Source organism: Nocardioides bruguierae, from assembly GCF_023656415.1.
GTDB classification, from domain to species: domain Bacteria; phylum Actinomycetota; class Actinomycetes; order Propionibacteriales; family Nocardioidaceae; genus Nocardioides; species Nocardioides bruguierae.
In genome coordinates, this window is the sequence record NZ_JAMOIL010000011.1 from 115344 (window position 1) to 173014 (window position 57671).

A 57671-nucleotide genomic window follows, 5' to 3' on the forward strand; every position below is an offset into this window, starting at 1 on the left:
CCCGGCCGCGCCGCGGCCGGCCGCCCCGTCGGAGTCGGCACCGGACGCCTCCTCGCAGCGTGGCCGGGGCGAGCCCGAGGGCCGGGCCCGCCCCGACCAGCGCCCGGCCGAGCAGGCCGCCCCGGCGGCGGAGCGTCCCCCCGCCTGGGCCGACGACACCGCGCCGCCGGCGACCCGCGAGACGGACCAGCGGCCGGGGCGGACCGCGGCCGCACCGGAGGAGTCCCGTCCCGCCTGGGCGGACGCCGAGCCGCCCTCGTGGGCCGACGGCGAGCCGACCGAGGACCTGCCGCCCGACGACGGGCGGTCCGGACGGGGCCGCCCCGAGGCGCCGGCACCGGACGCGGCGGGGCAGCCCACCGCCCGCCGGCTCGGCAGCGGCGGGATCTCCGCGGCGCGCAGCGCGATCCAGGCGACCCGATCCGGCCCGGCCGCCGCGGAGGAACCGGCCGCGCCCACGCACGACCCGGACGCCGACGTGACGATGGACGACGAGGACGCCGAGACCGACGACCTGGCCGGCGCCGAGCTGCTGGCCCGCGAGCTGGGGGCCAAGGTCATCGAGGAGATCCGGCACCAGTGAGCAGCACGCCACGGGCCGGTCGCGGACCGGGCAGCCGCCCGGAGGGCACACTGGTCCGGCAGGCCCGGCCGCCGCGCCGGACGCAGAGGCCGGCCCCGGGGGCCGGCAACGACACCGACACACCACGGAGAGTGCGATGACGCAGAACCCGTTCGAGGGCATGGGCGGCGAGGGCGGCTTCGACATGGGCGCCCTGCTCCAGCAGGCCCAGGCCATGCAGGAGCAGCTCATGGAGACCCAGAAGCGGCTGGCCGAGGCCGTCGTCACGGGGAGCGTGGCCGGCGGGGCCGTCAACGTCACCGTGAGCGGCACCGGCGACCTGGTGGGCGTCGACCTGAAGGAGGGCGTCCTGGAGGGCACGGACGCCGACTCCCTCGCCGAGCTGGGCGACCTCGTCGTCGCCGCCTACCGCGACGCCAAGGCCCAGGCCGACCGCAACGCCCAGGACACGCTCGGCCCGCTGGCCGGCGGCATGCCGGGCATGCCCGGCACCGATGGACTCCCCGGCGGGCGCACGCCCGGCTCCGGCGGCTTCGGTTTCTGACCCCTTCCCGGCCGGGTGACCCGGCCGCCCCGAGAGGAGCACGCGCTTGTACGAGGGCGTCGTCCAGGACCTGATCGACGAGCTCGGCCGGCTGCCGGGCGTGGGTCCGAAGTCCGCGCAGCGGATCGCCTTCCACCTCCTGCAGGCCGACCCGACGGACGTCCGGCGGCTCGCCGACGTCCTGATCGAGGTCAAGGCCAAGGTGAAGTTCTGCACCGTGTGCTTCAACGTCACCGAGGAGGACACGTGCCGCATCTGTCGTGACCCGCGGCGCGACCCGTCCGTCCTGTGCGTGGTGGAGGAGTACAAGGACGTCGTCGCGATCGAGCGCACCCGGGAGTACAAGGGCCGCTACCACGTGCTGGGCGGGGCGATCAGCCCGATCGACGGCATCGGCCCCGACCAGCTGCACGTGCGCGAGCTGATGACGCGGCTGGCCGACGGCACGGTCACCGAGGTCATCCTCGCCACGGACCCGAACCTCGAGGGCGAGGCCACGGCGACGTACCTCACCCGGATGCTCACGGTGATGGACTTGCGCGTGACGCGCCTGGCGAGTGGACTGCCGGTAGGCGGCGACCTCGAGTACGCCGACGAGGTCACCCTCGGACGAGCCTTTGCTGGGAGGCGGGCAGCACAATGACGGAGAACAGTGCGGGCACCGGGCCCGTGGTCCTCGACGCCCAGGACCGGGCGCTCGCCGGAGACATCGCCGACACCGTCGGCGGTTTCCTCGTGGCGCTGCGCGCGATGGCCACCGAGCGCGACGGCGGTCGCGCGGTGTCGCTGCTGCTGCTGGAGATCAGCCAGGTGCTCCTCGCCGGTGCACGCCTGGGCGCCCAGCGGGACTTCACGCCGCGCTCGGAGTACCAGCCGGACGTCGGCCCCGAGCCGGACCTCGACGACATGCGCCTGAGCCTCGCCGACATGCTCGGCGGGGTGGACACCTACGGCTTCGTCTTCGACCCGTACGTGCCGGACGTCGTGGAGAGCCAGCTCTCCGACGACCTCACCTCCATCGCCACCGACCTCGACACGGGCCTGCGCCACTACCAGCAGGGCAACGTGGCCGAGGCCCTGTGGTGGTGGCAGTTCTCCTACGTCTCCTCGTGGGGCAACCTGGCCGGCGCGGCGCTCAACGCCCTGCTCTCGGTCGTCGCCCACGACCGGCTCGACGCCGAGGTCGTGGTGGACGCCGACCAGGTGGCCGTCGCGAATGAGATGTTGGAGAGCACCGGCCCCGACGCTCGGTAGACTTCGTCCCTGGCCCGCTCGGCGAGCCCCTGCGCGCCCCACGCGCGGCGGGGACGAGCGGCCTCGGGCGCAGGGGAAAGTCTCCCTCGCCCGGACCGGCGGAACCGAAGAGGAGCTCCTCGTGAGCATTGTCGTGCAGAAGTACGGCGGGTCCTCCGTGGCCGACGCGGACGGCATCAAGCGCGTCGCCCAGCGGATCGTGAACACGCGCAAGCAGGGCAAGGACGTCGTCGTGGTCGTCTCCGCGATGGGCGACACGACGGACGACCTGCGAGACCTGGCGCAGCAGGTGACACCCCTGCCGCCGCCGCGCGAGCTGGACATGCTGCTCACCGCCGGTGAGCGCATCTCCATGGCGCTGCTGGCGATGGCCGTGACCCAGCTCGGGTACGAGGCACAGTCGTTCACGGGCTCGCAGGCCGGCGTCATCACGGACTCGGTGCACGGCAGGGCGAAGATCATCGACATCACGCCGGGCCGCATCGAGGGCGCGCTGAAGACGGGGGCCGTGGCCATCGTGGCCGGCTTCCAGGGTGTCTCGCAGGACACCAAGGACGTCACGACCCTGGGCCGTGGCGCCTCCGACACCACCGCCGTGGCGCTCGCCGCCGCGCTGGGCGCCGAGGTCTGCGAGATCTACACCGACGTGGCCGGCGTCTTCTCGGCCGACCCCCGGATCGTCCCCGCGGCCCGCAAGCTCGACCGTGTCTCCACCGAGGAGATGCTCGAGATGGCGGCCAGCGGCGCGAAGGTCCTCCACCTGCGCTGCGTGGAGTACGCGCGCCGGTACAACGTCCCGATCCACGTGCGCACCTCCTTCGACTACGTCGAGGGCACCTGGATCACCCCCGAATCCGAGCAGGACGGAGCCTCTGACGTGGAGCAGGCGATCATCTCCGGCGTGGCGCACGACCGGTCCCAGGCCAAGATCACCGTGGTCGGCGTGCCCGACAAGGTGGGCGAGGCCGCGCGCATCTTCGAGACCCTCGCCAACAGCGAGGTGAACATCGACATGGTCGTGCAGAACGTGTCGGCGGCCTCCACGGGGCTCACCGACATCTCCTTCACGCTGCCCCGCGACGACGGCCAGGGCGCCATGTCGACGCTGGCCCGCATCCAGGACGAGGTCGGCTACGACAAGCTGCTCTACGACGACCGCGTCGGCAAGGTGTCCCTCATCGGCGCCGGCATGCGCAGCCACCCCGGCATCACCGCCAAGTTCTTCACCGCGCTGGCCTCCGCCGGGGTGAACATCGAGATGATCTCCACCTCGGAGATCCGCATCTCGGTGATCGTGGCCGAGCAGCAGGTCGACACCGCCGTCCGTGCGACGCACACCGCGTTCGACCTGGACGCCACCGAGGTCGAGGCCGTGGTCTACGGAGGTACCGGGCGATGAGCGACGGTCTGCACATCGGCGTCGTCGGCGCCACCGGCCAGGTCGGTGTCGCGATGCGCCAGATCCTCGCCGAGCGGGACTTCCCGGTCGCGAGCATCCGCTTCTTCTCCTCCGCGCGCTCCGCGGGCAAGGTCCTGGACTACCGGGGCACCGAGGTCGTCGTCGAGGACGCCGCCACTGCCGACCCCGCGGGCCTGGACGTGGCGCTGTTCTCCGCCGGCGCCACCGCCTCGCGCGCCCTGGCCCCGAAGTTCGCCGAGGCCGGCGTCATCGTGGTCGACAACTCCAGCGCGTTCCGCAAGGACCCGTCGATCCCGCTGGTCGTCTCCGAGGTGAACCCGGAGGCCGCCGCCGGCGTCATCGAGGCGGGCCAGGGCATCATCGCCAACCCGAACTGCACGACGATGGCCGCGATGCCGGTGCTCAAGCCGCTGCACGCCGAGGCGGGCCTCGTCCGCCTGATCGCCTCGACCTACCAGGCCGTCTCCGGCTCCGGCATCGCCGGCGTCGAGGAGCTGGCCGGTGGCGTCGCGACCGCCGGCGAGAAGGCCAGGGAGCTCGCCTACGACGGCGAGGCCGTGGCGTTCGGCGAGCCGGGCGTCTACAAGAAGACCATCGCCTACAACGTCCTGCCCTTCGCGGGGAACCTCGTGGACGACGGCCTCAACGAGACCGACGAGGAGCAGAAGCTCCGCAACGAGTCCCGCAAGATCCTCGGGATCCCGGACCTCAAGGTCTCGGGCATCTGCGTGCGCGTGCCGGTCTTCACCGGTCACTCGCTCGCGATCAACGCCGAGTTCGAGCGTCCGATGACCCCGGCGCGGGCCGCCGAGCTGCTCGCCGCCGCCCCGGGCGTCGAGCTGGCCGACATCCCTAACCCGCTCGCCGCCGCCGGCAAGGACCCGTCCTACGTCGGTCGCCTGCGCACCGACCCGGGCGTCGACGGCGACCGTGGCCTCGCGCTGTTCATCAGCAACGACAACCTGCGCAAGGGCGCCGCCCTCAACACCGTGCAGATCGCCGAGCTGGTCGCAGCCTCGCGCTGACGCCCTCCGACGCCGCAGCGGCCCCCGTCCACCAGGACGGGGGCCGCTGTCGTCGTGGCAGCGGGGGCCTATCGCGTGACCCGGATGGTGGCCCGCTGCGTCGTCCGCGCGACGAGCCGACTGCCGAGGTAGGTGACGGTGAGGCGAGTCCTGCCGACGCGCCGGGCGCGGGGCAGCCGGAACGTGGTCTCGCCGCCGCGCAGACGCTGTGTCCGAGCCGCCAGGCCCGGCGCCGCCACGCGGACCCGGCCCGCCACCGGCACGCCGCGGCCCGCGGCCAGGTCGACCCGCACACGGGCGCGCCGACCGAGGCGGACCCGCTGCGGCGCCCGCACCGTCATCCGCGGGCGCGCCTTCCGCACCCGGACGTCGACGACGGTGGACGAGGCCGCCCAGGAGGGCGTGCCGGTGTAGCGGACGGTGAGCGCGTGCAGGCCCGGACGCAGGGCCTTCCGGGCGAGCGGCACCGACGCGGCCCCGTCCGCCACGGGGACGCTGCCGAGCAGCGTCCCACCCTCGAGCACCTCGACGTCGCCACCGTTCGCCGACGGGGCGAGGGTCACGCGGACCGCGCCGCGGCGCCCGTAGGCGAACGCCTCCGCCGCGGCGGACAGCTCGGTGGCGTCGGCGACCTCGGCGACGGTGAGCGTCACCGTGGTCGGGGCCGCGCTCTCCACGCCGTCGGAGGCGGCGTAGGTGAACGCGTCGGACCCCACGAAGCCCGTCTCGGGGGCGTAGGTGAACGAGCCGTCCTTGGCCAGGGTCAGGACGCCGTGCGCCGGCTGGTCGACGACCGCGGCCGTGAGCGGGCTGCCGTCGGCGTCGGTGTCGTTGGACAGCACGCCCGGCGCCTCGACCTCGAGAGTGACGTCCGCGTCGGTGGCGTACGAGTCGGCCACGCCGACCGGTGCCACGCCCGGACGGACCTGCACGTCGCGGAAGCGCACCTGGTCGGTGGAGCTGCGGTTCTGCAGGCCGATGAAGCCGGTGGTGGGCAGGGTGCCGGACCACGCGTTCACCACGACGTCGTCGAGGAGCACCTCGACGCCCGTCGTGGTGACCCGGAGGGTGTAGGTGTTCCACTGCCCCGTGGGGTGCTCGGCCGTCGCGGCCTCCGCACCGGCGGGGTGGAGCGTCCCGTCCGCGGTGCGGATGCCCGCGCCGTCGGCGCCGATGAGGACGGAGACCCCGCCCACGGGGTCGGCGCCGGCCCGGCCGGTGGAGCCGAGGTGCACGGCGGAGTCGTCGTTGAGACCCTCACGGAGCCAGTCGAGGCGCAGCGTGTAGGGCGCCGTCAGCTGCTGCGTGGCCCACGTCGCGCCGCGTCCGCGCACGCTGAGGATCGTGCAGTCGGTCTGCCGGCCGAAGCCCCCGAGCCCGGCCTTGCGCCAGCCGTCGAAGGACGTGAACGTGCCGTCGAACAGGCCCGCCCAGCCCGGGGCGACCGGCGTCGCCGTGCACGCGTCGGGCGCCGTGCCCCCGACCTGGATCGCGTCGAAGTTGAGGCGGCAGAAGTCGATGCTGCGGTCGCAGGCGAGGGCGATCGTGTTGGCCCCGGCCTGGAGGGTGACCTCGGCGGCCACGAAGTCCCAGGCCTCCCAGTTCTCGTAGCTCGTCATCGGCAGGCTCAGCTGCTGGCGGTCGCCGCCGTTGGTGAGCAGCCCCATGGACCGCGTGACGTTCTCGTCGGGGCCCAGCGGCCCCGCGGCGTAGCGGACGTAGAGCGGGTACGTGCCCGCCTCCGGCGCCGTGACGCTCATGGTGGAGGTCATCCCCGTCTCCCGGAACGTGTGGGAGCCGGTGCCGGAGAAGTTGCCGTGGTCGCCGGAGTTGAAGGCCGGACCACCGCTGATGACGCCGTCCTCGACCTCCACCCAGGCGATCACGTCGCCGTCGGCAGCGACGGCCGCAGGCGGCGGCAGGACCACGCTGAGCAGGCCGGCGAGGAGCCCCGCCAGTGCCACGAGGGCGGCGGAGCGGGGTGGGCGGACGGCGCGAGGCTGCATCACGGTTCCTTCTCCAGGAGACGCCCGTCACATCGGCGGGCTTCCGGGAGCATAGGGGTCTGATTCACCCACGTGAACAGTTAGCCGCAAATATTCACGATATGACCCGCCGGTTCAGGGATGTGAACCAGTGTCGGCGTGCACGGTCGCTGCCCGTCAGGCGGGACGGCTCAGACGGCCTCCGCGGCCTCGGTGAGTCGCTGGGCGCCCGCGTAGGCCACGGCCGAGACGACGAGCAGCAGCAGGGGCAGCCAGGGGCTGGGCAGCCGGTCCGCGAGCAGCACGGCGACGACGGCGGTGGCGCCGGTGCCCAGCAGGGCCGTCGCGACCGCCTGGGGCGCGGAGACGAGCCGCAGCAGCAGCCCGCCGGCCAGGACCCCCGCGACCAGCACGAGCACCAGCAGCGTGGCTCCCAGGCCCGTGCCGCAGCTGCTCGAGCCCAGCGCCGCGCGACAGCCCTGGGAGGAGAGTGCCACCAGCGCGACCATGGCCGCCCCGGAGCCGAGCCCCGCGAGCGGAGCCACGGCGGCCGGGGACAGTCCGCGGGCGCCCTCCAGGCCCGCCGCCAGTGCCGCCGTCGCACGCTCGCGGCGCCCCGGGCCTGCGGGCTCGGGCTGGGGGTCCGGCTGGGGGTCGGGCTGGGGTCGGGCCTCGGCGACGGGCACGCGCTCCGGCGCCGGCTGGACGAGGGTCGGCTGCTCGGTCGTGGCCGCGTCCGGGTGCGACGTCATGTCAGGACTCGGTGCGCCCTCGTCGGCCGCGCCCTCGTCGGCCGCGGCGTCGGCGCCGCGGCGGCGGCCGAGCAGGCGCCCGAGGCTGGGCGCGGCGAGCTTGTCGCGCTCGGAGTCAGGCATGCCCGCAGTGTGGCACGCGCCACGGTGCGGGGACATACGCCCAGGGGTCCCGCGGTGGGCTCGGGGTGAGGGGGAGGGCAGACGCACGCAGGGCCCGGACCCACTCTCGTGGGTCCGGGCCCTGCTGTCGGTGCCGGGGCACCTGAGGGTCGGGCTGACAGGATTTGAACCTGCGGCCTCCTCGTCCCGAACGAGGCGCGCTACCAAGCTGCGCCACAGCCCGATGTGCTCCACCAACGGTGGCTCACAAGCACGGGAGCATAGCCCAGCGGCGTGGTCGGCCCCCAATCGGGGAGCATCCCTGGACGGGTCGGCCCGCGCCCGCTCAGGCCACCGGCTCCAGGGTCAGCAGGACGGCCTCCGGGCGGCACGCGACGCGCACCCGGGCGAAGGGGCTGGTGCCGAGCCCCGCGCACACGTGCAGCCAGGACGAGGCGGGGTCGCCGGGCCGGGAGTCGGCCGGGTGCCGGTGCAGCCCGCGGGCGCGCGCGTTGTCGAGGTCGCAGTTGGTGGTGAGCGCCCGGCCGTTCGGCAGGCAGACCTGGCCGCCGTGGGTGTGGCCGGCCAGGATCGCGTCCCACCCGCGCTGCGCGAAGTGGTCCAGCACGCGCAGGTACGGCGCGTGCGCGACGGCGAGCCGCACGCCGGCGTCCACGGGTGCGGCGTCGTCGACCGCGGCGAGGTCGTCGTAGGCCAGGTGCGGGTCGTCGACCCCCGCGAAGGCCAGGTCGACACCCTTCACGCTCAACCGCCCCGTGGTGTTGGTGAGGTCCAGCCACCCGCGACCGGTGAACGTGGCGGCCATGTGCCGCCACGGCAGCTCCGGCACGTCGGTGCGCCGCTTGCCGGTGTCGGGCAGCAGGTACTGGAACGGGTTGCGCACGCGCGGCTCGAAGTAGTCGTTGGAGCCCAGGACGAAGACGCCCGGCGCATCCAGGAGCGGGCCGAGGGCCTCGACCAGCGGGCCGACCGCACGCTGGTGGGAGAGGTTGTCGCCGGTGTTGACCACGAGGTCCACGGGCAGCGCGGAGAGCCGCGTCAGCCAGTCCCGCTTGCGCTCCTGGCCCGGGGTGAGGTGGATGTCGGAGAGGTGCAGCACGCGGATCGGGTCCGCCCCGGCGGGCAGCCCCGCCAGTCGGTGGCGGCGCAGGGTGTAGCGGCGGGCCTCGGCGGCGCCGGCGGCCAGCGCGGCGCCGCCGGCCGCCGCCAGGCCGAGGCCCGCGAGCACGGCGGGGCCGGGGGTGGGCAGCGGTCGGGCCAGCGCGTCGCGCAGCAGGCGCGGCGGGGCGGGAATCGACGTGTGTCGCACGAGGCCAGGCTGCCACAATGGCGCCCATGACCACTCTCAAGGACCGTCTCCGCACCGACCTCACCGCCGCCATGAAGGCACGCGACGAGCTGCGGTCCTCCACCCTGCGGATGGTCCTGTCCGCCGTCACCAACGCCGAGGTCGCGGGCAAGAGCGCCAAGGTGCTCACCGATGACGAGGTCGTCACCGTGCTGACCAGCGAGGCGAAGAAGCGCCGCGAGGCCGCGTCCGCCTTCGCCGAGGGCGGGCGGGCCGAGTCCGCGCAGCGCGAGGAGGCCGAGGCCGGCGTCATCGCCGAGTACCTGCCCGAGCAGCTGACCGACGAGGAGATCGCCGCGATCGTCGCGGCCGCGGTGGAGTCCACCGGCGCCGCCGGCGAGGGGATGCGCGCCATGGGCAAGGTGATGGGCGTGGTGCAGAAGCAGACCAAGGGTCGCGCGGACGGCGGCGCGGTGGCCGCCGAGGTGAAGAAGCAGCTCGGCGCCTCCTGAGACCGAGGCGGCGACCGAGGGCGTCGACCGCAGGACGAGCAGGGCCCCGGACCGATGATCGGTCCGGGGCCCTGTCGCGTCAGGCGGGGTGGGGGCTAGCCGTTGTTGCCGCCGCCGTTGTTGCCCCCGCCGTTGCCGTTGCCGTTGTTGCCGCCGCCGCTGTTGTTGCCGCCGCCGTCGTTCCCGCCGTTGTTGCCGCCGTTGTTGTTGCCACCGTCGTTGTTGCCCCCGGTGCTGGGGGTGTTCACGACCGGCGGGACGCCGTTGGAGGGGTAGAGGATGACGAAGGAGTTCTCCGCGGCGGTGCTGCCGCCGCCCGGCGAGCTGTAGGCCACCAGACCGGCCGAGAGCGAGGAGTTCACCGAGCTGCCGACGGAGACGCCGAAGCCGGCGTCCTTCAGCGTCTGGCGGGCGGTCTCGATGGTCATGCCGGAGACCGAGGGGACGGTCGTCTGCACGCCGTTGACGACCGCGTCGGTGGGAGCCACGAAGTTCTCGTTCGCCAGCTGGTCGTCGATAGCCTTCATCGCGTCGCCCCAGATCGGCGCGGCGTAGGTGGAGCCCGAGGCCGAGGCCACGTAGCGGCCGTTGAGGTACTTGCCCACCAGCGACTCGGGCTGGCCGAGGTTGTTCACGCCGGCCACCATCGAGACGGCCGCCATGTTGCGGGTGAAGCCGGCGAACCAGACGGCGCGGCCGCTCTGGGTGGTACCGGTCTTGCCGCCCGCGGGCTGGTCGAGCGCCTGGGCGGAGGCGAAGCCGCCCTCGATGACGCCGCGGAGCACGTCCGCGACGCCGTCGGCGGTCGTGGCCTGCATGACCCGCTCGCAGCTGGAGTCGTACTCCTTGACCGTGTTGCCGTTCGGGCCGGTGATCGAGGTGACCGGGCGCGAGTCGCAGTGGACGCCGCGACCGGCGAAGGTCGCGTAGGCCTCGGCCATCTCCAGCACGCTGGTGTCGGCGACGCCCAGGGTGAAGGCCGGCACCTCGTACAGGCTGCGGGCGGTCTTGCCCTTGAGGTTCTGGATGCCCATCTTCACCGCGAGGTTGTAGGGCTTGCAGATGCCGACGCGCTGCTCGAGCTGCACGAAGAACGTGTTCACCGACTGCTGGGTGCCCGTGTAGAGCGTGTAGGTGCCGTAGCCCGTGGAGTTGTTGACCTCGTAGTCCTGGGTGCTCTGGATCGGGCCGCTGCAGTCGCGGAAGGAGCTGATCGGCAGGGTGATCGTCTGCGGCGAGGCGATCTGCGTGTTCAGCGGGATGCCCTGCTCGATGGCGGTGGCCAGGACGAACGGCTTGAACGTCGAGCCCGGCTGGAAGCCGTTGGAGTCGCCGTACTCCTTGGGCACCACGAAGTTCAGGTAGGTCTCGCCCTGCTTCTTCTTCCGGCCCATCGGACGGGACTGCGCCAGCGCCTTCACGTCACCGGTCAGCGGCTCGACCATGGCCAGGCCGCCGATGGCCCCGTCGGTCGGCTGCACGGCGTTGGAGACGGAGGTGTCCGCGGCGTTCTGGAAGTCCATGTCCAGCGTCGTCTGGATGGTGAGGCCGCCGGTGTAGAGCAGGCGACGACGCGCCTTCTCGGAGCGCCCCAGGTCGGAGTCGGCGACCAGGTAGTTGACGACGTAGTCGCAGAAGAACGGGGCGGTCGCGGAGACGCAGCCGTTCTGGTTCTTCTGCACGTCCAGGCCCAGGCCCTGCTTGCGCAGCTTGGCGGCCCGCTTCTGGCTGATCACCGACAGGTCCGCCATCCGCTGGATGACGACGTCACGACGGTCCTTGGCGCGGGCCTTGTCGTTGGTCGGGTCGTACCCGTAGGGGTTCTTGACCATGCCGGCGAGCATCGCCGACTGCTTGACGTTGAGGTCCTTGGCGTTGACGTTGAAGAAGTGCTTGGCCGCCGCCTGGATGCCGTAGGCGCCGTCGCCGAAGTAGACGATGTTGAGGTAGCGCTCGAGGATCCAGTCCTTGGAGTGCTGCTCCTCCAGCGCGACCGCGTACCGCAGCTCGGTGAGCTTGCGCGCGTAGGTGTCCGCCGTGGCCGCCGCCTGCTCCTCCTCGGTCGCCGCCTGGTTGATCAGGGTCTGCTTCACCAGCTGCTGCGTGATCGACGAACCGCCCTGGACGGTGCCGCCCGAGGCCTGGTTGGTCACGAAGGCACGCAGCGTGCCCTTCACGTCCAGCGCGCCGTGCTCGTAGAACCGGTAGTCCTCGATCGAGAGGATCGCCTTGACCATCGTGCGCGAGACCTGCCGCAGCGGCACCTCGACACGGTTCTGGTCGTACAGCGTCGCGATCGTGTTGCCGTCGACGTCGAGGATGGTGGTGCGCTGGGCCAGGTCGCCGGTCTCCAGCTCCTCGGGGAGGTCGTCCATGGTCTCGGCGACACCCTGCGCGCTCAGGCCCACGAGGCCGGCGAACGGGATGGCGAGACCGGCGACGACGACGCCGAGCACGACGGAGACGGCGACCATCACCCCGAGGTGGGAGGTGATCCGGGCCGCGGTGCGGGAAGCGGACATGGGCGCAAGGGTACGGGAGCACCCCCAGCCTGGCCGCGTCGTCGCGGCCGCCCCGGCGGAGGACCCGCGCAGGCGTCTCACAGGTTCGTCCACGGGGCCTCCGCGGGGCCCCGGCCCGGTCGGGCTGGCCCGGTCGGGGAGGTGGGGGTACCACCCGGCCCGGGCGGGCCGAGGCCGTCGTGGCCACGGCCGTGCACCGGCGTCCGGTGAAACCTGCGCCCGGCCTGGGTGGCCCTGTGGGTCAGCCCGCAGGGGTGAGCGGCATGGCCCGGAACCCCGGTGGGTGTCTGACCTGGTCAGAATCCAGGTCGGGAACGGTTGCAACGGGTGTTGCAGCGTTCTGAAACGTTGCTGTAACGCGACGGTCGCCCGGCGGTGATCCCCCAGGGTTCCGGGGGTGCACTCGGACTAGTCATATCGGACTAGAAGGTTTGGGCAATTCGTGCCTGCAAAGGTCGGCACGACGGCGGTTTAACTTTAACCAGGGACAAGTAACGGGTCCGACGACCGCCATGGGGGTGGAGGTCGCGGGCCCCTGGAATGATGTGGGGACGACATCATGTGGGTTGAAGACTGGGCGCCTGAGGCGGCCTGCCGAGAGGCGCAGCCGGACGAGCTCTTCGTGCGCGGCGCCGAGCAGAACAAGGCGAAGATGATGTGCGGCGGTTGCCCCGTCCGCACCGAGTGCCTCGCAGAGGCCCTCGACAACCAGATCGAGTGGGGCGTGTGGGGTGGCATGACGGAGCGTGAGCGCCGTGCCCTGCTCCGTCGCAAGCCGGCGTCCTCGTGGCGCCAGGTGCTCGAGACGGCACGCACCAACCCGAGCGCTCCGACGCGCACGGCCGCTCCGGTCGGTCGCTGAACCAGCCGGCCCCCCAGGCCGGCCCGGCGCACCACCGCAGCACCAGCACCACGCACGCAGCACCCGGTCGCGACCCGCGACCGGCCCGGCTCGCTGACACGCTGATCCGCGGCCGACCGGCACACCTCCAGGCCGGTCCGCCCCGGACCACCCGCCGCCTCCCGGTGGCGGGTGGCACGCGTGCGTCCCGGTGCCCGGCAACGTCGCCGGCACCGGGCTCAGGCGCGAGACAGCAGCGCGCCCACCCGGCGCAGGCCCTTGAGGTCGTGCACGTCGCCGGGCAGCGCGGCCACCTGCGTGGTGGCCACGTCGGGGTGCGCAGCGGTGAAGCGGCTGCACAGCTGCTGCTCGCGACGCACGGCCGACCACCGGTCGGCGTGCAGGCGCAGCAGCCCGGCGGCCAGGCCGCCCTGCCGTCGTCCACGTAGACGCTCGACGGCGGCCCGCGCCTCCTCGGCCGACAGCTTGCTGCGCGGCTCCGGGGTCGTGCGGTTCACGACCATGCCCGCGAGCGGCATCGCGTCGCCGTCGAGGCGCTCGACGAAGTAGGCGGCCTCGCGCAGCGCGTCCGGCTCGGGCGCGGCGACGACCACGAAGGCCGTCTCCTCGGCCTGGAGCAGGGCGTAGGTCTGCTGCGCGCGGGCCCGGAACCCGCCGAAGACGGTGTCGAGCGCGGCCACGAAGGTCTGCAGGTCGGTGAGGATCTGGGCGCCGAGGATCTTGGTCAGCGCGCCCGTCACCAGCCCGAGGCCGGCCGTCATCAGCCGCGCCGGGCCCTTGGCCGGCGCGAGCATGAGCCGCAGGAAGCGGCCGTCCAGGAAGCTGGAGAGCCGCTCGGGGGCGTCGAGGAAGTCCAGCGCCGAGCGCGAGGGCGGGGTGTCCACGACGATCAGGTCGTAGGTGCCCTCCGCGCGGGCCTGCGCCCGGACCTGCCCCAGCTTCTCCATGGCCATGTACTCCTGCGTGCCCGCGAACGAGCTCGAGAGGGCCACGTAGAACGGGTTCTCCAGGATCGCGCGGGCGCGCTCCTGGCCGGCCTGGCTGAGCACGACGTCGTCGAACGTGCGCTTCATGTCCAGCATCATCGCGTCGAGGCCGCCGCCGGCGCTCTCGTCGATCCCGACGACGGGGCGCGGGGTGTTGTCGAGCTTCTCGATGCCCAGCGACTGTGCGAGTCGACGCGCGGGGTCGATGGTCAGCACCACGACGCGGCGGCCCCGCTCGGCCGCGCGCAGGGCCAGGGCGGCCGACGTGGTCGTCTTGCCGACCCCGCCCGAGCCGCAGCACACGATGATCCCGGTGGCGCGGTCGTCCAGCAGCGCGTCCACGTCGAGGACGCCGGCCGGGTCGGTGCGCCGACCCTGGGGACCGACCCGCTCCTGCCGGCTCACGCGAACCCCTGCCCGCGCAGGTCGGCGGCCAGCTCGTAGAGGGCGCCGAGGTCGACGCCGCCGGGGAGCCGGCCCAGCTCGGCGACCGGCACGTCGAGGTCGGCGACCACCTCGCGCTGCGCGTCCTCGAGCGCGCGGCGCTCGGCGTGGTCACGGGCCTCGGAGGCGAGGCCGTCGAGCAGCACCTTGGTGGGCCGCACCCCGGCGTGCTCGAGCTCGCGGCCCAGTGCCTCCTTGTCGAGCCGGCCGGCGAGGGCGAGCGCGAGGTCGTCGTCCGAGACGTCGTGCGGGCGCACCTGGTTGACCACCACCCCGCCCACGGGCAGCCCGTGGCGGCGCAGCTCGGCGATGCCGTCGGCGGTCTCCTGCACGGGCATCTCCTCCAGCACGGTGACGAGGTGGACGGCGGTGCGCGGGGAGCGGAACAGCGACATCATCTGGTCGGCCTGCTTCTTCACCGGCCCGACCTTGGCCAGCCCCGCGACCTCGTCCGAGACCCCGAGGAACTGGGAGATCCGGCCCGTGGGCGGGGCGTCGAGGACGACGGCGTCGTACTCGGTCGCCCCACGGTTGCGCGCGTTGCGGTGCACGGCCTCGTAGACCTTGCCGGTGAGCAGCACGTCGCGCACGCCGGGGGCGATGGTGGTGGCGAACTCGACCACGCCGAACTTCTCCAGCGCCTTGCCCGCCCGGCCGAGGCGGTAGTACATGGCCAGGTACTCCAGCAGCGCGGCCTCGGGGTCGATGTTGAGCGCGTGCACGCTGCCGGGGCCCCGCTCGTCGCGCAGCCCGGTGGCGATCCGGGTCTCGGCGTAGGGCAAGGGGTCGACGTCGAACATCCGGGCGATGCCCTGGCGCCCCTCGACCTCGCACAGCAGGACCTGCTTGCCGTGGGAGGCCAGCGCCAGCGCCAGCGCCGCGGCCACGGTGGACTTGCCGGTGCCGCCCTTGCCCGTCACCACGTGCAGTCGGGCGCGGGGCCAGGGGGAGGTCACGAGCCCAGCCTAGGGCGGCCGCCGCGGGCGCGGGTGGCCTTCGGGGTGGGTGCTCCGGGCCCGCGTGAGCCGGGCCACCGGACCCGTCGGGACGGGCATGACAGGTGTCGCCGATGTGACTCCAGCGGTCTGGACCGGCAGGGTGGATGGTTGTTCGACCGCGCTGCCCGACGTTCTCGGAGTCGGTGTCGTGCCAGGTCGGAGGCGGTTTCGTGCCCCCTGACGGGTGAGGCGTCCGCCCCGTCCGCGCCCTGCCGTGTGCGCCGGGTCCTGAGAGTGACCTGAGTAAAAGTCGCGCCGCGGGTGATTGGCACTAGCCGGTTCGGGCAATCAGTGTCAACGGCCGTTGTCCCCCCGATGGAGAGGTTCCATGACCAGCAGTCCTCCGACAGACCGAGTCGCCGAGATGGGCGACCAGCCCGAGCGTGACGGCTCGGGCGACCTCCGCCCGCCGCAGGAGCCCGAGCACCGCGGCCTCCTCGCGGCGCCCCGGGTGTTCCTGCCCTCCGCCGGCATCATCCTGGCGCTCGTCGTCGTCGCCCTGGTCGTGCCCGGCCCCTTCGGCGACTTCATCACCAAGGTGAACAACACCGTCGTGCAGGACATCGGGTGGTACTACATCGCCCTGGTCTCCTCCTTCGTCTTCTTCTCGCTGTGGCTGATGGCCGCGCCCGTCGGCCAGGTCGTGCTCGGCCGCACCGACGACGAGGAGCCCGAGTTCGGCCTCATGAGCTGGTTCGCGATGCTGTTCGCGGCCGGCATGGGCATCGGCCTCGTCTACTGGGGCGTCGCCGAGCCGCTGAACTACCTCGCGAGCCCGGTGCCCGGCACCGACTCCAGCACCATCGGTGCCACCGCGCGCACCGCCATGGACATCACGTTCCTGCACTGGGGCCTGCACGCCTGGGCCATCTACGTGGTCGTCGGCCTCGCCATCGCCTACGCGGTGCACCGCAAGGGCCGCCCGATCTCGATCCGCTACGCGCTCGAGCCCCTGTTCGGCAAGCGCATCCTGGGCTTCTGGGGTGACGTCGTCGACGTCATCGCCATCGTCGGCACCCTGTTCGGCGTCGCCACCTCGCTCGGCCTCGGCGTGAGCCAGGTCGGCAGCGGCCTGGCCTTCCTCGGCGTCCTCGACGAGGCCACCACGCCGATCCTCGTGGTGCTGATCGCGGTCATCACCGCGTTCGCCCTCGCCTCGGTGCTCTCGGGCGTCGACAAGGGCATCAAGCTGCTCTCGAACATCAACCTGGTCGTCGCGGCGCTGCTGCTCGCGGCCGTCCTGGTGCTCGGCCCGACCGTCTTCCTGCTCAGCGACTTCGTCACCCAGATCGGGTCGTACCTGCAGAACTTCTTCCAGATGGCGTTCAACGTCCGCCCGTTCACGGGTGACGCGGGCGCGAGCTTCCTGTCGTCCTGGACGACCTACTACTGGGGCTGGTGGATCAGCTGGGCGCCCTTCGTCGGCGTCTTCATCGCCCGCATCTCCCGCGGTCGCACCGTCCGTGAGTTCGTCGCCGGCGTCCTGCTGGTGCCGACCCTGGTCACGTTCCTGTGGTTCTCGGTCCTGGGCGGCTCCGCCCTCTACCGCGAGGTCTACGGCCAGGGCGGTCTGATCAGCGCCGACGGCACGGTCAACTCCAACACCGCGCTGTTCGAGATGCTCGACAAGCTGCCCGCGGGCACCGTGCTCAGCGTGGTCGCGATCGTCCTGATCGTGGTCTTCTTCGTGACCAGCTCCGACTCCGGCTCGTTCGTGGTCGACATGCTCTCCGAGGGCGGCAACACCAACCCGCCGCGCTGGAGCCGTGCCTTCTGGGCCACGATGGAGGGCCTGGTCGCCGCCGTGCTGCTGCTCGCCGGTGGACTCGGGGCGCTGCAGACGATGTCGATCCTGGTGGCGGTGCCGTTCAGCATCGTGATGATCCTGATGATGATCGCGCTGGCCAAGGCCCTTCTGGGCGAGCACAAGGCCATCGAGCGCCGCAAGCGCCGCTGGCTGGCCCGCGAGGTCGCCAACGAGATCCACGAGGACGACTCGATCAACCTCTCCGCGACGACGACCGAGAAGCGCTGACGCTCCTCGCCCCGCTCGCCGCACCACGGCCGGACCGCCCCCGACGCACCTGCGTCGGGGGCGGTGTCGCGTCCGGAGCGGGCCAGTAGGGTGCGGGCATGACCAAGTGGCAGTACCAGGTGGCGCCGATCCCGCTCCACAACGAGGCCCTCATGCTCAACAACTTCGGCGAGGACGGCTGGGAGCTCGTCGCCATCCACACGAACGCGCAGGGCGGGCTGATCGCCTTCCTCAAGCGCCCCGCGGAGTGAGTGCCGTGGGCGTCGTCGAGAGCCGCCTGGCCGAGCTGGGCCTGTCCGTCCCCGACGTGGTGAAGCCCGTCGCGGCCTACACCCCGGCCGTGCGCACCGGCTCCTACGTCTACACCTCCGGCCAGCTGCCGATGCGGGCCGGCGAGCTGATGACCACCGGCAAGGTCGGTGGCGAGGTCACGGCCGAGGAGGCGTTCGCCTGCGCGCAGCAGTGCGTGCTCAACGCCATCGCCGCGGTGAAGGCCGAGATCGGTGACCTCGACCAGGTCGTCCGCATCGTCAAGGTCGTCGCGTTCATCGCCTCGACCCCCGACTTCACCGGCCAGCCCGGCGTGGCCAACGGCGCCTCCGAGCTGCTCGGCCAGGCCTTCGGCGAGGCCGGCGTGCACGCCCGCTCCGCCGTCGGCGTGCCGGTGCTGCCGCTCGACTCGCCCGTCGAGGTGGAGATGGTCGTCGAGGTCGCCTGACCTCCCCCGACCCGCCCGGAGACCCCGTGCCGCACGTCCCGATCCCGCCCGCGCCGCTCCCGGACAGCCTCGTCGAGGCCGTCCGGGAGCACGCCGCGGGACGACGGCGGGCCGCCGAGCCCCGCGACGCGGCCACCGTGCTGCTGCTGCGCGACGGGCCCGGCGGCGTGGAGACCTACTACCTGCTGCGGCAGCGCTCGATGGCGTTCGCCGCGGGCATGGCCGTCTACCCCGGCGGCGGGGTCGACGCCCGGGACGCCTCGGCGGACCTGCCCTGGGCCGGCCCGCCCGTCTCGTGGTGGGCCGAGCGCCTGGGCTGCACGCAGGACGAGGCACGCGCCGTCGTGGCCGCCGCGGTGCGCGAGACGTTCGAGGAGTCCGGCGTCCTGCTGGCCTCCGAGCCGGGCTCGGAGGTCGTCGTCCCCACCGAGGGTGCCGCGTGGGAGGCCGACCGCGTCGCCTGCGAGACCCGCGCCTGCTCGCTCTCGGAGCTGCTGACCCGCCGCGGCCTCGTGCTCCGCAGCGACCTGCTGGCGCCGTGGGACGCGTGGCTCACGCCCGAGATCGAGCCGCGTCGCTACCGCACCTGGTTCCTGGTCGCGGCCCTGCCCGCGGGCTGCGCGACCCGGGACGTCTCGGGGGAGTCCTCCTCGGTGGAGTGGGCGCCGGCCGGCGCGCAGGCCGCACGCGCCGAGACCGGCGAGGTGGCCATGATGCCGCCGACCTACCTGACCTCCCTCGAGGTCGGTGCGTTCGACTCCGTCGCGGCGGTCCTGGAGGACGGGGCCGGGCGGCGGCTGGAGATGTTCTGCCCGCAGCCCGTCGAGACCGACGGCGAGTGGCGCTTCCGCTACCCCGACCGGCTCCAGCGGCTGCTGGTCGGGCGGGGCCGCGCGTGAGCACCGACTGGGTGGGCGGAGCCTTCGGCGAGCGAGGCCGCTGCGTGCTCGCCGACAACGCGGGTCCCATGACGCTGGACGGCACCAACACGTGGGTGCTGGCCGAGCCCGGTGCCCGGCGGGCGCTGGTGGTCGACCCCGGCCCCGAGCTCGTGGCGCACCTGGACGCCGTGGCGGGCGCGGCCGAGGAGATGGCCGGGTCGGTGGCCGCAGTCCTGCTCACCCACCACCACGCCGACCACGCCGAGGCGGCCCGCACCTTCGCCGAGCGGGTCGGCTGCGGCGTCCGCGCCCTCGACCCGGCCCTCACCCTCGGCGACGAGGGCCTCGCGGACGGCGACGTGGTCGACGTCGACGGACTCGAGCTGCACGTGGTGGCCACCCCGGGGCACACCGCCGACTCGCTGTCGTTCTGGCTGCCCGCCGAGCGGGCCCTGCTCACCGGCGACACCGTGCTGGGCCGCGGGACCACGATGGTCGCCCACCCCGACGGCGAGCTGGGGGCCTACCTGGGCTCGCTGGAGCGGCTGCACGCGCTGGCCTCCGAGGTGGGGGCGGCCTCGGTGTGGCCGGGCCACGGCCCGGTGCTGGCCTCCGCCGTGGACGTGCTGGACGCCTACCGCGCCCACCGCGTGGACCGGCTCGAGCAGGTGGAGCAGGCGGCCGACGCCCTCGGCCTGGCCCTGCACGACCCGGCGCTGCTCGACCACGCCCGTGACGTGGTGGAGGTCGTCTACGCGGACGTCGACCCCGTCCTGTGGCCCGCCGCGGAGCTCAGCGTCCGCGCCCAGCTCGCCTACCTGGCCGGCTGAGCACGCCGACCACGTCCGCGTCGCCGGACGCGGCTCAGGCGGCCTCGGTGGAGAGCTCGGACATGGGGGTGACGACGCCGTCGCGCACCAGGCGCCGGGTGACGCCGAGGCGCCGGCCGACCCGCAGGGCCGACCAGCCGACGTAGACGATCGAGAGGGCGACGATCACGTACGTGTTCATCGCGTCGGTGCCCAGGACGCTGACCAGGAACTGGGTGGTGAACAGGCCCAGCAGCACGCCGGCGTCCCGCGCCGAGAGGCGGAGGTCGAGCAGCAGCGCCACCGCGAACAGCGACTGGGCGGCGGTGATCAGCAGCTCGAAGCGCTGCTCGGTGTCGATCGGCAGCCCTGCGACGGTGCCGGCGGAGAGGGCGAAGACGAGGGGGAGACCGCCGACCAGCAGCGTCCACTGGTTGACCTTGGAGGAGAGCAGCGCGCCGAGGGAGTCGTCGGCCTTGAGCCGCCACGCGTAGAGGCAGGCGACGATCAGCTCGGGGGACTCGCTGGCCAGCGGCGCGATCCACTGCACCAGCAGGAACTGGGAGACGCCCAGCTCCTCGCCGGTGGTGGTGAGCGACTCGGCGAAGTGCTCGGCGCACGCGAGGATCATCAGGCCGGCGACGACGAAGGTGCCGATCACCCAGGCCCGCCGGGGGCGGGTGTCGAGGCCGCCCATCCACGCGGACGTGCCCAGCAGATCGGGCTCGGAGGACTCCATGCGCGAGAGCCGCCAGGCGTAGCCCGCGAAGATGAGCAGGAAGACGGCCGAGTCGATCAGCGTGAGGCTGCTGCGCAGGGGCAGGGTCAGCGAGTACAGGGTGGCGATCCCGAGGAAGACCACCTCCACCGACATCGCGGGAGCCAGGCGCACCTCGGCCGCGTGGTGGTCGACCTGCTTGGCCTCCTTGCGGCTGCGCCACAGCGCCAGCGTCGCCACGAGCACGACCAGGGGCCACCCGACGCCGACGAGCACCCGGTTGGCGCCGGTCATGTTCGCCAGGGCCAGGCCGCAGACCTCGGGGCTGCCGCCGTCGGCCGCGAACTCGCCGCCGCACTGGGTCGTGAAGACGAAGTCGACCGCGTACTCCGGCAGCACGGCCACCAGCGCCAGCAGGGCCAGCGCGAGGCCGGCGTTGATGTCGACCTGCACCGCCTCGGCCGCCCACGAGAGCAGGAAGGCTGCCCCGACGATCGCCAGGCCGTAGACCAGCACCTGCACGGGGGCCGCGATCTCGGGTGCCGGCCCGCCCAGGTAGGCCGCGGCCCCCAGGTACGTGCCGGGCAGCGCCAGCAGCGCCGCGATCGCCAGCGGGAGCGGCGGTCGGGTCGCGACCGGCGCGTCGGTGCTCGTGGACATGGGCCCACCCTGTCGTGTCCGCTCGGCGCGAGGCATCACCCCGCCCGGCGCGCGGCCCGCGCCAGAAAGCTGCTGCCGACTCACCGCCGAGTCGGCAGCACGTCACTGCCGACTCGGCGGAAGGTGAGGCTGGGGGGCGGGGGGGGGGCTTGGGGGATCAGGCGGGGTGACGGCGCCCGCGGAAGCCGGCGACGGTGCCGAGGCCGAGCAGCAGGACCAGGACGCCGCCGGTGCCGGCGACCAGCCAGCGCTGCAGGGTCCAGTGGCCCACCCAGCTCCACGGCAGCGCCCCGGGCGCGACGGTGGAGGCCTTGAGGGGGCGGTCCGGCTGCTGGAGGAGCCCGCCGGCCACGGAGAGCGTGGCGCTCAGCTCGGGGTCGGTGCGGATCAGCGGGGTGTGCTGACCGCCTCCCACGGCCGCGACGGTGCCGCCGCCGGCCGAGGTGGAGGACACGAGGACCCGGGAGCCCACGGTCGTCATGACCCGTCCGCCCCCGGCCTGGGCCGAGCGCAGTGCGCGCGTCGACGCCGTGCTGCTGCTGCCCTTCTCCGCGTTCACCCACGTGATGGCTCCGTCGTCGGTGACGGAGAGTCCCAGCAGCGGGGTCTCGGACGCCTCCGCGACGTCGGGGGCGCCGTCGCCCACGACGGGGACGCGCCCCACGATCGAGACGCGGCCGCCCACGCTGCTGGTGGTCCACTCCTGCGCGGCGTCACCGGAGAAGGAGACCCAGGCCCCCGAGGGCGACCACGCGAGCTGGGTGGCCAGGGCGGCGACGCCCGTCGGCAGGTCGGGGGTCAGGTCGGTGGTGGTGACCTCGCCGGTGCGCAGGTCGAGCACCGCGACGCCGCTGGCCACGGTCGTCGGGGCGTCCGCCTGCGCGTCGAACGGGGCCGGCGGCTCTGACCAGGCGTAGGCGAGCCGCGACCCGTCGGGCGAGAGTGCCAGTGCCGGCTGCACGGCCGCGGTGGCGGTGGGCTCGCCACCGACCCAGCCGGGCAGGTCGAGGGCGCGGTACCGCCCCCACGGGTCGACGGTCACGACCACCGAGGTGGCGTCGTCGGTCTCCTGCGCCCAGGCGGCGCCCTGGACACCGACGGCCAGGGTTGTCGCGGGCTCGGACAGGAGCGAGTCGGGCACCGCGACGAGCGTCCTCGGGACCCCCGCGCGAGCCTGCTCGGGCCGGTCGTCGACGCCGAGGAAGGCCAGCCAGAGCGCCATGCCCACGACGAGGACGCCCGCGAGCAGCGGCAGCCGCCCCCGGCGCATCCCGAGCGTGAGGACGCCCGCCAGGAGGTAGACGCCCACCAGGCCCAGCGCCGCCCAGTACCAGGGCAGGCCGGTGTCGGTCGTGGGCCAGGTGGGCTCGGTGACCTGCACGCTGGTGCGGGCCAGGTCGGCCGCCACGGCGGTGAGCCCCTCGGGCACCGTGGCGACCTCGGTGACCTGGACGGTGCCGTCACCGGGGTCCAGGGTCAGGTCGAGGAGCGTGGCGGGGCCGGCGTGGTCGGCCGCGTCGAGCGCGCGGACCAGCACGTGGCCGGCGCCGTCGGACAGGCTCCCGCCCACCACGGTGAGGGCGAGGTCGTCCAGGCCAGGGACGGGGACGGCCGCTGCCGTGGTCAGCAGCCGGTGTCGCACGGTGCCTCCGGTCCGGCCGCGGGCGACGGTGTCCATCACGAGCCCGGCCGTCGGGTCGACGGCCAGGGGGAACCGGCCGTTCGGGGCGAGCGACAGCGCGGTGGTCTCCCCGTCGCGGGTGGTGCTCAGGACCGCGCGGCGCGTCGCCGTGACGGCGGTGCCGTCGTCGTCCACCGCGACCTCGAGGTCGGTCAGGTCGGACCCGCGCTGCGGCACCCGCCAGGTCTCGCCGGTGGCGGTGTCGACGACGCCGGAGACCTCGGCCGCGCGGGTGGCGTCGGCGGTGCTGGTGAAGCCGGCGAGGGCCAGGTAGCGCCCGGCCGGGGACCACGCCCACTGCTCGACGGTGAGCCCGTCGGTCACGTCGGTGCTGACGACGGTCACGTCCCCGGTGACCAGCGAGGCGAGGCGGACGTCGCCGCGGCCGCCGTCGACCGACTTCCCGGACCACGCCAGTGTCGTGCCGTCGGGGGAGAGCGTGACGTCCTGCCCGCTGCGCCACGCCATGCCCGGGGGCTGGAGCACCGCGTACGAGCCGTCCTCGGCGGAGACCGCGACGACGCCGTGGTCGACCCGCTCGATCGCGGCGGTGACGCCCACGGCGAGGTCGGCGGTGGTGAGGGCGTCCAGGCTCTCGACCGGCACCTCGACGACGGTCGAGGGGAACCCGCCGCCGGGCCCCGCGGGGTCCACGTCGTCGGGCTGGGAGAGCAGGGGCAGGCCGGTGACGGCGGCGGCCAGCACCAGGACGGCGGCCACGACCCCGCCGATGCGCACCGCGACGTCGCGACGGTGCGCCCGGCGACCGCCCGCCCAGGTGGCCTCGACGTCCGGGTGCAGGTCGGGGGCGTCGTGGGAGAGGCGCTCCAGCTCGGAACGCAGGTCGGTGGGGCTCACTGGGCACCTCCGGGGGAGGGGGTGGAGCCGACCAGGTCGGCCAGCTCCGGCGCGACCACGCGGATGCGGGTCAGCGCCTGGCGGGTGAGGGACTTCGCGGTACCGGGCCGGATGCCCAGGACACGCGCGGTCTCGACCTCGGTGAGGTCCTCGTAGAAGCGCAGCACCAGCACGGTGCGCTGGCGGGAGGTGAGTCGTGAGAGCGCGTCGGCCAGCGTCAGCCGGACGGCCGGGTCGGCCTCGGGCGCGGCGGGGCGGTCGCCCGCGGCGTCCAGGCCGTGCTCGACCACGCCCTTGCGGCGCCGCCACCACGAGATGTTGGTGGTGTACATGATCCGGCGGACGTACGGCTCTGGATCGCCCTCGATCCGGTGCCAGGCGCGGGCGGCCTGGAGCAGGGCGTGCTGCACGAGGTCCTCGGCCGCGTGGGCGTCCTGGGTGAGCAGGTACGCGGTGCGCGACAGCGAGGCGGTGCGTGCCCGCACGAACTGCTCGAAGTCTGCTTTCGAAGTCACGACGACCCCCTTCCACCCCTCACTACGCAGGCGAGGGTGCGGACGGGGGTCGTCGCGCGGAGAATTCTTCGAATGTCCTGAGCGGGGCGGACGTCGGGGACGTCCGCACGCTCAGGGGTGCCGACCGGTGGGTCAGCGGGCGCGCTTGGCGAGGCGCTCGAGGTCGAGGATGACCACGGAGCGCGGCTCGAGGCGCAGCCAGCCGCGGCTGACGAAGTCGGCCAGGGCCTTGTTCACGGTCTCGCGGGAGGCGCCGACCAGCTGGGCGAGCTCCTCCTGGGTGAGGTCGTGGTTGACGTGGACGCCGTCGTCGGCGGTGCGGCCGAAGCGGTCGGCGAGGTCGAGCAGCGCCTTGGCGACACGGCCGGGGACGTCGGAGAACACGAGGTCCGCCACGACGTCGTTGGCCTTGCGCAGGCGGCCGGCCAGCTGGGCGAGGAGGCCGCGCGCCACGACGGGGCGACCCTCCAGCCAGCGCAGCAGGTCCTCGTGCGAGAGCGAGGCGAAGGAGCAGTCGGTCACCGCGGTGACGGCGGCCGAGCGCGGGCCCGGGTCGAAGAGCGAGAGCTCACCGAACATCTGGCCGGGGCCGAGGATCGCGAGCAGGTTCTCGCGCCCGTCGGTCGAGGTGCGGCCGAGCTTCACCTTGCCGTCGAGCACGATGTACAGCTTGTCGCCGACGTCGCCCTCGTGGAAGAGGACCTCGCCGCGGCGCAGCCGGCTCTCGGTCATCGAGGCGCGCAGCGCCGAGGCTGCCTCGTCGTCCAGCGCACTGAACAGGGGCGCTTGACGCAGTACGTCGTTGTCCACCAGGGACCTCCCACTCGCTTCTTCTCCGGGACCCGTCCTAGGACGGGCCACAGGCATCCTATCGGTGCCGGCACGGACGCAGGCGTCCGCCTCGCCGATCAGACCACCTCGCAGCCGTTCGGACTGCGAACCGGTCCGTGCCGACTGGAACATGCCAATCATCATGATGTCAGATGTCTGTCAGGTGTGTGGTGTCGTCGGCCGCTCCTCGCCGGGGAGCGGGGAAGGCCGGGCTGTCACCGGTGTCTCGTACGCTCGGGGGCGTGGCGCAGCAGCAGGAGAACACGCAGGGGACGACGGCCCGCCGGCGCGCCCCCAAGGCCTACTCCACCGCCGGCGAGACCGAGCTCGGCCTGGTGCGCCGGGCCCGGCGCATCCACCGCGTGCTGGCCGAGACCTACCCCGACGCGCACTGCGAGCTCGACTTCGAGGACCCGTTCCAGCTGCTGGTGGTCACCGTGCTCTCCGCGCAGACCACCGACAAGCGAGTCAACGCCGTTCGCCCGACCCTGTTCGCCGCCTACCCGGACCCGCGCGCGATGGCCGCCGCGGACCGGGAGACGCTGGAGGGGATCGTCGGGCCGCTGGGGTTCTTCCGCGCCAAGACCGAGTCGCTGCTCAAGCTCTCCGCCGCGCTCGTGGCCGACCACGACGGCCAGGTGCCGGCGCGCCTGGAGGACCTGGTCAAGCTGCCCGGCGTGGGCCGCAAGACGGCCAACGTCGTGCTGGGCAACGCCTTCGACGTCCCCGGGATCACCGTCGACACGCACTTCGGCCGCCTGGCCCGGCGCTTCGGCTGGACCGAGGAGACCGACCCCGTGAAGGTCGAGCACGCCGTCGCTGCGCTGTTCGAGAAGCGTGACTGGACGATGCTCTCGCACCGCCTCATCTGGCACGGCCGGCGCCGGTGCCACGCCCAGAAGCCGGCCTGCGGCGCCTGCCCGGTCTCGCGCTGGTGCCCGGCGTTCGGCGAGGGCCCCGTCGAGCCCGAGGCCGCGGCGAGGCTCGTGCGCACCGAGGGCAGGGCGTGAGGCGCTCGCTCGCGGGCGCGGCGGCGGCCGTCGTCCTGCTAATGCCCCTGCTCGCCGCCTGCGCACCCTCCTCCACGGGGGAGGACGACGGCACGGCCACGGACGGGCAGGTCGTCGACGGCTCCTCCATCGACGTCGACACCCGTGCGCTGCGGGCGCAGCGGGCCGAGGTCGGCCTGGAGGACTGCGTGCCCGGCACCGGAGACGGCGCGGTCGAGGGCGGCCTGCCCGCGCTGACGCTGCCCTGCCTCGGTGGCGGAGACGCCGTCGACCTGGCCGACCTGCGCGGCCCGCTGGTCGTGAACTTCTGGTACTCCACCTGCGGCCCCTGCCGCGCCGAGCTGCCCGTGCTGGCCGAGTTCCACGACCGGCACGGCGACGACGTGCCGCTGCTCGGCGTGGACTTCAACGACCCGCTGCCCGAGGCCGCGCTGGAGCTGCTCGCCGACTCCGACGTCACCTACCCCTCGGTGGCCGACACCGACGGCGCGGTGCTCGCCGACGACACCCTGCGGATCGTCGGCTTCCCGACCACGGCGTTCGTCGCCGCCGACGGCACCGTCAGCTACGTGCAGGCCGGCGAGATCGAGTCCGTCGACGAGCTCGAGCAGCTCGTCGCCGACCACCTCGGGGTGGACCTGTGAGCGGCGCGGAGGCCCCCGTCGTCGGCCCCGGGGGCGCGGACGAGGCGGCGCAGCCCTTCCCCGCGTGGCTGGAGCCGGTGCGCACCGCCACCGAGCGGATGGCCGCCGCCGACCTGACCCGCTACGTCCCGCCCGCGGACGGCAGCGCCCGGCCCGGCGCGGTGCTGATGCTCTTCGGCGAGCGCGCCGGTGCCGACGTCGACCCCGCCGACCCGCTCGCCTGGCGCGAGGCCGGTGAGCTGCTGCTGACGGAGCGGGCCCACGACATGCGCTCCCACCCCGGGCAGGTGTCCTTCCCCGGCGGCTCGCTGGACCCCGGCGAGGGCGTCGAGGAGGCCGCGCTGCGCGAGGCGCAGGAGGAGGTCGGGCTCGACCCCGGCTGCGTGCAGGTCTTCGGCCGGCTGCCCGAGCTGTGGCTGCCGCCGTCCAACTTCGCCGTCACCCCCGTGCTGGGCTGGTGGGCGGTGCCCAGCCGGGTGCGGATCGCCAGCGAGGGCGAGGTGCACGCCATCCACCGGGCGCCCCTGGCCGAGCTGGTCGACCCCGAGCACCGGCGGACCGTCGTCCACCCCAGCGGCTACCGCGGGCCCGGGTTCCTCATCGGCGACGACCACGACGTGGTGCTGTGGGGCTTCACCGGCGGCATCGTCGCCCGCCTGCTGGACTTCCTGGGCTGGGCCGAGCCGTGGGACACCTCCCGCGAGGCGGGGCTGCCCGACTACATGCTGGCCGCGGACGAGGCCACGCGCCGGCGCTCCCGGCTGCTCGACATCGAGGACGACCTGTGAACGCGCTCGACTGGGTGCTGGTGGTGCTCGCGGCCACCTACGCGCTCTCGGGCTACTGGCAGGGCTTCATCACCGGCGCGTTCGCGACCTCCGGACTGCTGCTCGGCGGGCTGGCCGGGGTGTGGCTGGCACCCGTCGCCCTCGGCGACGTCGGCCCCTCGTTGCTGGTCTCGATCGCCGCGGTGTTCATCGTCATCGCCTGCGCCTCGGTGGGCCAGGCGGTGCTCCAGTGGACCGGGGCTCGCGTGCGCAGTCGCGTCACCTGGCGGCCCGCCCGCGCCCTGGACGCGGTGGGTGGAGCGGCGCTCTCGGCCGTGGCGGTGCTGCTGGTGGCGTGGGCGCTCGGTGTCGCGGTCTCCGGAACCCGCATCCCGGGGATCACCGCCCAGGTGCGCTCCTCGGCGGTGCTCGCCGAGGTCGACCGCGTGCTGCCGACCTCGGCCGACAACGCGCTCGACGGGTTCAACACCCTCGTCGGCGCCAGCGTCTTCCCCCGCTACCTGGAGCCGTTCGCGACCGAGGACATCGTGGCCGTCGGCCCCGGCGACGACCGCGTGCTCAACCGCCGCGGCGTGGTCGCGGCGGCCGGGTCCGTCGTCCGGGTCACCGGCGTCAACCGCTGCGGCGAGGGCGTGGAGGGCACCGGCTTCGTCTACGCCGACGACCGCGTGATGACCAACGCCCACGTCGTCTCCGGGATCACCGACCCCGACGTCGCCATCGACGGCGAGGCGAGCCCCGGCACGGTGGTGCTCTACGACCCCGACCTCGACGTCGCGGTCATCGCCCTGGACACCACCGGCACCACGCCGCTGTCCTTCGCCGACACCTCGGTCGGCGACACCGTCGCGATCGCCGGGTACCCGCTGGACGGCCCCTACGACGTCCGGGCCGCCCGCGTGCGGGCCGAGCAGCGGCTGCGCTCGCCCGACATCTACGGGGACGGCGCGGTGCTGCGCGAGGTGTACTCGCTGCGCGGGCTCGTGCGCCCCGGCAACTCCGGCGGCCCGGTGCTCGACAACACCGGCGACGTGGTCGGGGTGGTGTTCGCGGCGTCGGTGACCGACTCCGAGACCGGCTACGCGCTCACGGCCGACCAGGTCGCCCAGGCCGCCGAGCAGGGCCGCTCCGCCTCGTCCGCCGTGTCCACGGGGGACTGCGCCGGCTGAGCCGGCCCAGGGGGCGGTCCGAGCGTCAGGCCTTGCCCTTGAGCGCCTGCGGGATCTCCTTGCCCTGGGCGATCGCGCGCTCGGGGGCGCGGACCTTCTTCACGCTGCGGATGCCCGCGAGGACGAGCCCGCCGATGATCAGCGCGTAGGCGCCCACCACGATCAGGAACGACCACATCAGCGGGAGGCCGTGACCGTCCCAGTTGATGAACAGGGCGATCGTGATCGAGAGCAGCACGAGGAACAGGCACGCCAGGAACGCGGCGGCGGCGAACATCGCCACGCCCATCCCGCCGAACTTGGCGCTGATCTTCAGCTCGCTCTTGGCCAGCTCGATCTCCTGCTTGACCAGCAGGGAGAGGTCCCGACTGGCATCGGCGACGAGCTTGCCGATGGTGGGATCGGTGTCCTTGACCGGCTCCATGGCGACCAGGTGCTCCTTCTCGTCGACGACGTGCAGGTCGACACTATCGGTTCCCCGGGGCCCTCACGGTGCCGGCCGGGTGAGGGAGCCGCTGGCTTTACCCGGTCACCGGGCGGCACCCGCCCCGGGACTCACTCGTGGGGGTGGGCGTGCTGGTGGCGGCGGTGGTCCGGGTGCTCGTCCGGGTCCTGCGGCTCGCCCAGGTCCTCGAAGTCGCCGAGGGCGTTGCCCACCGTGCGCGGGTCGAGCACGTCCTGCGAGCGGTAGGCCGCCCGGGCCAGGACGTTGCTGCCGACCGAGGAGACGACGAGCGCCGCCACCACCGAGAGCACCGCGAAGACGATCTTCATCCAGCCGGTCGAGCCGTGGCCGAAGGACTGCACCGTCACGCCGATGATCACCAGCGGCAGGCCCAGGCCGGTGGCCGGGCTGAGGTTGTTGATCCGGCTGATCGCGTCCCCGGAGCGCAGCATGCCGATCGCGGAGAGCAGGAAGAACAGCGAGCCCAGCAGCAGCAGGACCCCGCCGACGATCTCGAGCGGGCCGTTCATCGGCTGCCCCGCGAGAGCATCCGCGCCAGGGCGACGGTGGCGAGCACGCCCGAGAGCGTGCCGAGCAGGGCGACGTCGAGCAGCACCGCCGTGCGGCGCATGACGCCGGTGACCAGGAAGATCGACAGCGCCGTGAAGAACAGCATGTCGCCCAGCGTGGCCCGCGAGGCGTCGTCGGTGCCCCGGGCGATGGCCACGATGGCGATGAGGAACGCGAGGCCGAGGATGGCCACGGCCGCGACGGCGAGGACGGTCATGCCTCGGCCCCCCGCCCGGTGACGGCCGCACGGCCGCGGGTCGCGGCCAGCACGTGGTCGCGCATGGTCTCCAGGTCGCGCACGAGCGCCTCCTCGTCCTCGCCGAAGAGGCCGTGCACGAAGGCCGCGCGCGGGCCCTGCTCGGTCTCCGGGGCGATCCCGAGCACCAGGGTGCCGGGGGTGATGGTGATGGAGCTGGTCAGCAGCGCCACCTCGACGTCGGTGAGCCCGGCCATGTCGAGCCGCACGATCCTCGGCTGCTGGGTGCTGCGCGGGGTCATCACGTCGCGCGCGAGCACGACGGAGGAGACGAGCAGCTGCCAGATCAGCCAGGGCGTGTAGACGACCAGGAGCCGGAGCAGGGTCAGGGCGGTCACGGGGCGGTCACCGCCTCCACGTAGGCGGACAGGTCGAGCAGCCCGTCGGCGGCCTGCTCGGTGATCGAGAAGACGAGCCCGGGGGCCACGAAGAGCACCAGGGACGCGGCCAGGAGCACCGCGGCCGGCACGACGAAGCGCTGCGGCGCCCGGGTGCCGGGCTCCACCTCGCTCGCGCAGGGGTGGTCCTCCTTGCCGGCCGACGGCATCTCCTCCAGGGGCGGGCCCCAGAAGGTGTGCCGCCACAGCCGGACCATGGAGAGCAGCGAGCCGACACTTGCGACGATGACGACGCCCATGACGATCGCCCGCTGCGGGTCGTCCAGCCCGGCGGCGGCCCGCACCACGCCCACCTTCGCGAAGAAGCCGGACGACGGCGGGAAGCCGACCAGCGACAGCATCGCCAGCGCCATGACGATCGCCAGGAACGGCTCGCGCCGCATGAGGCCGGAGAGCCGGGTGAACTCGCCTGAGCGGTACACGTGCTCGATGGCGGCGGCGCCGAGCAGCAGCGAGCCCATCACCAGGATGTGGTGGAGCATGTAGAACAGGCCGGAGGCCAGGCCGAGCCGGGTGCCGATGGCCAGGCCGAGCAGGATGTAGCCGACGCCGGCGACCATCTGCCAGGACAGGTTGCGGCGCACGACCCGCTCGCCGAGCGACCCGTAGCCGCCCACCAGCATGGTCACCAGGACCAGCGCGAGGGCGAGCCACACCCAGTCGGAGAACCCACCCAGCACCACGCTGACCACGCGGAACAGCGCGTAGATGGCGACCTTGGTGTGCAGCGCCGAGAACAGCGCCATCACGGGGGCCGAGGTGGCCGGGTAGGCGCGCGGCAGCCAGCTGTGGAACGGCACGAGGCCGGCCTTCACCGAGAGCGCCAGCAGCACGGTCGCCACCGCCAGCCGGTAGCGCGGGTCGTCGTGGTCCGCCCCGGCGAGCACGGCCATGTTCACCGAGCCGGCCACGCCGTAGACGAGCCCGACGCCGATCAGCAGGATCGTGGAGGTCACGAGGTTGACCACCACGAACAGCCGGCCGATGCCGAGGCGGCGCCACGTGCCGGTCATCGCGATCAGCGCGTACGAGGGCAGCAGCATGACCTCGATGAAGACGAACAGGTTGAACAGGTCGCCGGTGAGCAGGGCGCCGTTCACGCCGGCCACGAGCATCAGCGCCAGGCTGGGCAGGAACCGCAGCCGCGCCTCGCCGCTGAGCCAGGCGAAGGCCAGCACCACGGCGCTGGTGAACCCGGTGACGGTGATCATCACCGCGGCCAGCGTGTCCGAGACCATCGGGATCGCGACGCCCGGCACGAAGCCGCCGACCTGCTGCACGACCACCGGGTCGCCGGTGCGGTGCTCCACCAGCAGCCACACGCCGGCGGCTGCCGTCAGCAGCGGCACCACGACCGAGAGCGGACGCACCACGCGCCCGGGCAGGACGACGCCGACGGCGGCCGCCAGCAGCGGCACCGCGACGAGGAAGGGCAGGACGGCGCTCATGCGGGGCGCTCCTCGGTCTCGCCGGTGCCGCGCTCGTGGTCGTCCTCGGGGCGGGGCTCGGTGTCGGGCATGACGTAGGTGTCGTCGTTGCCGCCGAGCCGGGCGAGGGCGAGCATCAGCACGGTGACCGCGAGGGTGATCACGATGGCGGTCAGCACGAAGGCCATGGGCAGCGGGTCGGCCACGCCGGGGCCCTCGTGCAGGGGCTCGCCGCGCCAGGCGGAGACGCCGGCGGCGAGCAGGATCAGGTTGGCCGCGTGGCTGAGCAGGGTGATGCCGAAGACGATGCGCACCAGCCCGGGCTGGAGCAGCAGGTACACGCCGCCGGCCACGAGGACCGCGATGGTGAGGGGCAGGACGGTCATGCGTGCTGCTCCTTGCTCTCGGTGCTCTCGGTGCTCTCGGGGCTTCCGGCGTCCTCGGCCGCGGGCTTCTCGTCCTCGGGCAGCTCCGTCCAGTCGCCGACCTGCTCCCGCTCCCGCAGGCCCCCCGTCCGCGGTGTCCGCGGTTGTGGCCGCGGCCCGGGCGTGAAGGCCGGGGTGACCGGCTCGGTGCCGAGCAGGTCCAGCGCGATCAGGACGAGGCCCAGCACCGCCGCGTAGACGCCGGCGTCGAAGATCATCGCGCTGGAGAGGTGCTGGGAGCCGACGTAGGTGTAGAGCGGCGCCAGGAACGAGGAGTGCTCCTGCGACAGGTAGCCCAGCAGGCCGGTGAGGATCGCGACGCTCACGCCGCCGCCCACGAGCCCCAGGTGCAGCCGGCGGGTGCCGACCGCGCGGTCCGTGGGCCGGGCCAGGTAGACCAGCGTCAGGGACGCGGCGCCGACCAGCGCCGCGATGAAGCCACCGCCGGGGGCGTTGTGGCCGCGCCAGAAGATGACCGCGGAGAGCGCCAGCAGCACCGGCAGCAGCACCCGCAGCAGCAGCTGGAGGGGGCGCAGGTTGGCCTGCGCGTCCTCGAGCGCCGCGGCGGCCCGCTGGTCCCGGTCGGAGTCCAGCGGCCGCAGCCCGCGGTGCGGGGCGCTGCGGCGCAGGGTGTGCTCGGGCACGGTGGCCAGCACCGCGATGATCGCGACGCCCGCCATGCCGAGCACGGTCAGCTCGCCCAGGGTGTCCAGCGCACGGAACTCCACCAGGATCACGTTCACCAGGTTGTGCGCGCCGGTGACCTCGTACCCCTCGTCCAGGAAGTACTGGCCGGTCTCGGCGATCTCGCGGCGGCCGGTGAGCACCCAGGTGCCCAGGCCGGCGGCGGCGCCGGCGAGGAGGCCGAGGACCAGCGGCAGCCGCTTGCGGGCGTGCGCCCGGTGGGCGAAGCGCACCGGCAGGGAGCGCAGCACCAGCATGATGACGATGACCGTGAGCACCTCGACCATGAGCTGGGTCAGGCCCACGTCGGGGGCGCCCAGCGCGAACAGCTGCACGGTGACCGCGATGCCCACGCCGCCGAGGTAGACGGCGGCGGTGACGCGGGAGTCGGCCCGGCACACACCGATCACGGCCAGCAGCACGAGGAGCGCGACGAGGGCGTCCAGGGGCTCGAACAGGTCCGGCACCGTGGCGGGCACGTCGGTGAGGGTCAGCACGCCGAGGCTGCCCAGTCCCATCAGCAGCGTCAGCACCGTGACGGGCATCAGGACGTGGCGGGCCGGCTGGTCCGCGGCGACGAGCCGGGTCATGAGGCTACCGGCGCGCCAGGACAGACGGGCGAAGCCGTCGATGGCGCCGGCGCCGGACCAGGGGAGCAGCTGGCGTTCCACGCGCGGCCGCAGCCGCGTGCGCCGGGAGACGATCAGGGCACCGGCCACGATCACCAGCACGGTGGTGACCAGCTCGGGGGTGATCCCGTGCCACAGCGCGAGCTCGTAGGCCTCGTGGTGGACCATCGCCTCGACGGCGCGGTCCAGCGGCAGCTGGAGCAGGAACGGTGCGAGACCGAGCGGCAGGCCGAGCCAGATCGGGAACATGGCGGGCACCAGCAGGGGAGCCGGGGCCTCGTGGATGCCCTCGGTGTCGCGCTCGCCGTCGATGAACGCGCCGAAGACGATCTTGGCCGAGTAGGCGAACGTCAGCACCGCGCCGATGGCGAGGCCGACGAAGGCCAGCGGCCCGGCCCACGCGGGGCCGGTGGCGGTCAGCATCGAGCCGAGCAGCATCTCCTTGGAGACGAAGCCGAGGAACGGCGGGACGCCGGCCATCGCGGCGGTGCCGACGACGACCGTCCAGAAGCTGACCGGCATCGCCTTGCGCAGCGCGGGCAGGCGGCGGATGTCGCGGGTGCCGGCCTCGTGGTCGATGACGCCGACCATCATGAACAGGCCGGACTTGAAGAGCGCGTGCGCGACGGTGTGGATCAGCGCGGCGGTCAGTGCCTTCTCGGTGCCGATGCCGATCGCGGCGGTGATGTAGCCGAGCTGGCTGACGGTCGAGTACGCCATCAGCTTCTTCAGGTCGGTCTGGGTCAGGGCGAAGAGACCGCCCATCGCGGCGGTGAAGAGGCCGACGACGGTCAGCAGCACGTTCCAGGCGGGCACCGCGTGGAACGCCTCGGAGAAGCGCAGCATCAGGAAGATGCCGGCCTTCACGACGGCGGCCGCGTGCAGGTAGGCGCTCACCGGGGTCGCGGCAGCCATGGCGTCGGGCAGCCAGGGGTGGAACGGGAACTGCGCGGCCTTGGTGAACCCGGCCACCGCGACCAGCACGGCCACCGACGACGTCAGCAGGCCGTGGTCGGACCACACGTCCGAGCCGAGCGCCTCGCTGAGGCTGGTCGTGCCGGTGGTGACGATGATGATCACGACCGCGACGAGCAGCGCCAGGCCGCCGATGAACGTCATCAGCAGGGTGCGCTGCGCACCCGCCTCACCGCCCTGGCCGGCGTTCGCGATGAGCAGGAAGGACGCCAGCGACGTGATCTCCCAGCACAGGAACAGCAGCACCAGGTCGTCGGCGAGCACCAGGCCCGCCATGCCGAGCGCGAACGTCGTCATCCAGAGGTAGAAGCCGAGGTTGCGGCCCTGCGGCAGGTAGGCGGCCGAGTAGGCCATCACCACGATGCCGACGACCAGCACGATCGCGAGGAAGACGAGGCTGAGCCCGTCGAGGCGCAGCGCGAAGTCGACGTCCAGCGAGGGCACCCAGGAGTACCGGGCCGTCACCTCGCCGCCGTCGAGGACGGTCGCCGCGGTGGGGATCATGAGTGCCGCGATGACGGTGTACGCGGGAGCGACGGCCCAGCCTGCGCGTCGGCCGACCACGTGGGTCAGCGGGACGACCAGCACCGGGACCGCGGCGAGCGCCACCAGCAGCCATACCAGGGTCACGAGTGTCGGGGCTCCTGTTCGGGAGTTGGGGTCGACGGGGTCTGTGCCGACCAGACTTCCCGGCTCACCTGGGGGCCCACCCTACCGATCCGCCGGGCCCCTCCGGGGTGGTGGGGCAACCGCTGGGACGGGGGTACCGCCTGGTCGCTGCGCGAGGGCCTGCCGCTCGACCCGTGCGACGAGGAGATGACCCGGGAGGAGGCCGCGGCGCTGCTCGGGATGGGCCGCGCCGACGTCGACGAGTGGCTGCCGAGGCGTCGGCGGCTGCGGCGGCTGCGGCGGACGGCGGGCGTCGACCGCGCCGAGGTCGGCAGGCTGCTGCGGGTGGCCGAGCGGCTCGCCTGAGCGCTGTACCGTGCGGGCGTGCTCGAGCTGAAGCATCTGCGCCTGCTCGCCGCGCTCGACAGGCACGGCAGCCTGTCGGGCGCGGCGCGGGAGCTCGGTTGCTCGCAGCCGGCGGCCTCCCAGCAGCTGCAGTCGCTGGAGCGCAGCACCGGTACGCCCCTGGCGGTGCGCGGGCCCTCCGGGCTGCGGCTGACCGAGGCCGGTCGGCTGCTGGTCGAGCGCGGCGGCCCGGTGCTGGCCGCGGTCGCGCAGGCGGAAGCCGAGGTGACCGCGATCGCGGGCCTGCGCGCCGGGCACGTGCGGCTGGCCGCGTTCGCCGGGGCGGTCGCCAGCCTCGTCCCGGACGCCGTGGCGCGGCTGCGTCGCCGCCACCCGGACCTGCGCCTCTCGCTCACCGACGCCGAGCCGCCGGACGCGGTGGCGCTGCTGCGGGCCGGCGAGGTCGACGTCGCTCTCGTGCACGACTGGGACGGGGTGCCGACGCCGGAGGGGATCGCCGACCTCGAGGTCGTCCCGCTGCTGTGGGAGGACGTCCGCCTGGTGACGGCGGCCGGCGACCCGCTGGCGGGGACGGATGGCCCGGTGCCGCTGGCGGGGCTGGCGCAGGCCTCCTGGATCGCCGGGTGCGAGCGCTGCCGCAGCCACCTCGTGGACGCCTGCGCGGCCGCCGGCTTCACCCCCGACATCACCTTCGAGGCCGAGGACCACGTCGCCGTCCAGAGCCTGGCCGCGCACGGGCTCGGTCTGGCGCTGGTGCCGGAGCTGGTGCTCACCGCCGTCCAGGTCGACGGCCTGGCAGTCCTCGACGTCGACCCGCCCGCGCGGCGCCGCGTCGGGCTCGTCACCACGCCCGGGATGGCCCGGGTGCCGGGGGTGCAGGCCGCCGCGACCGCGTTCCTCGCCTCGGCCCACGCCCTGGCGCAGCGCTCGCCGGGCCTGAGCCTGCTGCCGGTGGCCGAGCTGACCTCGGTGCGCGAGAAGCCCGGCTTGGACGAGTCATAAGGAGGCCGTCGGCGCCGTTACCGGCACGACACCGCCGGGCGGACGCGCGGACCTAGCCTCGCCGTGGCTCGCTGCCACGTCCCGTTCCCCGCTGCACCGGAGTGACCCATGACCCGCATCGCCATCATCGGGGCCGGCGCCGCCGGCTCGGCCGCCGCCGACCGCCTGCGCTCGCTGCTCGGCGACGAGGCCGCGATCGTCGTCCTCGAGGCCTCCGACCGGGTCGGCGGCCGCGCCCACCGGATCGCGTTCGCGGGCGAGGTGCTCGAGGTGGGCGGCACGCTGATGCACTCCAGCAACCGCCGGCTCCTGGACGCGGCGGCGCGGGTGGGCCTGGGTCCGGCGACCGACGAGGTGGCGCTGGGCGACGAGACCCGGGCGATCGGCGTCTGGGACGGCCGCCGGATGCTGCTGCGCGCCGGCACCAAGGGCTGGCGGTTCCTCGCCGCGCTGGTCGCCCGCTACGGCCTGGGCAACCTGCGGCGGTTGCGCCGCGAGGCGGTCACCCACGTCGAGGCGTGGAACCGCGTCTACGACCTCCAGGACGCCGGCGCGTGCTGGCCCGACGTCGCGTCGCTGCTCGACGCGCTCGGCCTGGCCGGGGCTGCCGGCGCCCCGCTGCGGGCGCTCGCCGACCGCGCGGGCATCTCCTCGCGCACCACCGACGAGCTGGCCACCGGGGTGCTGCGCAACATGTACAACCAGGACGCCTCGATCGGCGGGTTCGCCGGCATCGTGGGACTGGCCGGTGCCGGCTTGGCGGGCGGCTCCCTGTTCTCCCTCGGCGAGGGCAACGCCACCCTGTTCGAGCGGCTGCTCGCGCAGGCGGGCGCGGAGGTCCGGCTCGGCACCCCCGTCACGGCGGTGAGCCCCCGCGACGGGCGCTGGGAGGTCCGGTGGGACGGCGGCGGCGAGACCTTCGACGCGGTCGTGGTCGCCACGCCGCTGGTCGCCAACCCCTCCGGTGCCGACCCCGGCCTCGCGGGGATCGCCTGCGAGCCGCTGGCCCCGTGGGCCGTGGCCGCGGGCTACCGGCGCGTGCACGTCACGCTGGTCGAGGGCCGGCCCGCCCCGGCCGGGTTCGACGGGCGACCCGTGCCGTTCACGCTCTTCACCTCCGGCGGCGAGGACTTCACCTCGCTCGGTCTCGTCGGGCACGCGACCGGCTCCGGCCTGCCCGCCTACAAGTTCTTCTCCCACGAGGCGCTGACGGACGACGTCCTCGACCGGTACGTCCCGGCCCGCCGCGACGTCGCGCGCCTCGCCTGGGACGCCTACCCGGTGCTCGTGCCGGGCGCGGCGCAGCCGCCGTTCCGCGTGGCGCCCGGCCTGTACCTGGCGACCGCGCTCGAGGCGGTCGTCTCGACGATGGAGACCGAGTCCGTGAGCGCCTGGAACGCCGCCGCCCTGCTGGCCGCCGACGTGCGCGCGGCCGCGCCGGTCGCATGACCACGCTGGCCCTCCTCCCCGGCATCGCACTGCTCGCCTCGGACTACACCGCGCTGGCGGACGAGGTCCGCGCGCTGCGCCCCGGGTGGCGGGTCGAGGTGCTCGACGCCCTGGACGTGCCGGTCACCGACCCGGTCGCGGGGCTGCGCGACCACCTGGGTGAGGGCGACCTCGGGGAGCCGGTGGTGCTCGTCGGGCACTCGCTGGGGGCGCTGGCGGCCGTCGAGTGGGCGGCGACCTGGCCGGGCGAGGTGGCCGGCCTCGTCCTGCTCGACCCCTCGGACCCGTGGGGCGACGTCGATGCTCGCCTGCTGCCGGGCGGCCCGGTGCACCGCCTCGTCCGGCGGTGCTTCTCGCTGGTCACGAGGCTGCCCGTGGCCGCTCGCTCCCTCGGCCGGTCGGCGCGCGCCGGCATCCTGGCCGACTCGGGGGAGGAGGAGTGGGCTCCCCGCGACCTGCTCGCCCGCCGCTACGGCACCCGCGCCGGGGTGCTGTCGGTGTGGGACCAGCTCTGCGGGCGGTTCACCCAGCTCGGCCGCGTGGCGCCGCTGGTCGAGCGGGTGGTCGCGCCCGCGACCGTGCTGCTCGCGCACGCGCCCGGCGAGGACCCCGAGGCGCACCCGCTGGTCGAGGCCCTGGGCGCAGCCGCCGTGCCGGTGGCGGGCACCCACTGCTTCCCGTGCGTCCTGCCGGCCGAGACCGCGCGGTTGGTGGTCGCAGCCGTCGACCGGGGCTAGGGCCCCCGGTGGAGTGGTCTCGACGTGCGTTCGTCGCCAGGGCTCCTCACTGCTCGACCACCGGGGGCCGAGGGTTTCGAGACGGCCGTGGCCGGCCTCCTCAACCTCCGGCTGTGGAGACAGCAGGACGCCCGCGGGGCAGTGCCCCGCCGGCGTCCCGTGGTGTGCCGCCCGCGTCGACCGGAGCCCGTGGCCGACGCGGGCGGGGTCTCAGCTGCTGACGGACTTCAGGAACTCGATGGCCGCGGGGTCGGCCAGGGTCGAGGTGTCACCGAGGTCGCGCTTCTCCGCGACGTCGCGCAGCAGGCGGCGCATGATCTTGCCGGAGCGGGTCTTCGGCAGCTCGGGCACGATCATGATCTCGCGGGGGGTGGCGATCGGGCCGATCTCCTTGCGCACGTGCGCCCGCAGCTCCTTGACGATCTCCTCGTCGGCCTCGCCCTCGGCGATCGCGGAGTCGCGCAGGATCACGAACGCGCAGACGGCCTGGCCGGTGTCGGCGTCGGTCGCACCCACGACGGCCGACTCGGCCACCTTCGGGTGCGAGACCAGCGCCGACTCGATCTCCGTGGTGGAGAGGCGGTGGCCGGAGACGTTCATGACGTCGTCCACGCGGCCGAGCACCCAGATGTCGCCGTCGGCGTCCTTCTTCGCCCCGTCGCCGGCGAAGTAGTAGCCCTGCTTGGCAAAGCGCGACCAGTAGGTGTCCTTGAACCGCTCGTCGTCGCCCCAGATGGTGCGGAGCATGGACGGCCACGGCTGGGTCAGCACCAGGTAGCCGCCGGAGCCGTTCGGGACCGGCCGGCCCTCGTCGTCCACGACCTCGGCGCCGACCCCGGGGATCGGGGTCATCGCGGAGCCGGGCTTGCCGGCGGTGACGCCCGGCAGCGGCGAGATCATCACCGAGCCGGTTTCGGTCTGCCACCAGGTGTCGACGACGGGCGTCTCGTCCCCACCGATCACGTGCCGGTACCAGACGTAGGCCTCGGGGTTGATCGGCTCGCCGACGGAGCCGAGCACGCGCAGGCTGGAGAGGTCGCGGGCGTCCGGGATCTCGCGGCCCTGCTTCATGAAGGAGCGGATCGCGGTGGGCGCGGTGTAGAAGAGCGTGACGCCGTACTCCTCGATGATCTGCCACCAGCGGCCGCGCTCGGGGCTGTCGGGCGTGCCCTCGTAGAGCACCTGCGTCGCGCCGTTGGCCAGCGGGCCGTAGACGATGTAGCTGTGCCCGGTGACCCAGCCGATGTCGGCGGTGCACCAGTAGACGTCGGTCTCGGGCTTGAGGTCGAAGATCGCCCAGTGCGTGTAGGCCGAGCCGGTCAGGTAGCCGCCCGTGGTGTGCAGGATGCCCTTCGGCTTGCCGGTGGTGCCGGAGGTGTACATGACGTAGAGCGGGTGCTCGGAGTCGAAGGCCTCGTGCGTGTGCTGGGTGGAGGCCTTCTCGACGCTCTCGTGCCACCACACGTCGACGGAGTCGTCCCAGGCGACGTCCTGGCCGGTGCGCCGGACGACGAGCACCTTCTCCACACGGTGCCCGTTGCTGGCCGTCTTGGTGCGGGCCTCGTCGACGGCCGGCTTGAGCGCGGAGGGCGCGCCGCGGCGGTAGCCGCCGTCGGAGGTGACGACGACCTTCGCCTGGCAGTCCTCGAGGCGTGAGGCCAGCGCGTCGGCGGAGAAGCCGCCGAACACGACGGTGTGCGGGGCGCCGAGGCGGGCGCAGGCGAGCATCGCGACGACGGCCTCGGGGATCATGGGCATGTAGATGGCGACCCGGTCACCGGTGGCGACGCCGAGGTCGGTGAGGGCGTTGGCGGCCTGGCTGACGAGGTCCTGCAGCTCGGCGTAGGTGATCGAGCGCTTGTCGTCCGCCGGCTCGCCCACCCAGTGGATGGCGACCTTGTCGCCGCGGCCCGCCTCCACGTGGCGGTCCACGCAGTTGTAGGCGGCGTTGATCGTGCCGCCCACGAACCACTTCGCGAACGGGGCGTCGCTCCAGTCGAGCACCTGGTCCCACTTCGTGGCCCAGGTCAGGCGCTCGGCCTGCTCGGCCCAGAAGCCCTCACGGTCCTTCTCCGCGGCCGCGTAGGCGTCGGCGGTGAGGTTGGCGTGCGCGGCGAGCTCGGCGGGCGGCTCGAAGCGACGGTCCTCGGAGAGGAGGTTGGCCAGGGTCTCGTCGGTCTGGTCGCTCAACGGTGTCATCTCCTGGAAGTCGGGACGTGAGGGCTGACGTGGTGCGGGCGTGGTGCGCGGGACCCGTGCCACGGGTGTCCCCCGTCACACTAGGACGCAGGGAAAGGGTCGTCACGCGGGGTTGCCGTCACGTTGCCGTGACCGGCGGCTCGAGCAGGACGAGCGGTGCCCCGCCCCGTCCGTGCCTCCTCCACCGGGGAGGGGCGCGGACGGGGCGGGGCGGGTGGTGCTGCGGTGGTGCCTCGGTGGTGGCGCGGTGCCGCTGTGGCAGCCGGCTCAGTGGCCGATGGCCTCGCCGCCGGCGTGCCGCTTCACCAGGTCGGTGCGACCGGGGTAGCGGATCTCCTCGACGAGCTCCTGCATCTCCTCCGACGGCGGCGGCGTCATCTTCGAGACCACGATGGTGACGGCGAAGTTGATCAGCATGCCGATGGTGCCGATGCCGGTGGCGGGGATGCCGAAGAGGCCCTCGGAGCCGCCGTAGATCGGGATCGTCCACACCATGTAGGCGAAGGTGATGACGAGGCCGCTGATCATGCCCGCCGCGGCGCCGGTGGCCGTGGCGCGCTTCCAGAAGATGCCGAGCACCAGCGTCGGGAAGAAGCTGGCTGCCGCCAGGCCGAACGCGAGCGCGACGACCTGGGCCACGAATCCCGGCGGGTTCACGCCGAAGTAGCCGGCGACGATGATCGCGCAGGCCATGGCGATGCGGCCGACCATGAGCTGACGCTGCTCGGTCGCGGCCGGGTTGATCTTCTTGTAGTAGACGTCGTTGGCCACCGCCGAGGAGATGACCAGCAGGAGGCCGGACGCCGTGGAGAGGGCGGCGGCCAGCGCGCCGGCCGCGACCAGGCCGACGATCGGCGCGGGCAGGCCGCCGATCTCGGGAGAGGCCAGCACGATGATGTCGTTGTTGATCATCACGTCGGTGTAGCTGAACGTCGACGTCCCGAGATCGGCCACCGGGCCGCCGGCGGCCGTGGTGATCAGCCCGACGTCGGCCCACTGGTTGAACCAGTCCGGCACCGTCGCCAGCGTGGCGCCGTCGAGGTCCTTCATGATCTGGAGCTTGGTGAAGGACGCCACCGACGGAGCGGTGGTGTAGAGCAGCGCGATGAAGAAGATCGCCCACAGGGCCGAGTAGCGGGCCGCGCGGACGGACTTGGCGGTGTAGAAGCGGACGATCACGTGCGGCAGGCCGGCCGTGCCGAACATGAGGGCCGCGGTGATCAGCACCATGTTCGGCATCGAGATCTGGGTGAAGGCGCCGGAGTACTCCGCCAGGCCGAGGTCGGCCTGGAGCCCGTTCAGCTCCTCGAGGATCGCGCCGAAGCCGATCTGCGGCAGCGGGATGCCGGTGACGCGGGAGGACACCGCGACCGCCGGGATCAGGTAGGCCACGATCAGCACGGAGTACTGCGCGACCTGGGTCCAGGTGATGCCCTTCATGCCGCCGAGGACGGCGTAGAAGAACACGATCGCCATGCCGATGATGACGCCGATCTCGGTGCTCACGCCGAGGAAGCGGGTGAAGACCAGGCCGACGCCGGCCATCTGGCCGGCCACGTAGACGAACGAGACGACGATCGCCGCGAGCACCGCCACGAGGCGGGTGGTCTCGGAGTACCGGTCGCCCACGAAGTCGGGCAGCGTGAACTTGCCGAACTTGCGCAGGTAGGGGGCGAGCAGCAGGGCCAGGAGGACGTAGCCGCCCGTCCAGCCCATGAGGAACACGCCGCCCGCGTAGCCGTTGTAGGCCAGGCCCACGATGCCGGCCAGGGAGATGAAGGACGCGGCGGACATCCAGTCCGCGGCGATGGCTGCGCCGTTGGCCGGCGCGGGGATGCCGCCGCCCGCGACGTAGAAGCCGGCCGTGTCGGAGACGCGGCTGGCGTAGGCGATGTAGATGTAGATGCCGAACGTGATGATCGCGAAGATCAGCGTCCAGAGCTGGATCTGGCTCATCGGCGCGTCACCCCTCGTCCTCGGCCACGCCGAACTCGCGGTCGAGCCGGTCCATCCGCCACACGTAGATGGCGATGAGCGCGACGAAGGTGAGGATCGAGCCCTGCTGGCTGAACCAGAAGCCGAGCGGGAACCCGCCGACGACGATCTCGTTCAGCGGCTCGACGAAGAGGATGCCGGCTCCGAAGGAGACCAGCGCCCACACGGCCAGCAGCACGGCCATGAGCCGTAGGTTCTTGCGCCAGTACGCCCGGCGCTGCGTGTCATCCATGAATCCTCCTGAGCTCGACCGCCCACTCGCCCTCGAGCCGGCGCACGGGACCGACAGGCTGGTGACGTGGGCCACACGGGGGCGGCGACCGACGCATTGCAGCGGCCCCGCAACCTCGGCCGCAAGGGACTGACGTGACGCCGATCACAATCTGCGGTCAACGGCACCCTGCGTGCGCTCAGCGGACGTATTCGTCCGCTCCTGCTGCCGAACTGGGCCCGCGAGGGCCTGCCGTGACCGTTCGTCGCGTCCACCCGACCGCTCGTCGCGCCGCGGGTGGCCGTTCGGCCGCTCGACCTGAGCAGCCGCTCGCGTGACCTGCATCACCTGACCTACCGTCCCCGGCATGGCCACCACTGCACCCGCCGGCACCGCCCGCCCCGTCCGTCGCGGCGCCCACCCCGGGCGTCGTCTCCTGATGGGGGCGAGCCTGCTGGTGATGTTCGGGTCGTTCCTGCCGTGGATCGACACCCCCGTCGGCCTCGTGACCGGCATGCAGGGCGCCGGCCTGTGGACGTTCTACGCCGCCGCGCTCGGCATCGCCGGCGTGCTCGTGCCGTTCCGCTCGCTGGCGATCGCACAGGCCGCGGCCCTCGGCGTGGCCGCCGTGGGGCTGGGCACCTGGCAGCTGCTGCACCTCTACCTCTTGGTGGGACTCGGGGGCTGGACCCCCGGCCCGGGCATCGTCATGGTCATCGGCGGCGGCGTCGCCGCGCTCGGTGCCGCCTGGAAGCTCTGGCGACTGGTGCCCGCCGCCTGACCCGGCCCTCCCACCCGTCCGCCCCCAGGGGCGGCCCCCGGACGCCTGAACGGTCCGCGACGCTCCGGGTCGCGGACCGTTCAGCGTGTCGCAGCCCTCATGGTCCCGTCGCTCACGTTCGCGACCCCCGACCGAGACAAACCCTCTACAATCCGAGGGCACGTCGGTGCTGCCACGTGCGGGCTCCATCCGGGTCGGACCCCTTGCCTTGACCCGAGATCCGCGTCCGCCTGTCGCCGCGCTGCACGTCCGGGCCCGACCCCACGTCGGGCCCGGCGCTGTTTTTCCACCCCGTCACGGGCCGCCGGCGGCGTCCTCACGACCCGTTCACGGGCCGTTGCCGCCTGTTCTTCACGGCGCCTTCACGTACGTGTTTGCCCAGGTGAACGGGCCCTCACAGCCTCACAGGCCTCACGGCCGTGAGGCCCGTGAGGCCGTGAGTCGAAGTTGATCGCGAGGTGACGGGTTTTACACTCTGCTCGAAATCTGGGGAGCACATCGTGGTGTCACCAGCGCGGCCCAGCACCGGACGTCTTCAGGAGCCCGCGCCCGACCATCGCCCGCTCTTCCGTTTCCAGGAGCCAACGTGACCACGTTGCAGAACCCGACGTCGGAGACCACTCCGACCACCGCCCGCCGCACCAAGCGCTGGATCTCCGACTGGCGCCCCGAGGACCCCGAGTTCTGGGAGTCCACCGGCCGCCCGGTCGCCCGCCGCAACCTCGTCTGGTCGATCCTCGCCGAGCACATCGGCTTCTCGGTCTGGTTCCTGTGGTCGATGAGCACCGGCTTCCTGGCCGCCGCCGGCTTCGGCTACGACGCCGAGCAGCTGTTCATCCTGACCTCGGTCTCCTCCGCGGTCGGCGCGTTCCTCCGCGTGCCCTACACCTTCGCCGTGCCGATCTTCGGCGGCCGCAACTGGACCGTGCTCAGCGCGCTCCTGCTCCTGATCCCCACGATCATGTTCGTCGTCGCGGTGCAGAACCCCGAGACCTCCTACACGACCTTCGTGCTGATCGCCGCCCTCTCCGGCTTCGGTGGTGGCAACTTCGCCTCCTCGATGGCGAACATCAACGCCTTCTACCCGGCCAAGGAGAAGGGTCTGGCGCTGGGCCTGAACGCGGCCGGCGGCAACATCGGCGTCGCCGTCGTCCAGCTGATCCTCCCCATCGTCATCGGTGCGGGCGGCCTGTGGGGCCTCATCAAGGGCGCCGAGACCATCCAGCTCGCGAACGTCGGCTACCTCTACATCGGCCTGTCCCTGGTCGCGGCCGCCGGTGCCTACTTCTTCATGAACAACCTCGAGGGCGCCCAGACCCGTCTCTCGGAGACCGCCACGATCCTGAAGCAGAAGCAGACGTGGATCATGTCGTTCCTCTACGTCGGCACCTTCGGCTCGTTCATCGGCTACTCCGGTGCCTTCGGCCTGCTCATCAAGCTCTACTTCTCCGGCACCTTCGACGGCGCCTTCTCCGGCTACACCTTCGCCTACTACGCCTTCCTCGGCGCCACCGTGGGCTCCATCTGCCGCCCGATCGGCGGCAGGATCGCCGACAAGCTCGGCGGCGCCAAGGTCACCCTCGGCGTCTTCCTCCTCCAGGCCGGCGGCACGCTCGGCATCCTCTACTCCGTCTACCAGCTCGAGGCCGCCACGAGCCCCGAGGCCGTCGCCGCCAACGGCCAGGTCTTCAACCTCTTCCTCGCGACCTTCCTGTTCGTCTTCGCCATGACCGGCTTCGGCAACGGCTCGACGTTCAAGATGATCCCGGCGATCTGGAAGACCCAGGCCGAGCTCGACACCCCCGAGGGCGGCGTCAGCCGCACCCTCGCCCTGAAGAAGCGGGCCCTCGAGGCCTCCGCCGCGGTCGGCATCGTCTCCGCGGTCGGCGCCTTCGGTGGCTTCGTGATCCCGATGATGTTCGCCGCCCCGTGGGTCCCCGCGGACGGCAAGCTCGAGGCCGTGCAGACCGCCTTCTGGGTCTTCACCGCCTACTACGTGGCCTGCGCCGTCGTGACCTACGCGGTCTACATGCGCAAGGGCACCCCGCTGGCCGAGGCCAACGTCTGAGCCATACCCCTGCCGCACCGCAGTCCGAGGTCCACGCCTCACGCCGGACCCGGGTCAACGACGACCCGGGTCCGGCACCACTCGTTCCCCGGTCCTCGGGGCACGACCGGCACCGCCCCGCTCCCCGACGCAGGAGGCTCCCGTGACCACGCTCAGCACCGGTCCCGACACCACGGTCAACACCCACTGCCCCTACTGCTCCCTGCAGTGCGGCATGAAGCTCCAGCCGGGCCGCGCCGCCGGTCGGCCGACGCTCGAGGTGCTGCCGTGGGCCGAGTTCCCGGTGAACGAGGGCGGCCTGTGCCGCAAGGGCTGGACGTCCACGGGCCTGCGCGGCTCCCGCGAGCGGCTCACCACGCCCCTGGTGCGCGACCGGGAGACCGGCGCCCTGGCGGCAGCCACCTGGGACGAGGCCCTCGACCTGGTCGCCGGGCGGATCGCCGGCATCCAGGACGAGCACGGCAAGGACGGCGTCGCGATCTTCGGCGGCGGCGGCCTCACCAACGAGAAGGCCTACCAGCTGGGCAAGTTCGCCCGCGTCGCGCTCGGCACCAGCCAGATCGACTACAACGGGCGCTGGTGCATGAGCTCGGCCGCCTCCGCCGGCACCCGCACGTTCGGCGTCGACCGCGGTCTCCCGTTCCCGCTCGCCGACGTGGAGCAGGCCGACCTCGTCCTGCTCGTCGGCTCCAACATGGCCGAGACGATGCCGCCCGCCGCGAGGCACCTCGACCGCTGCCGGGACAACGGCGGCAAGGTCGTCGTCATCGACCCCCGCGTCACCTCCACCGCGGAGCGGGCGGACGTCGTCGTCCAGCCCGTCCCCGGCACCGACCTCGTCCTCGCCCTCGGCCTCCTCCACCTGGTGATCGCCGGCGGTCACGTGGACACCGAGTACGTGGAGTCCCGCACGCACGGCTTCCAGGCCGTCGCGGACAGCGTCGCGGCCTGGTGGCCCGAGCGCGTCGAGCGCGTCACCGGCGTCTCCGCCGACGAGCTCCGCGCCCTGGCCGACCTGGTCGTCTCCACCCGCAGGGTGATGATCCTGACCGCCCGGGGCGCCGAGCAGCACGCCACCGGCTCCGACACCGTGCTGGCCTGGCTCGACCTGGCCCTCGCGCTGGGCCTGCCCGGCCGCCCGTTCGCCGGCTACGGCTGCCTCACCGGCCAGGGCAACGGCCAGGGCGGTCGCGAGCACGGCCAGAAGAACGACCAGCTGCCCGGCTACCGGATGCTGGTCGACCCGGCCGCCCGCGAGCACGTCGCCGGGGTCTGGGGCGTCGACCCCGACAGCCTGCCCGGGCCCGGGCGCTCGGCCTACGAGCTGCTCGACGCACTGGGCACCGACGCGGGCCCGAAGGCGCTGCTCGTCTTCGGCTCCAACATCGTCGTCTCCTCGCCCAACGCCACCCACGTCGAGGACCGGCTGAACAGCCTGGACCTGCTGGTCGTGTGCGACATCGTGATGAGCGAGACCGCGGCCATGGCCGACGTCGTCCTGCCCGTCACGCAGTGGGCCGAGGAGACCGGCACCATGACCAACCTCGAGGGCCGGGTCATCCTGCGCCGCCAGGCGGTCGCACCGCCCCGCGGCGTCCACTCCGACCTCGACGTGATCTCGGGCCTGGCCGAGCGCCTCAAGGCTCCCATCACCTTCTCGACCGACCCCGAGGAGGTCTTCGAGGAGCTCGGCCGGGCCTCGGCCGGCGGCAAGGCCGACTACGCCGGGATCAGCTACGAGCGGATCGACGCCGAGCAGGGCGTCTTCTGGCCCTGCCCGAGCCCCGCCCACCCCGGCACACCGCGGATGTTCACCGAGCGGTTCGCCCACCCGGACGGCCGCGCGAGGATGCACGTGGTCGAGCACCGCGGCACCGCCGAGCCGGTGGACGCCGAGTACCCGCTGCACCTCACCACGGGCCGCATCCTGGCCCAGTACCAGTCGGGCGCCCAGACCCGTCGCATCACGGACCTGCCGGACGACGGCGCGTTCCTGGAGATGCACCCGGTGCTGGCCGCTCGCCTCGGGATCGCCGACGGCGACCCCGTCACCGTCTCCACCCGGCGGGGGCGCCTCCAGGCCCCCGCCCGGGTGGTGCCCACCATCCGTCACGACACCGTCTTCGCGCCGTTCCACTGGCTCGGCGTCAACCGGCTCACCAACGACGCGCTCGACCCGGCCAGCCGGATGCCCGAGTTCAAGGTGTGCGCAGCAGCTGTGGAGGCCCAGGCATGAGCACCCCCGAGATCAACGCCGACATCAACGCCGGCATCAACGCCGACATCGACGCCGATCTCGACGCCGGGACCAGCGACCAGCAGGACGGCCGCGAACGGCTCGTCGTGGTCGGCAACGGGATGGCGGCGACCCGGCTGGTCGAGCAGCTGGTGGCGAACGGCTACCCCGGCCACGTGACCGTCCTCGGCGACGAGGAGGTCCCCGCCTACAACCGCATCCTGCTCTCCGCGGTGCTCGAGGGCACCCACGACCGGGACGCGATCACCCTGCGCCGCGGCGACTGGTTCGCCGAGCACGGCATCGACCTGCGGCTGGGCTCCCGGGTCCTCGCGGTCGACCGCGACTACGGCGACGTCATGCTCGTCGACGGCACCACGATCCCCTTCGACCGCCTCGTCCTGGCGACGGGCTCGATCCCGACGCTGCCGCCGATGCGCGGGCTGATCAGGCACGACGGCTCGCTGCACCCCCGCGTCCACGCCTTCCGCTCGGTCGCCGACTGCGAGGGGCTCGACGAGGCCGTCACGGCCCGCCCCGGCTCGCGCGCCGTGGTGGTGGGCGGCGGGCTCCTCGGCCTTCAGGTCGCGCGGGCCCTGTCGCTGCGCGGTCTGCAGGTCGAAGTCGTCGAGGCCACCGAGCACCTGCTCTCCCGGCAGGTCGACGAGGCCGGCGCGAAGGTGCTGCGCCGCAGCCTCACCAAGCTCGGCACCACCGTCTACACCGGGGCACGCGTGACCCGCCTCGTCGACCCGCCCAGCGGCGGCTCGGTCACCGACGACGGCCCGGTCGGCCTCCAGCTCGACAACGGCTTCGTGCTCGAGACCGACCTGGTCGTGCTCACCGCCGGCGGCCGACCGTCCACCGCCCTGGCGCGGGGCGCCGGCCTCGAGGTGCGCCGCGGCATCGTCGTGGACGACACCCTCACCTCCGTCACCGACGGCCGGATCAGCGCCATCGGCGACTGCGCCCAGCACGGCGGCGTCGTCCACGGCTTCGTCGCCCCGGCCTGGGAGCAGGCGAGCGTGCTGGCCAACCGGCTCTGCGGCGGGGACGTCACCCACGCCGGCTCACGGGTGGTCGCACGACTGCGTGCCACCGACCTCGACGTCGCGGTGCTCGGCGACCCGGTGGGGGCCGACGGCGAGGTCGTCGAGGTCTCCAACCCGCTGGCCGGCAAGCACAGCCGGCTCGTCGTGCAGGACGGGCGGATCGTCGCGGCCTCGCTGGTCGGGGACCTCTCGCGGGTCGGGATCATCACCCAGCACTACGACCACGGCACGGTGCTGGGCATCAAGGAGCACGGCGACCTGCTGCTGCCCGACGTGGTGCCGACCCCGACCGTCCTGCCCGACGAGGCGGAGGTCTGCGCCTGCGCCGGCGTCACCGCCGGAGCGATCCGGGCGTGCACCTCCCTGGAGCACGTCAAGGAGTCCACCCGCGCCACCACCGGCTGCGGCGGCTGCGCGAACGCCTGCCGCGACCTGCTCGCCGAGAAGCTCGGCGCACCGGTGGGCGGCACGGGCGGCACGCGCCCTCACGCCGCCTTCACAACCGCCTGACCTGCACGTTCACGCCGCCCTCATGTGAGGTCGTGAGGGCCGTGAGGCGGTGAGCGAGATGTCACGAGAAGCACCGTCCGGCGTGACGGAGGGGCAACCCCCGCCACGCAACCTGGTACCTGTCAGCCCCACTCGTCCGCGGTCCGCCGCAGCAGGAGACACCCCATGAGCAACCGCCAGCGCCTCGTCGTCGTCGGCCACGGCATGGTCGGCCACCGGTTCGTGCAGGCCGCCGTCGAGCGGGGCCTCACCGACACCTTCGACGTCGTCATCCTGGGTGAGGAGCCCCGCGCGGCCTACGACCGCGTCGCCCTCACCTCCTACTTCTCGGCCACCTGCGCCGAGGAGCTCTCGCTGCTGCCGGGTGGGTCCTACGACCACGACGCGGTCGAGCTGCGGATCAGCACCGAGGTCGTCTCCCTCGACCGGGCCGCCCGCACCGTCACCGCCCGCGACAAGGTCACCGGCACCGAGACGGTGCTCGGCTACGACCAGCTCGTGCTGGCCACCGGTGCCGCCCCGTTCGTGCCCCCGGTCCCGGGGCGGGAGCACGACGGCGTGTTCGTCTACCGCACGATCGAGGACCTCGACGCGATCCGCGAGGCCTCGCACACCGCCACGTCCGGCATCGTCATCGGCGGCGGCCTGCTCGGCCTCGAGGCGGCCAACGCGCTCGTGCAGCTGGGCCTGCAGACCCACGTCGTCGAGATGGCCCCGCGCCTCATGCCGGTCCAGCTCGACCAGGCCGGCGGCTCCACGCTGGTGCGCCACATCGAGAAGCTCGGGGTCAACGTCCACGCGGGCGTCATGACCCAGGAGATCACCGCCGGGGAGACCGGCAGCGTCGACGGCCTCCAGCTCAAGGACTCCTACAAGATCGACGCGCAGGTCGTCGTCTTCTCCGCCGGCGTCCGGCCCCGCGACGTCCTGGGGCGCGAGTCGGGCCTGGAGATCGCCGAGCGCGGCGGCATCCTGGTCGACGACCAGTGCCACACCTCCGACGAGCGCATCTGGGCGATCGGCGAGTGCGCCGCCCCCGCGGGCCGCATGTACGGCCTCGTCGCCCCCGGCTACGACATGGCCGAGGTCGTCGCGGACGCCCTGCTGGACGGCCCGGGCCGCTTCACCGGCGCCGACATGTCCACCAAGCTCAAGCTGCTCGGCGTCGACGTGGCCTCCTTCGGTGACGCCTTCGCGACCACCGAGGGCTCGCTGGAGCTCGTCTACTCCGACGCCGTCGCCGGCGTGTACAAGAAGCTCGTCGTCACCGAGGACGGCACCCGCCTGCTCGGCGGCATCCTGGTCGGCGACGCGGCCGCCTACGGCATCCTGCGCCCGATGGTCGCCACGTCGACGAACCCCGGCATCGCGCTGCCGGAGAACCCCGAGGAGCTCATCCTCCCGGCCTCGCGCGGCGGGTCGACCGGCGGCGGCGTGGCCGCCCTGCCGGACGAGGCGCAGATCTGCTCGTGCAACAACGTCAGCAAGGGCGACATCGTCCACGCCGTCGAGGACGGCTGCGAGGACGTGGCCTCCGTCAAGAGCTGCACCAACGCCGGCACCACCTGCGGCTCGTGCGTCACCAGCGTCAAGGCGATCATCGAGGACCACTTCGCCAAGACCGGCCGCGAGGTCTCCAAGGCCCTGTGCGAGCACTTCGCGATCTCGCGAGCCGAGCTCTTCGAGGTCGTGAAGATCCACGGCTACACGACCTTCGAGGCGGTCCTCGAGGCCCACGGGACCGGCCGCGGCTGCGACATCTGCAAGCCCACGGTCGCCTCGGTCCTGGCCAGCCAGTTCAACGAGCACGTCCTGGGCGGCACCCACGCCGGGCTGCAGGACACCAACGACGCCTACCTGGCCAACATCCAGAAGAACGGCTCCTACTCCGTCGTCCCGCGCATCCCCGGCGGGGAGGTGACGCCCGAGGGCCTCATCGTGATCGGCGAGGTCGCCCGCGACTTCGGCCTCTACACCAAGATCACCGGCGGCCAGCGCATCGACATGTTCGGTGCCCGCATGGAGGACCTGCCCGCCATCTGGGGCCGCCTCGTGGACGCCGGCTTCGAGTCCGGCCACGCCTACGGCAAGTCCCTGCGGACCGTGAAGTCCTGCGTCGGCTCGGAGTGGTGCCGCTACGGCGTCCAGGAGTCGGTGTCCATGGCCATCCGCCTGGAGCTGCGCTACCGCGGCCTGCGCTCCCCGCACAAGCTCAAGGGCGGGGTCTCCGGCTGCGCCCGCGAGTGCGCCGAGGCCCGGGGCAAGGACTTCGGCGTCATCGCCACCGACAAGGGCTGGAACCTCTACGTCGGCGGCAACGGCGGCATGAACCCCGCCCACGCCCAGCTGCTGGCCGGCGACCTCGACGACGAGACGCTGATCAGCTACCTCGACCGGTTCCTCATGTACTACGTCCGGATGGCCGACCGACTCCAGCGCACGGCTCCCTGGATCGACTCCCTCGAGGGCGGGCTCGACCGGGTCAAGGCCGTGGTCGTGGACGACGTCCTCGGCCTGGGCTCCGAGCTGGAGGAGTCCATGGAGCGTCACGTCGCCACGTACGAGGACGAGTGGGCGGCCACGCTGGCCGACCCCCAGAAGCTGGAGCGCTTCGTGTCCTTCGTCAACGCCCCCGGCACGCCCGACCCCAACATCACCTTCACCACCGAGCGCGACCAGATCCGGCCCGAGAACCACGCCGGCCCGGTCGTCCTCGGCACGACGATCCCCGTGGGAGCCTCCCGATGACCGCCACGCTGCCCGACCACACCACCACCGACGAGTGGGAGCCGGTCTGCCGGCTCGAGCAGGTGCCCGCCGAGGCAGGGGTGGCCGCCCTGGTCCGCGGGGAGGCCGTCGCCCTGTTCCGTGACCACCGCGACGAGGTCTACGCCCTGTCCAACGTGTGTCCCTTCGCTCGTGCCTCGGTGCTCTCGCGTGGCATCGTGGGTACTCGCAGCGGCGTGCCCTTCGTGGCGTCGCCGATGAAGAAGCAGCCCTTCCGTCTGGCCGACGGGGTGTGCCTCGACGACGAGGCCGTGCGGGTGGACACCTGGGACGTCAAGGTCGACGGCGGGGTGGTCCTCGTGGGGGCGAAGCGCACGCCGGCATGAACGACGGTGCCGGCCCGATCTCGGAGGGGGAGCCGATGACCGGACTGCTGACGGAGGACGAGACCGCGGACCCGAGCACGCAGGCCGCCGCGGGCCCGCTCGCGGGGTTCCGCATCGGCGTGACCGCGGCCCGCAAGGCGGACGAGCAGATCGCGCTGATGACGCGGCGCGGCGCTCGGGTCGTGCACGCCCCGGCGCTCTCCAGCGACCCCAACCGGGTCGACCTGGCCGACCTGCGGGCCGCCACCGAGAAGGTCATCGCCGACCCGCCCGACATGTTCGTGGCCACCACCGGCATCGGCATGCGGCAGTGGTTCGAGACCGCCGAGGAGCTCGGGCTGCGCGAGCAGCTGGTCGCGGCGCTCCGGCCGGCCGAGATCCTCGCCCGCGGCCCGAAGAGCGTCGGCGCCCTGCGCGCCGGTGGCCTGCGGGAGCTGTGGTCGCCGGAGTCGGAGCTGTTCGAGGACGTGCTCGACCACCTGCGCGGACGCGACCTCACCGGCCGCAACATCCTCGTGCAGGAGCACGGGCAGTCGCTGTCGATGGTCGGGCACGCGCTGCGTCGCCAGGGCGCGGCCGTCGACGTCGTCACGGTCTACCGCACCGTCACCGCCGAGGACCCCACGCCCATGCTCGGCATGGTCGACCTCGTGGCCGACCTCGAGCTCGACGCGGTCACCTTCACCTCGGCGCCGGCCGTCGCCGCCCTCATGGACGCCGCCACCTCGATGGGGCGCCGCGAGGACGTGATCAGCGCGTTCCAGGCGGACGTGGTGGCCGTCTGCGTCGGCCCGGTGACTGCGGCCGCGTTCGAGCTGTGGGGCGTGCCCACCATCTACCCGCCCGACCGCTCGCGGCTGGCCGCCATGGTGAAGCTGATGGAGGCCGAGCTGCCCTCGCGCAAGGAGGGCCTCACCCTCGAGCTGGTCGGCGGGCACCAGCTGCTGATGCACGGTGAGTCGGTGCTGCTGGACGGCACCGAGGTGAGGCTCTCGCCCGCCCCGATGGCGGTGCTCGCCGCGCTCGTGGCCAACCCCGGCAACGTCATCCCGCGTCGCGCGCTGCTGGCCCAGCTGCCCTCGGGCACCGCGGGCTCCGAGCACGCCGTCGAGATGGCCGTCGCCCGGCTCCGCGCCGCTCTCGGCACCCGGGCCGTGCAGACCGTCGTCAAGCGTGGGTACCGGTTGGCGGTGGAGCAGTGACCACGCCGCGTCCGCCCCGACTCGTCACCGTCGCGCACGGCACCCGCCGCGCGGGCGGCAACGAGAACGCCCGCCGCCTCACCGCTGCGGCGGCCGAGCGGCTGGGCGTCGAGGCGGTCGCGGCCTACGTCGAGCTCTCGGAGCCGCTGCTGGCCGACGTCATGCGCGAGGTGCACGGGCCCGTCGCCGTCGTCCCGCTGCTGCTCTCCACCGGCTACCACGTGCGCCACGACGTGCCCGAGGCGTGCGCGCTGGCGCCGGAGGACGCCGACGTGGCACTGGGCCGTCCGCTCGGCCCCGACCCGCAGCTCGCGCTGGCCCAGGTCGACCGGCTGCTGGAGGCCGGCGCCCGCCCCGGCCAGCCGGTGACGATGGTGGCCGCGGGCTCCACCGACCCGCTCGGCTGGCGCGACCTGCGTGCCGCGACCCGGTACCTGCAGGAGGGCTGGGACGCCCCCGTGCGGCTGGCGACGATCTCGGGGTACGGCAAGCGTCCCGAGGAGGTCGTGCAGGCCGGCGACGCGGTCTCCCTCTACCTGCTCAGCCCCGGCCTGTTCAGCCGCCGGGTCGCCGAGACCGCCGCGGCTGCCGGAGCCGGGCCCGTCGGCGACGTCCTCGGCACCCACCCCCTCGCCGTGGACGTGGTCGTCGAACGGGCTGCTGCCCAGCTGGCGGCCCACGTCTGAGCCAATAGTGCGCGACGAAAAGCACCGTCCTCGGTCGGAATCCGGTGCTTTTCGTCGCGCACTATTGGTCTAGCCGTAGTAGACGGCCACCCGGTGCCCGTCGACCTCGTGCACGGAGACGGGGACGCCGTAGAGGTCCTCGAGCACCTCGGGCCGGATGACCTCGGCGGGCGGGCCCTGGGCGACGACCCGGCCGTCGGCGAGCGCGACGATCTCGTCCGACCAGCGCGAGGCGAAGTTGATGTCGTGGAGCACGACCACGACCCGCTTCCCCAGCTCGTCGGCCGCGGTGCGCAGCAGCCGCATGATGGCCACCGCGTGCGCGAGGTCGAGGTTGTTGAGGGGCTCGTCGAGCAGCAGGTACTCGGTGTCCTGCGCGAGCGCCATCGCGATGAACGCCCGCTGGCGCTGCCCGCCGGAGAGTTCGTCGAGGTAGCGGTCGGCGAGGTCGTCCAGGCTCAGGCGGGTCAGGACGTCGGCCACGACCGCCTCGTCCTCCGGCCCCGGTCGCCCGCGGCTGTGCGGGAACCGCCCGAAGCCGACCAGGTCGCGCACCGACAGACGCGCCTCGAGGTGGTGCTCCTGGCGCAGGATCGCCATCCGCTTGGCCAGGTCGCGGCTGCGGGTGGTGGCGACGTCCATGCCGTCGACGAGCGCGGCCCCGCCATCGGCGTCCGCGAGCCGCCCGACCAGGGAGAGCAGCGTCGACTTGCCGGCGCCGTTGGGGCCGATGAGCGCGGTGACGCCGGGGCGGGCCAGCTCGAGGGTGACCTCGTCGACGACCGTGCTGGGCCCGTAGCGCTTGGTCAGGGAGTCGGTGGTGATCACAGGCGGGCCCTTCCGAGGAGCAGCGCGAGGAACAGCACGCCGCCGCCGAGCTCGATGATGATGGACAGTCCGGTGCCGAAGTCGAAGACCCGGTCGAGCAGCCACTGGCCGACGACGAGGGTGATGACGGCGAACGCCGAGGCGGCCGGGATCGACCAGCGGTGCGCGTGCCCGACCGCCACGTAGGCGAGGTTCGCGACCAGCAGGCCGAAGAAGGTGATCGGCCCGACCAGGGCGGTCGAGACCGAGACCAGCACGGCCACGGCGACCATCACCCACAGCACCGCGCGGCGGTGGTCGACGCCGAGGCTGGTGGCGGCCTCGCGGCCCAGCGCGAGCACGTCGAAGACGTGGCGGAACGCGAGGAGCACCGCCAGGGTGGCGAGGACGACGACGGCGCTGATGGTCAGCAGGTCCTCCTCGACGGTGCCGAAGGAGGCGAAGAACGAGTCCTGCAGCACCGCGAACGAGGCCGGGTCGAGCATTCGCTGCAGTATCGTGGTGACGCTCCGTAGCAGGGTGCCGACCACGACGCCGACGAGCACGACGATCTGCAGGTCGCGCCGCGCGCCGAGCAGGAGCCAGCGCGACAGGGCGGTGATGAGCACGACCATGACGCCGACCTCGACCAGCCACAGCAGTGACCCGGCGATCCCGCCGCCGGCAGCCCCGCCGAGCGCCCCGGCGCCGGCGAAGAACACGACCGCCGTCTGCACCAGCAGGTAGAGCGCGTCGAAGCCCATGAGGCCGGGGGTGAGGATGCGGTTGGCCGTCACGGTCTGGAACAGCACGGTCGAGACGGCCACGGCCACCGCCACCAGCACCAGCGCCGCGACGGTGCGCAGCCGCAGTCGCAGCGCGTACTCCCAGGCTCCGGGCAGGTCGACGAGCACGAAGCCCGCGCAGGCGAGGACGGCAACAGTCAGGGCGACACCGGTGATGAGACCGGGTCGGCGGGCGGCCGCGCGGGCGCCGCCGGCGTCCTGCTTCTTGCGCCGCCTGCGACGGGTGGGGGTGGGGGCGGCGAGGTCAGCCGACACGACGCGACCCCTTCACGAGCAGGTAGAGGAACGCCGCGCTGCCGAGCACACCCACGACGACACCGAGCGGCACCTCGTAGGGGTAGCGGACGAGGCGGCCGATGACGTCGCACAGCAGCAGGAACCCGGCGCCCAGCAGCGCGACCCAGGGCACCGAGCGGCGGGCGTGGTCGCCGACCAGGAGGCTGACGACGTTGGGCACGATGAGGCCGAGGAACGGCACGTCGCCCACGGTGGCCGTGACCGTGGCGCTGATCAGCGAGACCACGACCATGCCGGTGATCATCACGGTCCGGTAGGAGAGGCCGAGGCCGGTGGCGGCGTCCTTCCCGAGGCCGGCGATGGTGAGCCGGTCGGCGAGGAACCAGACGACGACGGCCAGCGCGGCGGCGACCCAGAGCAGCTCGTAGCGGCCGGCGAGCAGGCCGGAGAAGTCGGCGGTGCGCCAGGCGAGCATCGACTGGATGAGGTCCTGCTCGTAGGCCACGAACGACCCGGCCGCGCCCAGCACGCCGCCGAAGGTGATGCCGACCAGCGGCACGGTGATGGGGGAGCGCAGGGGCATCCGGGAGAGCAGCAGCAGGAACAGTCCGGTGCCGGCGAGCGCGAACAGGGCCGCCACCAGCATCTTGCCGATGACGGGCATGCCGGGCGCAAAGATCATCACCGCGAGCAGGCCGAGCATCGAGGCGTCGACCGCACCGGAGGTGGAGGGGTCGACGAACCGGTTGCGCACCAGCAGCTGCATGACCAGGCCGGCGACCGCGAGCGAGACGCCCGCCAGGATCAGCGCGGCCGTGCGCGGGAGCCGGGAGACCGCGAGCAGCTGCCAGGCGTCCGCGTCACCGCGCAGCAGGGCCGCGGGGGTCACGCTGGCGACGCCCACGAAGGTGCTGAGCACGGCGAGAGCCACGACCGCCAGGACGGCGGGGAGCAGCCAGCGGCTGCGGCGCCTGGCAGGGGCTCCGGACGCACCGGACCCCGGCACGGCCTGGGCGGGCCGTACCGGGGTGGCGGTGCTGGGCGGGGGTGTCAGGACTCGATCCCCTCGGTCACGTTGCTGACCATCTCGCTCATGGCGGTGATGCCGCCGCCGGCGAGGTACCAGACGACGCCGTCGAGGTAGATGACCTGCCCCTCGCTCCACGCGGTGGTGGAGCCGA

53 protein-coding genes and 1 tRNA gene (2 of these 54 cut by a window edge) are annotated in these 57671 nt (G+C 73.2%); 29 read left to right on the forward strand and 25 right to left on the reverse strand.

Annotated features, from left to right (window positions below; translation table 11 throughout):
* The 6 genes from M8330_RS10305 to M8330_RS10330 form a co-directional block, all read left to right on the forward strand.
* Window positions 1–583: the 3' end of a DNA polymerase III subunit gamma and tau gene (locus tag M8330_RS10305; protein WP_250827251.1), read on the forward strand. It extends 1925 nt beyond the left edge of the window; the window shows 583 of its 2508 coding nt (coding positions 1926–2508); its start codon lies off the left edge, out of view; it ends in the stop codon at window positions 581–583.
* A 136-nt stretch (window positions 584–719) separates the two neighbouring features.
* Window positions 720–1127 (forward strand): YbaB/EbfC family nucleoid-associated protein, encoded by a 408-nt coding sequence (locus M8330_RS10310; RefSeq protein WP_250827252.1) that lies wholly within the window; start codon window positions 720–722, stop codon window positions 1125–1127.
* Between the two features lie 46 nt (window positions 1128–1173).
* On the forward strand, window positions 1174–1770 hold the full coding sequence (recR, locus tag M8330_RS10315) for a recombination mediator RecR (RefSeq protein ID WP_250053874.1): 597 nt from the start codon (window positions 1174–1176) through the stop codon (window positions 1768–1770).
* Window positions 1767–2381 carry a DUF5063 domain-containing protein gene (locus M8330_RS10320; RefSeq protein ID WP_250827253.1) on the forward strand — a complete coding sequence of 205 codons (615 nt, stop codon included), beginning with the start codon at window positions 1767–1769 and terminating at the stop codon, window positions 2379–2381. Before recR ends, M8330_RS10320 begins: the two co-directional genes overlap by 4 nt.
* A gap of 121 nt (window positions 2382–2502) precedes the next feature.
* Window positions 2503–3780: an aspartate kinase gene (locus M8330_RS10325; RefSeq protein WP_250053887.1), complete on the forward strand. Its 1278-nt coding sequence runs from the start codon at window positions 2503–2505 to the stop codon at window positions 3778–3780.
* Window positions 3777–4826, forward strand: a complete 1050-nt coding sequence (locus M8330_RS10330) for an aspartate-semialdehyde dehydrogenase (protein WP_250827254.1) — start codon at window positions 3777–3779, stop codon at window positions 4824–4826. The genes M8330_RS10325 and M8330_RS10330 overlap by 4 nt, the downstream gene beginning before the upstream one ends.
* A gap of 68 nt (window positions 4827–4894) precedes the next feature.
* Here M8330_RS10330 and M8330_RS10335 read toward each other — a convergent pair whose 3' ends face one another.
* The 4 genes from M8330_RS10335 to M8330_RS10350 form a co-directional block, all read right to left on the reverse strand.
* A complete protein-coding gene (locus M8330_RS10335; RefSeq protein ID WP_250827304.1) occupies window positions 4895–6832 on the reverse strand; it encodes a cadherin-like domain-containing protein in 1938 nt (645 codons plus the stop codon).
* Window positions 6833–7002: 170 nt separating this feature from the next.
* Entirely contained in the window at window positions 7003–7686 is a 684-nt protein-coding gene (locus M8330_RS10340; RefSeq protein WP_250827255.1) for a hypothetical protein, read from the reverse strand.
* 149 nt (window positions 7687–7835) lie between these two features.
* Window positions 7836–7909, reverse strand: a tRNA-Pro gene (locus M8330_RS10345).
* Window positions 7910–8011: 102 nt separating this feature from the next.
* Window positions 8012–8995, reverse strand: coding sequence for a metallophosphoesterase (locus tag M8330_RS10350; protein WP_308196267.1), 984 nt, complete (start codon window positions 8993–8995; stop codon window positions 8012–8014).
* Between the two features lie 26 nt (window positions 8996–9021).
* On the opposite strand from M8330_RS10350, the gene M8330_RS10355 reads away from it, so the two are divergent.
* On the forward strand, window positions 9022–9486 hold the full coding sequence (locus M8330_RS10355; protein WP_250827256.1) for a GatB/YqeY domain-containing protein: 465 nt from the start codon (window positions 9022–9024) through the stop codon (window positions 9484–9486).
* A gap of 95 nt (window positions 9487–9581) precedes the next feature.
* Here M8330_RS10355 and M8330_RS10360 read toward each other — a convergent pair whose 3' ends face one another.
* Window positions 9582–12008: a transglycosylase domain-containing protein gene (locus tag M8330_RS10360; RefSeq protein ID WP_250827257.1), complete on the reverse strand. Its 2427-nt coding sequence runs from the start codon at window positions 12006–12008 to the stop codon at window positions 9582–9584.
* A gap of 559 nt (window positions 12009–12567) precedes the next feature.
* Between M8330_RS10360 and M8330_RS10365 the strand changes: the two genes are divergently transcribed.
* On the forward strand, window positions 12568–12870 hold the full coding sequence (locus tag M8330_RS10365) for a WhiB family transcriptional regulator (RefSeq protein ID WP_250053892.1): 303 nt from the start codon (window positions 12568–12570) through the stop codon (window positions 12868–12870).
* 218 nt (window positions 12871–13088) lie between these two features.
* On the opposite strand, the gene bagB is transcribed toward M8330_RS10365, so the two are convergent.
* Window positions 13089–14261: an ArsA family ATPase gene (gene bagB, locus M8330_RS10370; protein WP_250827258.1), complete on the reverse strand. Its 1173-nt coding sequence runs from the start codon at window positions 14259–14261 to the stop codon at window positions 13089–13091.
* A complete protein-coding gene (bagA, locus tag M8330_RS10375) occupies window positions 14258–15256 on the reverse strand; it encodes an ATPase BagA (protein ID WP_250057141.1) in 999 nt (332 codons plus the stop codon). Before bagA ends, bagB begins: the two co-directional genes overlap by 4 nt.
* Before the next feature lie 370 nt (window positions 15257–15626).
* On the opposite strand from bagA, the gene M8330_RS10380 reads away from it, so the two are divergent.
* The 5 genes from M8330_RS10380 to M8330_RS10400 all read left to right on the forward strand — a co-directional run bounded on the left by M8330_RS10380 (window position 15627) and on the right by M8330_RS10400 (window position 19762).
* Window positions 15627–17333, forward strand: coding sequence for a BCCT family transporter (locus M8330_RS10380; RefSeq protein WP_250827259.1), 1707 nt, complete (start codon window positions 15627–15629; stop codon window positions 17331–17333).
* Between the two features lie 98 nt (window positions 17334–17431).
* Window positions 17432–17584 (forward strand): Sp36 family protein, encoded by a 153-nt coding sequence (sp36, locus tag M8330_RS10385; RefSeq protein ID WP_250057145.1) that lies wholly within the window; start codon window positions 17432–17434, stop codon window positions 17582–17584.
* A 5-nt stretch (window positions 17585–17589) separates the two neighbouring features.
* Entirely contained in the window at window positions 17590–18051 is a 462-nt protein-coding gene (locus tag M8330_RS10390; protein ID WP_250057147.1) for a RidA family protein, read from the forward strand.
* 26 nt (window positions 18052–18077) lie between these two features.
* The gene (locus M8330_RS10395) at window positions 18078–18950 is read left to right on the forward strand and encodes an NUDIX hydrolase (RefSeq protein ID WP_250827260.1); all 873 of its coding nucleotides are present in this window, start codon (window positions 18078–18080) and stop codon (window positions 18948–18950) included.
* Window positions 18947–19762: an MBL fold metallo-hydrolase gene (locus M8330_RS10400; protein WP_250827261.1), complete on the forward strand. Its 816-nt coding sequence runs from the start codon at window positions 18947–18949 to the stop codon at window positions 19760–19762. The genes M8330_RS10395 and M8330_RS10400 overlap by 4 nt, the downstream gene beginning before the upstream one ends.
* Before the next feature lie 34 nt (window positions 19763–19796).
* Here M8330_RS10400 and M8330_RS10405 read toward each other — a convergent pair whose 3' ends face one another.
* The 4 genes from M8330_RS10405 to M8330_RS10420 form a co-directional block, all read right to left on the reverse strand.
* A complete protein-coding gene (locus tag M8330_RS10405) occupies window positions 19797–21119 on the reverse strand; it encodes a calcium:cation antiporter family protein (protein ID WP_250827262.1) in 1323 nt (440 codons plus the stop codon).
* A 157-nt stretch (window positions 21120–21276) separates the two neighbouring features.
* The gene (locus M8330_RS10410; RefSeq protein ID WP_250827263.1) at window positions 21277–23658 is read right to left on the reverse strand and encodes a TolB-like translocation protein; all 2382 of its coding nucleotides are present in this window, start codon (window positions 23656–23658) and stop codon (window positions 21277–21279) included.
* Window positions 23655–24173 (reverse strand): SigE family RNA polymerase sigma factor, encoded by a 519-nt coding sequence (locus M8330_RS10415; RefSeq protein WP_250827264.1) that lies wholly within the window; start codon window positions 24171–24173, stop codon window positions 23655–23657. The genes M8330_RS10410 and M8330_RS10415 overlap by 4 nt, the downstream gene beginning before the upstream one ends.
* 132 nt (window positions 24174–24305) lie before the next feature.
* Window positions 24306–24983 carry a Crp/Fnr family transcriptional regulator gene (locus M8330_RS10420; RefSeq protein ID WP_136569113.1) on the reverse strand — a complete coding sequence of 226 codons (678 nt, stop codon included), beginning with the start codon at window positions 24981–24983 and terminating at the stop codon, window positions 24306–24308.
* 353 nt (window positions 24984–25336) lie between these two features.
* Between M8330_RS10420 and nth the strand changes: the two genes are divergently transcribed.
* From nth to M8330_RS10440, 4 genes are read left to right on the forward strand one after another with little or no spacing between them, the layout of a single operon-like run.
* Window positions 25337–26014 (forward strand): endonuclease III, encoded by a 678-nt coding sequence (gene nth, locus M8330_RS10425; protein ID WP_250827306.1) that lies wholly within the window; start codon window positions 25337–25339, stop codon window positions 26012–26014.
* Entirely contained in the window at window positions 26011–26658 is a 648-nt protein-coding gene (locus M8330_RS10430) for a TlpA family protein disulfide reductase (protein ID WP_250827265.1), read from the forward strand. The genes nth and M8330_RS10430 overlap by 4 nt, the downstream gene beginning before the upstream one ends.
* Complete coding sequence (locus tag M8330_RS10435) at window positions 26655–27446, forward strand: NUDIX hydrolase (protein WP_250827266.1); 792 nt, start codon at window positions 26655–26657, stop codon at window positions 27444–27446. Before M8330_RS10430 ends, M8330_RS10435 begins: the two co-directional genes overlap by 4 nt.
* Window positions 27443–28615, forward strand: a complete 1173-nt coding sequence (locus M8330_RS10440; protein ID WP_250827267.1) for a MarP family serine protease — start codon at window positions 27443–27445, stop codon at window positions 28613–28615. The genes M8330_RS10435 and M8330_RS10440 overlap by 4 nt, the downstream gene beginning before the upstream one ends.
* Window positions 28616–28640: 25 nt before the next feature.
* On the opposite strand, the gene M8330_RS10445 is transcribed toward M8330_RS10440, so the two are convergent.
* From M8330_RS10445 to M8330_RS10475, 7 genes are all read right to left on the reverse strand, one after another.
* On the reverse strand, window positions 28641–29039 hold the full coding sequence (locus tag M8330_RS10445; RefSeq protein WP_250057164.1) for a phage holin family protein: 399 nt from the start codon (window positions 29037–29039) through the stop codon (window positions 28641–28643).
* Between the two features lie 131 nt (window positions 29040–29170).
* Complete coding sequence (locus tag M8330_RS10450; protein ID WP_250057165.1) at window positions 29171–29590, reverse strand: monovalent cation/H(+) antiporter subunit G; 420 nt, start codon at window positions 29588–29590, stop codon at window positions 29171–29173.
* On the reverse strand, window positions 29587–29847 hold the full coding sequence (locus M8330_RS10455; RefSeq protein ID WP_250827268.1) for a monovalent cation/H+ antiporter complex subunit F: 261 nt from the start codon (window positions 29845–29847) through the stop codon (window positions 29587–29589). Before M8330_RS10455 ends, M8330_RS10450 begins: the two co-directional genes overlap by 4 nt.
* Window positions 29844–30224, reverse strand: a complete 381-nt coding sequence (locus tag M8330_RS10460) for a Na+/H+ antiporter subunit E (protein WP_250827269.1) — start codon at window positions 30222–30224, stop codon at window positions 29844–29846. The genes M8330_RS10455 and M8330_RS10460 overlap by 4 nt, the downstream gene beginning before the upstream one ends.
* Window positions 30221–31732 carry a monovalent cation/H+ antiporter subunit D family protein gene (locus M8330_RS10465; protein WP_250057171.1) on the reverse strand — a complete coding sequence of 504 codons (1512 nt, stop codon included), beginning with the start codon at window positions 31730–31732 and terminating at the stop codon, window positions 30221–30223. Before M8330_RS10465 ends, M8330_RS10460 begins: the two co-directional genes overlap by 4 nt.
* On the reverse strand, window positions 31729–32097 hold the full coding sequence (locus M8330_RS10470; protein WP_250057173.1) for a sodium:proton antiporter: 369 nt from the start codon (window positions 32095–32097) through the stop codon (window positions 31729–31731). The genes M8330_RS10465 and M8330_RS10470 overlap by 4 nt, the downstream gene beginning before the upstream one ends.
* On the reverse strand, window positions 32094–35054 hold the full coding sequence (locus tag M8330_RS10475; protein WP_250827270.1) for a DUF4040 family protein: 2961 nt from the start codon (window positions 35052–35054) through the stop codon (window positions 32094–32096). The genes M8330_RS10470 and M8330_RS10475 overlap by 4 nt, the downstream gene beginning before the upstream one ends.
* 186 nt (window positions 35055–35240) lie before the next feature.
* Here M8330_RS10475 and M8330_RS10480 point away from each other — a divergent pair, with 186 nt between their 5' ends.
* The 4 genes from M8330_RS10480 to M8330_RS10495 all read left to right on the forward strand — a co-directional run bounded on the left by M8330_RS10480 (window position 35241) and on the right by M8330_RS10495 (window position 38587).
* Window positions 35241–35399 carry a hypothetical protein gene (locus M8330_RS10480; RefSeq protein WP_250827271.1) on the forward strand — a complete coding sequence of 53 codons (159 nt, stop codon included), beginning with the start codon at window positions 35241–35243 and terminating at the stop codon, window positions 35397–35399.
* Window positions 35400–35417: 18 nt separating this feature from the next.
* On the forward strand, window positions 35418–36401 hold the full coding sequence (locus M8330_RS10485; RefSeq protein WP_250827272.1) for a LysR family transcriptional regulator: 984 nt from the start codon (window positions 35418–35420) through the stop codon (window positions 36399–36401).
* Window positions 36402–36509: 108 nt separating this feature from the next.
* Window positions 36510–37850, forward strand: a complete 1341-nt coding sequence (locus M8330_RS10490) for an FAD-dependent oxidoreductase (protein WP_250827273.1) — start codon at window positions 36510–36512, stop codon at window positions 37848–37850.
* Window positions 37847–38587 (forward strand): alpha/beta fold hydrolase, encoded by a 741-nt coding sequence (locus M8330_RS10495; RefSeq protein WP_250827274.1) that lies wholly within the window; start codon window positions 37847–37849, stop codon window positions 38585–38587. Before M8330_RS10490 ends, M8330_RS10495 begins: the two co-directional genes overlap by 4 nt.
* A gap of 210 nt (window positions 38588–38797) precedes the next feature.
* Here the strand turns inward: M8330_RS10495 and acs are convergent, their stop codons facing one another.
* From acs to M8330_RS10510, 3 genes are all read right to left on the reverse strand, one after another.
* Window positions 38798–40786, reverse strand: coding sequence for an acetate--CoA ligase (gene acs, locus M8330_RS10500; RefSeq protein ID WP_372490196.1), 1989 nt, complete (start codon window positions 40784–40786; stop codon window positions 38798–38800).
* Window positions 40787–41053: 267 nt separating this feature from the next.
* On the reverse strand, window positions 41054–42742 hold the full coding sequence (locus tag M8330_RS10505; RefSeq protein WP_250827276.1) for a sodium:solute symporter family protein: 1689 nt from the start codon (window positions 42740–42742) through the stop codon (window positions 41054–41056).
* A gap of 7 nt (window positions 42743–42749) precedes the next feature.
* Window positions 42750–43013 carry a DUF4212 domain-containing protein gene (locus M8330_RS10510; RefSeq protein WP_250057188.1) on the reverse strand — a complete coding sequence of 88 codons (264 nt, stop codon included), beginning with the start codon at window positions 43011–43013 and terminating at the stop codon, window positions 42750–42752.
* 346 nt (window positions 43014–43359) lie between these two features.
* Here M8330_RS10510 and M8330_RS10515 point away from each other — a divergent pair, with 346 nt between their 5' ends.
* From M8330_RS10515 to M8330_RS10550, 8 genes are all read left to right on the forward strand, one after another.
* Complete coding sequence (locus M8330_RS10515; RefSeq protein ID WP_250057190.1) at window positions 43360–43773, forward strand: hypothetical protein; 414 nt, start codon at window positions 43360–43362, stop codon at window positions 43771–43773.
* 586 nt (window positions 43774–44359) lie between these two features.
* Entirely contained in the window at window positions 44360–45841 is a 1482-nt protein-coding gene (locus M8330_RS10520; RefSeq protein ID WP_250827277.1) for an MFS transporter, read from the forward strand.
* 142 nt (window positions 45842–45983) lie between these two features.
* Window positions 45984–48077 (forward strand): molybdopterin oxidoreductase family protein, encoded by a 2094-nt coding sequence (locus M8330_RS10525; RefSeq protein ID WP_308196270.1) that lies wholly within the window; start codon window positions 45984–45986, stop codon window positions 48075–48077.
* Window positions 48074–49639 (forward strand): FAD-dependent oxidoreductase, encoded by a 1566-nt coding sequence (locus M8330_RS10530; protein WP_250827278.1) that lies wholly within the window; start codon window positions 48074–48076, stop codon window positions 49637–49639. Before M8330_RS10525 ends, M8330_RS10530 begins: the two co-directional genes overlap by 4 nt.
* A gap of 165 nt (window positions 49640–49804) precedes the next feature.
* Window positions 49805–52387, forward strand: a complete 2583-nt coding sequence (gene nirB / locus M8330_RS10535) for a nitrite reductase large subunit NirB (RefSeq protein WP_250827279.1) — start codon at window positions 49805–49807, stop codon at window positions 52385–52387.
* Complete coding sequence (nirD, locus tag M8330_RS10540) at window positions 52384–52752, forward strand: nitrite reductase small subunit NirD (RefSeq protein WP_250827280.1); 369 nt, start codon at window positions 52384–52386, stop codon at window positions 52750–52752. The genes nirB and nirD overlap by 4 nt, the downstream gene beginning before the upstream one ends.
* A gap of 35 nt (window positions 52753–52787) precedes the next feature.
* Window positions 52788–53954 (forward strand): uroporphyrinogen-III synthase, encoded by a 1167-nt coding sequence (locus tag M8330_RS10545; RefSeq protein WP_250827281.1) that lies wholly within the window; start codon window positions 52788–52790, stop codon window positions 53952–53954.
* Window positions 53951–54640, forward strand: coding sequence for a sirohydrochlorin chelatase (locus tag M8330_RS10550; protein ID WP_250827282.1), 690 nt, complete (start codon window positions 53951–53953; stop codon window positions 54638–54640). Before M8330_RS10545 ends, M8330_RS10550 begins: the two co-directional genes overlap by 4 nt.
* A gap of 69 nt (window positions 54641–54709) precedes the next feature.
* On the opposite strand, the gene M8330_RS10555 is transcribed toward M8330_RS10550, so the two are convergent.
* The 4 genes from M8330_RS10555 to M8330_RS10570 all read right to left on the reverse strand — a co-directional run.
* The gene (locus M8330_RS10555; RefSeq protein WP_250827283.1) at window positions 54710–55468 is read right to left on the reverse strand and encodes an iron ABC transporter ATP-binding protein; all 759 of its coding nucleotides are present in this window, start codon (window positions 55466–55468) and stop codon (window positions 54710–54712) included.
* Window positions 55465–56508, reverse strand: coding sequence for an iron chelate uptake ABC transporter family permease subunit (locus M8330_RS10560; RefSeq protein WP_250827284.1), 1044 nt, complete (start codon window positions 56506–56508; stop codon window positions 55465–55467). The genes M8330_RS10555 and M8330_RS10560 overlap by 4 nt, the downstream gene beginning before the upstream one ends.
* On the reverse strand, window positions 56498–57421 hold the full coding sequence (locus tag M8330_RS10565; RefSeq protein ID WP_250827285.1) for an ABC transporter permease: 924 nt from the start codon (window positions 57419–57421) through the stop codon (window positions 56498–56500). Before M8330_RS10565 ends, M8330_RS10560 begins: the two co-directional genes overlap by 11 nt.
* 119 nt (window positions 57422–57540) lie before the next feature.
* Window positions 57541–57671 carry the final stretch of a siderophore ABC transporter substrate-binding protein gene (locus M8330_RS10570; protein WP_250827286.1) on the reverse strand. The gene runs 817 nt beyond the window's last position, so only the last 131 of its 948 coding nucleotides appear in the window; the start codon falls outside the window, past its right edge; its stop codon occupies window positions 57541–57543.

Coding starts and splice junctions, on each gene's coding strand:
- M8330_RS10310 (WP_250827252.1), top strand. CDS start 720: ATGACGCAGAACCCGTTCGAGGGCATGGGCGGCGAGGGCGGCTTCGAC.
- M8330_RS10320 (WP_250827253.1), top strand. CDS start 1,767: ATGACGGAGAACAGTGCGGGCACCGGGCCCGTGGTCCTCGACGCCCAG.
- M8330_RS10330 (WP_250827254.1), top strand. CDS start 3,777: ATGAGCGACGGTCTGCACATCGGCGTCGTCGGCGCCACCGGCCAGGTC.
- M8330_RS10335 (WP_250827304.1), bottom strand. CDS start 6,832: ATGCAGCCTCGCGCCGTCCGCCCACCCCGCTCCGCCGCCCTCGTGGCA.
- M8330_RS10340 (WP_250827255.1), bottom strand. CDS start 7,686: ATGCCTGACTCCGAGCGCGACAAGCTCGCCGCGCCCAGCCTCGGGCGC.
- M8330_RS10355 (WP_250827256.1), top strand. CDS start 9,022: ATGACCACTCTCAAGGACCGTCTCCGCACCGACCTCACCGCCGCCATG.
- M8330_RS10360 (WP_250827257.1), bottom strand. CDS start 12,008: ATGTCCGCTTCCCGCACCGCGGCCCGGATCACCTCCCACCTCGGGGTG.
- M8330_RS10365 (WP_250053892.1), top strand. CDS start 12,568: ATGTGGGTTGAAGACTGGGCGCCTGAGGCGGCCTGCCGAGAGGCGCAG.
- M8330_RS10380 (WP_250827259.1), top strand. CDS start 15,627: ATGACCAGCAGTCCTCCGACAGACCGAGTCGCCGAGATGGGCGACCAG.
- sp36 (WP_250057145.1), top strand. CDS start 17,432: ATGACCAAGTGGCAGTACCAGGTGGCGCCGATCCCGCTCCACAACGAG.
- M8330_RS10405 (WP_250827262.1), bottom strand. CDS start 21,119: ATGTCCACGAGCACCGACGCGCCGGTCGCGACCCGACCGCCGCTCCCG.
- M8330_RS10445 (WP_250057164.1), bottom strand. CDS start 29,039: ATGGAGCCGGTCAAGGACACCGATCCCACCATCGGCAAGCTCGTCGCC.
- M8330_RS10450 (WP_250057165.1), bottom strand. CDS start 29,590: ATGAACGGCCCGCTCGAGATCGTCGGCGGGGTCCTGCTGCTGCTGGGC.
- M8330_RS10455 (WP_250827268.1), bottom strand. CDS start 29,847: ATGACCGTCCTCGCCGTCGCGGCCGTGGCCATCCTCGGCCTCGCGTTC.
- M8330_RS10465 (WP_250057171.1), bottom strand. CDS start 31,732: ATGAGCGCCGTCCTGCCCTTCCTCGTCGCGGTGCCGCTGCTGGCGGCC.
- M8330_RS10470 (WP_250057173.1), bottom strand. CDS start 32,097: ATGACCGTCCTGCCCCTCACCATCGCGGTCCTCGTGGCCGGCGGCGTG.
- M8330_RS10480 (WP_250827271.1), top strand. CDS start 35,241: ATGACCCGGGAGGAGGCCGCGGCGCTGCTCGGGATGGGCCGCGCCGAC.
- M8330_RS10490 (WP_250827273.1), top strand. CDS start 36,510: ATGACCCGCATCGCCATCATCGGGGCCGGCGCCGCCGGCTCGGCCGCC.
- M8330_RS10495 (WP_250827274.1), top strand. CDS start 37,847: ATGACCACGCTGGCCCTCCTCCCCGGCATCGCACTGCTCGCCTCGGAC.
- acs (WP_372490196.1), bottom strand. CDS start 40,786: ATGACACCGTTGAGCGACCAGACCGACGAGACCCTGGCCAACCTCCTC.
- M8330_RS10505 (WP_250827276.1), bottom strand. CDS start 42,742: ATGAGCCAGATCCAGCTCTGGACGCTGATCTTCGCGATCATCACGTTC.
- M8330_RS10510 (WP_250057188.1), bottom strand. CDS start 43,013: ATGGATGACACGCAGCGCCGGGCGTACTGGCGCAAGAACCTACGGCTC.
- M8330_RS10515 (WP_250057190.1), top strand. CDS start 43,360: ATGGCCACCACTGCACCCGCCGGCACCGCCCGCCCCGTCCGTCGCGGC.
- M8330_RS10530 (WP_250827278.1), top strand. CDS start 48,074: ATGAGCACCCCCGAGATCAACGCCGACATCAACGCCGGCATCAACGCC.
- nirB (WP_250827279.1), top strand. CDS start 49,805: ATGAGCAACCGCCAGCGCCTCGTCGTCGTCGGCCACGGCATGGTCGGC.
- nirD (WP_250827280.1), top strand. CDS start 52,384: ATGACCGCCACGCTGCCCGACCACACCACCACCGACGAGTGGGAGCCG.
- M8330_RS10545 (WP_250827281.1), top strand. CDS start 52,788: ATGACCGGACTGCTGACGGAGGACGAGACCGCGGACCCGAGCACGCAG.